The 57,671-nt window shown below is 54.1% G+C and carries 56 protein-coding genes and 1 pseudogene (2 of these 57 only partly in view); 31 read left to right on the top strand and 26 right to left on the bottom strand.

Features of this window, described 5'->3' with window-relative positions; translation table 11 throughout:
* The 4 genes from RY831_RS04170 to RY831_RS04155 all read right to left on the bottom strand — a co-directional run.
* A protein-coding gene (locus RY831_RS04170) for an SDR family NAD(P)-dependent oxidoreductase (RefSeq protein ID WP_326505076.1) crosses the window boundary here: on the bottom strand, positions 1 to 372 show its 5' portion. 378 nt of this gene lie to the left of the window's left edge; only the first 372 of its 750 coding nucleotides appear in the window; it begins with the start codon at positions 370 to 372; its stop codon lies beyond the left edge, outside the window.
* Positions 373 to 449: 77 nt separating this feature from the next.
* On the bottom strand, positions 450 to 1,211 hold the full coding sequence (locus RY831_RS04165) for an alpha/beta fold hydrolase (protein ID WP_326505075.1): 762 nt from the start codon (positions 1,209 to 1,211) through the stop codon (positions 450 to 452).
* Positions 1,212 to 1,229: 18 nt separating this feature from the next.
* A complete protein-coding gene (locus RY831_RS04160; protein WP_326505074.1) occupies positions 1,230 to 1,547 on the bottom strand; it encodes a DUF6166 domain-containing protein in 318 nt (105 codons plus the stop codon).
* Between the two features lie 248 nt (positions 1,548 to 1,795).
* The gene (locus tag RY831_RS04155; protein WP_326505073.1) at positions 1,796 to 2,614 is read right to left on the bottom strand and encodes a sterol desaturase family protein; all 819 of its coding nucleotides are present in this window, start codon (positions 2,612 to 2,614) and stop codon (positions 1,796 to 1,798) included.
* A gap of 155 nt (positions 2,615 to 2,769) precedes the next feature.
* On the opposite strand from RY831_RS04155, the pseudogene RY831_RS04150 reads away from it, so the two are divergent.
* The 3 genes and pseudogenes from RY831_RS04150 to RY831_RS04140 all read left to right on the top strand — a co-directional run.
* A pseudogene (locus tag RY831_RS04150) lies at positions 2,770 to 2,919 on the top strand (ISAzo13-like element transposase-related protein); the annotation flags it as partial.
* 95 nt (positions 2,920 to 3,014) lie between these two features.
* A complete protein-coding gene (locus RY831_RS04145) occupies positions 3,015 to 3,536 on the top strand; it encodes a helix-turn-helix domain-containing protein (protein ID WP_326505072.1) in 522 nt (173 codons plus the stop codon).
* Positions 3,490 to 4,086, top strand: coding sequence for an IS630 family transposase (locus RY831_RS04140; RefSeq protein ID WP_326505071.1), 597 nt, complete (start codon positions 3,490 to 3,492; stop codon positions 4,084 to 4,086). The genes RY831_RS04145 and RY831_RS04140 overlap by 47 nt, the downstream gene beginning before the upstream one ends.
* A gap of 32 nt (positions 4,087 to 4,118) precedes the next feature.
* Here RY831_RS04140 and RY831_RS04135 read toward each other — a convergent pair whose 3' ends face one another.
* The 8 genes from RY831_RS04135 to RY831_RS04100 form a co-directional block, all read right to left on the bottom strand.
* Complete coding sequence (locus RY831_RS04135) at positions 4,119 to 4,409, bottom strand: hypothetical protein (RefSeq protein WP_326505070.1); 291 nt, start codon at positions 4,407 to 4,409, stop codon at positions 4,119 to 4,121.
* A 15-nt stretch (positions 4,410 to 4,424) separates the two neighbouring features.
* Positions 4,425 to 4,625, bottom strand: a complete 201-nt coding sequence (locus RY831_RS04130; RefSeq protein WP_326505069.1) for a hypothetical protein — start codon at positions 4,623 to 4,625, stop codon at positions 4,425 to 4,427.
* Positions 4,622 to 4,888: a hypothetical protein gene (locus RY831_RS04125; RefSeq protein WP_326505068.1), complete on the bottom strand. Its 267-nt coding sequence runs from the start codon at positions 4,886 to 4,888 to the stop codon at positions 4,622 to 4,624. The genes RY831_RS04130 and RY831_RS04125 overlap by 4 nt, the downstream gene beginning before the upstream one ends.
* Before the next feature lie 153 nt (positions 4,889 to 5,041).
* Positions 5,042 to 5,656 carry a hypothetical protein gene (locus RY831_RS04120; RefSeq protein WP_326505067.1) on the bottom strand — a complete coding sequence of 205 codons (615 nt, stop codon included), beginning with the start codon at positions 5,654 to 5,656 and terminating at the stop codon, positions 5,042 to 5,044.
* A 36-nt stretch (positions 5,657 to 5,692) separates the two neighbouring features.
* The gene (locus RY831_RS04115; protein WP_326505066.1) at positions 5,693 to 6,946 is read right to left on the bottom strand and encodes a DUF1173 family protein; all 1,254 of its coding nucleotides are present in this window, start codon (positions 6,944 to 6,946) and stop codon (positions 5,693 to 5,695) included.
* Positions 6,947 to 6,962: 16 nt separating this feature from the next.
* Positions 6,963 to 7,211, bottom strand: coding sequence for a hypothetical protein (locus RY831_RS04110; RefSeq protein ID WP_326505065.1), 249 nt, complete (start codon positions 7,209 to 7,211; stop codon positions 6,963 to 6,965).
* On the bottom strand, positions 7,208 to 9,112 hold the full coding sequence (locus tag RY831_RS04105) for an ATP-dependent helicase (protein WP_326505064.1): 1,905 nt from the start codon (positions 9,110 to 9,112) through the stop codon (positions 7,208 to 7,210). Before RY831_RS04105 ends, RY831_RS04110 begins: the two co-directional genes overlap by 4 nt.
* A 17-nt stretch (positions 9,113 to 9,129) precedes the next feature.
* On the bottom strand, positions 9,130 to 9,900 hold the full coding sequence (locus tag RY831_RS04100) for a hypothetical protein (RefSeq protein ID WP_326505063.1): 771 nt from the start codon (positions 9,898 to 9,900) through the stop codon (positions 9,130 to 9,132).
* 127 nt (positions 9,901 to 10,027) lie between these two features.
* Here RY831_RS04100 and dnaG point away from each other — a divergent pair, with 127 nt between their 5' ends.
* Positions 10,028 to 11,563: a DNA primase gene (gene dnaG, locus RY831_RS04095; protein WP_326505062.1), complete on the top strand. Its 1,536-nt coding sequence runs from the start codon at positions 10,028 to 10,030 to the stop codon at positions 11,561 to 11,563.
* 50 nt (positions 11,564 to 11,613) lie between these two features.
* Here dnaG and RY831_RS04090 read toward each other — a convergent pair whose 3' ends face one another.
* Positions 11,614 to 11,997 carry a hypothetical protein gene (locus RY831_RS04090; RefSeq protein WP_326505061.1) on the bottom strand — a complete coding sequence of 128 codons (384 nt, stop codon included), beginning with the start codon at positions 11,995 to 11,997 and terminating at the stop codon, positions 11,614 to 11,616.
* 186 nt (positions 11,998 to 12,183) lie between these two features.
* Here RY831_RS04090 and dnaN point away from each other — a divergent pair, with 186 nt between their 5' ends.
* The 18 genes from dnaN (at position 12,184) to RY831_RS04000 (ending at position 30,543) form a co-directional block, all read left to right on the top strand.
* On the top strand, positions 12,184 to 13,314 hold the full coding sequence (gene dnaN / locus RY831_RS04085) for a DNA polymerase III subunit beta (RefSeq protein ID WP_326505060.1): 1,131 nt from the start codon (positions 12,184 to 12,186) through the stop codon (positions 13,312 to 13,314).
* 67 nt (positions 13,315 to 13,381) lie between these two features.
* Positions 13,382 to 13,867 carry a PRTRC system protein E gene (locus RY831_RS04080; protein ID WP_326505059.1) on the top strand — a complete coding sequence of 162 codons (486 nt, stop codon included), beginning with the start codon at positions 13,382 to 13,384 and terminating at the stop codon, positions 13,865 to 13,867.
* Positions 13,868 to 13,877: 10 nt separating this feature from the next.
* Positions 13,878 to 14,093, top strand: coding sequence for a PRTRC system protein C (locus RY831_RS04075; protein WP_326505058.1), 216 nt, complete (start codon positions 13,878 to 13,880; stop codon positions 14,091 to 14,093).
* A gap of 14 nt (positions 14,094 to 14,107) precedes the next feature.
* Positions 14,108 to 14,323, top strand: coding sequence for a hypothetical protein (locus tag RY831_RS04070; protein WP_326505057.1), 216 nt, complete (start codon positions 14,108 to 14,110; stop codon positions 14,321 to 14,323).
* Positions 14,314 to 15,327, top strand: a complete 1,014-nt coding sequence (locus RY831_RS04065; protein ID WP_326505056.1) for a PRTRC system protein F — start codon at positions 14,314 to 14,316, stop codon at positions 15,325 to 15,327. The genes RY831_RS04070 and RY831_RS04065 overlap by 10 nt, the downstream gene beginning before the upstream one ends.
* Positions 15,328 to 16,056, top strand: a complete 729-nt coding sequence (locus RY831_RS04060) for a PRTRC system protein B (RefSeq protein WP_326505055.1) — start codon at positions 15,328 to 15,330, stop codon at positions 16,054 to 16,056.
* Positions 16,053 to 16,682 carry a PRTRC system protein A gene (locus RY831_RS04055; protein ID WP_326505054.1) on the top strand — a complete coding sequence of 210 codons (630 nt, stop codon included), beginning with the start codon at positions 16,053 to 16,055 and terminating at the stop codon, positions 16,680 to 16,682. The genes RY831_RS04060 and RY831_RS04055 overlap by 4 nt, the downstream gene beginning before the upstream one ends.
* 29 nt (positions 16,683 to 16,711) lie before the next feature.
* Entirely contained in the window at positions 16,712 to 17,485 is a 774-nt protein-coding gene (locus RY831_RS04050; protein ID WP_326505053.1) for a PRTRC system ThiF family protein, read from the top strand.
* Positions 17,486 to 17,613: 128 nt separating this feature from the next.
* Complete coding sequence (locus RY831_RS04045) at positions 17,614 to 18,177, top strand: hypothetical protein (protein ID WP_326505052.1); 564 nt, start codon at positions 17,614 to 17,616, stop codon at positions 18,175 to 18,177.
* An 18-nt stretch (positions 18,178 to 18,195) separates the two neighbouring features.
* Positions 18,196 to 19,013, top strand: a protein-coding gene (locus tag RY831_RS04040; protein WP_326505051.1) for an IS5 family transposase whose coding sequence is annotated in 2 segments (ribosomal slippage) — positions 18,196 to 18,544 and positions 18,544 to 19,013 — 819 coding nt in all. Because the reading frame shifts where the segments join, the coding sequence is not laid out codon by codon here.
* Between the two features lie 473 nt (positions 19,014 to 19,486).
* Positions 19,487 to 20,302, top strand: a complete 816-nt coding sequence (locus RY831_RS04035) for a hypothetical protein (protein WP_326505050.1) — start codon at positions 19,487 to 19,489, stop codon at positions 20,300 to 20,302.
* Positions 20,303 to 20,585: 283 nt separating this feature from the next.
* On the top strand, positions 20,586 to 21,497 hold the full coding sequence (locus RY831_RS04030; protein WP_326505049.1) for a DsbC family protein: 912 nt from the start codon (positions 20,586 to 20,588) through the stop codon (positions 21,495 to 21,497).
* Positions 21,498 to 21,645: 148 nt separating this feature from the next.
* A complete protein-coding gene (locus tag RY831_RS04025) occupies positions 21,646 to 22,680 on the top strand; it encodes a recombination directionality factor (protein WP_326505048.1) in 1,035 nt (344 codons plus the stop codon).
* A gap of 60 nt (positions 22,681 to 22,740) precedes the next feature.
* Positions 22,741 to 23,373: an adenine nucleotide alpha hydrolase family protein gene (locus tag RY831_RS04020; protein WP_326505047.1), complete on the top strand. Its 633-nt coding sequence runs from the start codon at positions 22,741 to 22,743 to the stop codon at positions 23,371 to 23,373.
* Between the two features lie 555 nt (positions 23,374 to 23,928).
* The gene (locus tag RY831_RS04015; protein ID WP_326505046.1) at positions 23,929 to 25,374 is read left to right on the top strand and encodes a tyrosine-type recombinase/integrase; all 1,446 of its coding nucleotides are present in this window, start codon (positions 23,929 to 23,931) and stop codon (positions 25,372 to 25,374) included.
* A complete protein-coding gene (locus tag RY831_RS04010; RefSeq protein ID WP_326505045.1) occupies positions 25,371 to 28,094 on the top strand; it encodes a hypothetical protein in 2,724 nt (907 codons plus the stop codon). The genes RY831_RS04015 and RY831_RS04010 overlap by 4 nt, the downstream gene beginning before the upstream one ends.
* A gap of 5 nt (positions 28,095 to 28,099) precedes the next feature.
* Positions 28,100 to 30,154 carry a hypothetical protein gene (locus RY831_RS04005; protein WP_326505044.1) on the top strand — a complete coding sequence of 685 codons (2,055 nt, stop codon included), beginning with the start codon at positions 28,100 to 28,102 and terminating at the stop codon, positions 30,152 to 30,154.
* Positions 30,154 to 30,543 (top strand): TetR/AcrR family transcriptional regulator, encoded by a 390-nt coding sequence (locus tag RY831_RS04000; protein ID WP_326505043.1) that lies wholly within the window; start codon positions 30,154 to 30,156, stop codon positions 30,541 to 30,543. Before RY831_RS04005 ends, RY831_RS04000 begins: the two co-directional genes overlap by 1 nt.
* 357 nt (positions 30,544 to 30,900) lie before the next feature.
* Here RY831_RS04000 and merR read toward each other — a convergent pair whose 3' ends face one another.
* Positions 30,901 to 31,347 carry a mercury resistance transcriptional regulator MerR gene (merR, locus tag RY831_RS03995; protein ID WP_326505042.1) on the bottom strand — a complete coding sequence of 149 codons (447 nt, stop codon included), beginning with the start codon at positions 31,345 to 31,347 and terminating at the stop codon, positions 30,901 to 30,903.
* 88 nt (positions 31,348 to 31,435) lie between these two features.
* On the opposite strand from merR, the gene merT reads away from it, so the two are divergent.
* From merT to RY831_RS03955, 8 genes are all read left to right on the top strand, one after another.
* Positions 31,436 to 31,792 carry a mercuric ion transporter MerT gene (gene merT / locus RY831_RS03990; RefSeq protein ID WP_326505041.1) on the top strand — a complete coding sequence of 119 codons (357 nt, stop codon included), beginning with the start codon at positions 31,436 to 31,438 and terminating at the stop codon, positions 31,790 to 31,792.
* Positions 31,793 to 31,826: 34 nt separating this feature from the next.
* Positions 31,827 to 32,234 (top strand): mercury resistance system periplasmic binding protein MerP, encoded by a 408-nt coding sequence (gene merP / locus RY831_RS03985; protein ID WP_437126210.1) that lies wholly within the window; start codon positions 31,827 to 31,829, stop codon positions 32,232 to 32,234.
* Position 32,235: 1 nt separating this feature from the next.
* A complete protein-coding gene (gene merA / locus RY831_RS03980) occupies positions 32,236 to 33,870 on the top strand; it encodes a mercury(II) reductase (RefSeq protein ID WP_326505040.1) in 1,635 nt (544 codons plus the stop codon).
* A 126-nt stretch (positions 33,871 to 33,996) separates the two neighbouring features.
* Positions 33,997 to 34,245: a hypothetical protein gene (locus RY831_RS03975; RefSeq protein WP_326505039.1), complete on the top strand. Its 249-nt coding sequence runs from the start codon at positions 33,997 to 33,999 to the stop codon at positions 34,243 to 34,245.
* Between the two features lie 132 nt (positions 34,246 to 34,377).
* Positions 34,378 to 35,724: a dihydrolipoyl dehydrogenase family protein gene (locus RY831_RS03970; protein ID WP_326505038.1), complete on the top strand. Its 1,347-nt coding sequence runs from the start codon at positions 34,378 to 34,380 to the stop codon at positions 35,722 to 35,724.
* A gap of 58 nt (positions 35,725 to 35,782) precedes the next feature.
* Positions 35,783 to 36,286, top strand: a complete 504-nt coding sequence (locus RY831_RS03965; protein WP_326505037.1) for a protein-disulfide reductase DsbD N-terminal domain-containing protein — start codon at positions 35,783 to 35,785, stop codon at positions 36,284 to 36,286.
* Between the two features lie 313 nt (positions 36,287 to 36,599).
* The gene (locus RY831_RS03960; protein WP_326505036.1) at positions 36,600 to 37,826 is read left to right on the top strand and encodes an adenine nucleotide alpha hydrolase family protein; all 1,227 of its coding nucleotides are present in this window, start codon (positions 36,600 to 36,602) and stop codon (positions 37,824 to 37,826) included.
* Positions 37,827 to 38,010: 184 nt separating this feature from the next.
* Positions 38,011 to 38,652 (top strand): hypothetical protein, encoded by a 642-nt coding sequence (locus RY831_RS03955; RefSeq protein WP_326505035.1) that lies wholly within the window; start codon positions 38,011 to 38,013, stop codon positions 38,650 to 38,652.
* A 353-nt stretch (positions 38,653 to 39,005) separates the two neighbouring features.
* Here RY831_RS03955 and RY831_RS03950 read toward each other — a convergent pair whose 3' ends face one another.
* From RY831_RS03950 to RY831_RS03895, 12 genes are all read right to left on the bottom strand, one after another.
* Positions 39,006 to 40,595 carry a hypothetical protein gene (locus RY831_RS03950; RefSeq protein ID WP_326505034.1) on the bottom strand — a complete coding sequence of 530 codons (1,590 nt, stop codon included), beginning with the start codon at positions 40,593 to 40,595 and terminating at the stop codon, positions 39,006 to 39,008.
* A gap of 31 nt (positions 40,596 to 40,626) precedes the next feature.
* Positions 40,627 to 42,291, bottom strand: coding sequence for a DUF4214 domain-containing protein (locus tag RY831_RS03945; RefSeq protein ID WP_326505033.1), 1,665 nt, complete (start codon positions 42,289 to 42,291; stop codon positions 40,627 to 40,629).
* Positions 42,292 to 42,419: 128 nt separating this feature from the next.
* Positions 42,420 to 42,842: a tyrosine-type recombinase/integrase gene (locus RY831_RS03940; RefSeq protein WP_326505032.1), complete on the bottom strand. Its 423-nt coding sequence runs from the start codon at positions 42,840 to 42,842 to the stop codon at positions 42,420 to 42,422.
* 227 nt (positions 42,843 to 43,069) lie between these two features.
* On the bottom strand, positions 43,070 to 49,705 hold the full coding sequence (locus RY831_RS03935; RefSeq protein ID WP_326505031.1) for a hypothetical protein: 6,636 nt from the start codon (positions 49,703 to 49,705) through the stop codon (positions 43,070 to 43,072).
* A 15-nt stretch (positions 49,706 to 49,720) separates the two neighbouring features.
* Positions 49,721 to 50,494: a hypothetical protein gene (locus RY831_RS03930; protein ID WP_326505030.1), complete on the bottom strand. Its 774-nt coding sequence runs from the start codon at positions 50,492 to 50,494 to the stop codon at positions 49,721 to 49,723.
* Positions 50,495 to 51,178: 684 nt separating this feature from the next.
* Positions 51,179 to 51,466, bottom strand: a complete 288-nt coding sequence (locus tag RY831_RS03925; protein ID WP_326505029.1) for a hypothetical protein — start codon at positions 51,464 to 51,466, stop codon at positions 51,179 to 51,181.
* 431 nt (positions 51,467 to 51,897) lie between these two features.
* Positions 51,898 to 52,632: a TIGR02391 family protein gene (locus RY831_RS03920; protein WP_326505028.1), complete on the bottom strand. Its 735-nt coding sequence runs from the start codon at positions 52,630 to 52,632 to the stop codon at positions 51,898 to 51,900.
* A gap of 361 nt (positions 52,633 to 52,993) precedes the next feature.
* Entirely contained in the window at positions 52,994 to 53,314 is a 321-nt protein-coding gene (locus RY831_RS03915) for a hypothetical protein (protein WP_326505027.1), read from the bottom strand.
* 275 nt (positions 53,315 to 53,589) lie between these two features.
* The gene (locus tag RY831_RS03910) at positions 53,590 to 53,946 is read right to left on the bottom strand and encodes a hypothetical protein (RefSeq protein WP_326505026.1); all 357 of its coding nucleotides are present in this window, start codon (positions 53,944 to 53,946) and stop codon (positions 53,590 to 53,592) included.
* Positions 53,947 to 53,996: 50 nt separating this feature from the next.
* Positions 53,997 to 55,034: a tyrosine-type recombinase/integrase gene (locus RY831_RS03905; RefSeq protein WP_326505025.1), complete on the bottom strand. Its 1,038-nt coding sequence runs from the start codon at positions 55,032 to 55,034 to the stop codon at positions 53,997 to 53,999.
* Between the two features lie 76 nt (positions 55,035 to 55,110).
* Positions 55,111 to 55,767 (bottom strand): hypothetical protein, encoded by a 657-nt coding sequence (locus RY831_RS03900; protein ID WP_326505024.1) that lies wholly within the window; start codon positions 55,765 to 55,767, stop codon positions 55,111 to 55,113.
* A gap of 33 nt (positions 55,768 to 55,800) precedes the next feature.
* Complete coding sequence (locus RY831_RS03895) at positions 55,801 to 56,826, bottom strand: exodeoxyribonuclease VII large subunit (RefSeq protein WP_326505023.1); 1,026 nt, start codon at positions 56,824 to 56,826, stop codon at positions 55,801 to 55,803.
* 140 nt (positions 56,827 to 56,966) lie between these two features.
* Here RY831_RS03895 and RY831_RS03890 point away from each other — a divergent pair, with 140 nt between their 5' ends.
* On the top strand, positions 56,967 to 57,671 hold the 5' portion of the coding sequence (locus RY831_RS03890) for a PD-(D/E)XK nuclease-like domain-containing protein (RefSeq protein WP_326505022.1). The gene runs 162 nt beyond the window's last position; 705 of the gene's 867 nt are visible here — the first part of the coding sequence; its start codon is at positions 56,967 to 56,969; its stop codon lies beyond the right edge, outside the window.

Here is a 57,671-nt window from a genome sequence, read left to right as displayed (position 1 = left end):
AATCGAATACTTCATTCCCAAGAATGTACCCCGCGCGTTCACTTCCCATAGGCGATCAAAATAGGCGAGGTCCATTAGGTCAGGCACTGCGCCACTTATACCCGCGTTGTTTACGAGGATATCGATCCTCCCGAACGACTTTTTGGTTGCATCAATCGCTGTGATCCACTCGCTCTCCTGAGAAACATTGAGCTTAATGAACTCTGCTTTCAGTCCTTTATTCTTGAGCTCATTGACAACTTGCGTTCCCTCGTCCTCCAGTACATCACAGACAACTACCTTTGCTCCTTCGAGGGCGAATAGCTGCGCAATGCTTTTTCCCATACCATTTGCGCCACCCGTTACGATTGCAACTTTATTGTTGAGTCTCATTTTTCGTATCTCCTTCGTTCATTAGTATTAAATCGACAGTTTTGAGTTGCTAACCGCATCGTCGGACAAGGAAATGCTCAATGTGAGCAACGGTTGTTCTGTATCGCCATTACTATCTCTTCCGGGGCGAGTTTCAACACAAAATGATCAATCTGTTCCAATGGAACCCAGACTGCAGACGGAATTCGCTCGGCCATAAATTTTCCCTGACTAGCGGGACACTCTGCATCATTGGTTCCATGGATGACGACAGTTGGCTTGTCAATGCTGCTCAATGTTCCCCTGAAATCAAGGTGTTGCAATGAAAACCAGGTATGTGCTACTGCGATCGGATCTGCCACATTAAACATCCCGGCGGCTTCCGAGCGGTTTTGCGCTTCTATAACGACTTCCGATACGGTACGTCCCCTGAATGAAGAGCAGTTCCCGTCGACTTTTGCGACGCCGGATAATAGGATCAGCTGGTCAACCGCATCTAACCCATATTTCTGCGCATATCGCAATGCGACAATTGCGCCCATACTCCAACCTGCCAATGTGACTGGCTCACCGATACGTTGAATCAGGGCGAAAAGCGTGTCTGTATAACGTTCGACACTGTAAAAGTTCTCTATGGGGCCATCGCTTTTGTTCCAGCGTTTAGACTGTCCTCGCCCAGGCATATTTAACATTACAACACGCCATCCTTCCAAGCGTTGTATGACATTATTCCAAACGTCCATGGTGCTTTGAAGGCCATGCAGCACTATCATTGAACGACCTTCACCATGCTGCCTCATCTCGATGTCATTCAGAAGCGACATCACATCTGGAGGTGTCGTTAAGTTATCCGGTTTCATGTAACCTCTATCGTTGCGTCAAATTTGTCGTGAATCTTTACTTTGCATTAGTTCAGAGATGACTTCATCGAGCAACTCCACAGGCATTTCCCACTCATTCTCAAGATTAGCAACAATTTCCTTCATCATAGGATGCGCTAAACTTCGCGATTCGGCGAGATTCCGTGTTCGCGAGTAGACGATTGCGAAAGCAAGTTGCAATGGTGCGTTTCCTTCATATCCCCATTCGAAGCCACCGTCAGAGAACTTCACAATGTCGGCATATGTCGGTAGCAACTTGCCGCCATACCGGACCACGACACCATCAATCGTTCTCTCTCCAGTGTAGATATTCATAGAATTTCCTTTGATTTGATTTCGCGTTCACGTGAGTCTTGTAGATCTCAATTATTTGTCTTCATCACGATTAACGGGCGATAGAGCCCAAAGTGATACGATCATCATCACTGTCAAAATAACCATAGCGATTGCAAGATTTTCGGACCCGGACCGCAGCTCGATCAGGTATCCGATCGCTCCAGCCAGAATTACGAGTATCGTGAACAGAATTCTCTTTGTGATAGGCATGGCACTCTCCACTCCACTTATGCTTTTGTATCTGACTGAGCGTGCTGCGGCTCGCTGTGCGGTCGGTGACGTGTAAGTAGATATGGCGTACGCACGGTTCGCCTCATATCTTTCTTGATATACCTGGTGCTGTAGCCGTTAAAAAGATGGCCTAGTAAACCCCTATCCAAGTCCGACGTTCCGTATGCCCAATCCCAAAATGGAAACACAATTCCCATGTTTCTTTCCATCATGATGGACATCTCATGATGTGCGGTATGGTGACGACGAGCGGTATTGACGATCGGGCAATGACGGACGAACAAGTTATCATCGATATGGCAGCAGAAGTGCAGCAATTCATAGAATAGGTAGTTTCCCGTTCCTGTAGCGATGATTAGCCAGCCGACATTCGAAGAGAGGAACCAGCCAGCTAACAGGGACGGCGGGACTAGCAAAAGAGTAAATACGACCAATGTGAACGGCGGGAACAAGGTGACTCGCCAGTCTAAATGTGTCGCAAATCGGCTTTCCTCTGCAGTAAAGAATTGATGATGCATCAGGGTATGCCGAACATAAATCAATCTCCAGAAGGGAGAACGACTTGGCCTATGTGCCAAGAACCGGTGTATGAAGTACTCGACCCATTGTGCTCCCAGAAAAACGACCGGGACCACCAACCATTCCCACCACTTAATATTCGCCAAGCTAGCTATATATATGCTTATGGCAAGCGTTCCTGGAGCAAAGAGAAGGATGGCGTGGAGGTACCCGTTGTACCAACCGGTAACTCTCTCTCGATACATTGCTCGGTAGCGGCGTTGGCGTTCGCCCATTGGACTATCTGCGATTTCCATTTTGCTCTCCTGATGTCGAACGGTTATGCATCTCTTGATACAATTCAAGGCAACATATATATATCACGTATGCCTGAAATATACATTCGCGACGCGGATAATGCAAGCGCATTCGGGCGCTTGGACGAATTTCGATGTAAGGGCAATGAGGAAGCGCAAACGAGTTGGGGCTGCGCATTCAAGTGTGTCATTTCCCGCCGGGCGCGAGCAAATGGAACAAGATCGAACACGGGATGTTCTCGCAGATCACCCAGAACTGGCGCGGCCGGCCATTGATCAGCCATGAAGTCATCATCAGCCTGATTGACCTGCCACCCAACTTATACCAATCCCACGGTTAAGCGAACCGCCTTTGGCGCTGGAGGTCTGATGGACACGAAGTCCTGTCTTGGAGGCGACCATGTTGACGCCAGAGGCATTGCAGCGCTTGCAACGGTACAACTTTGACTTGCTGGCGAGGGAAGAACCGAACGGGCGCCGACGGCTGCGCTATTTCGCCTTGGCGCATTTGAAGGACGGCAAGAGCTATACCGAAGTCGCAGCCGCCTTGCGCACCACCCGCCATACCGTAGCGCGGTGGGAGAGATGGTTTGAACGCGATGGCCTCAAGGGCTTGGGTAGCAAACCGCGATATTGGTGCAATCAGCGGCTGCCAAGGGAGCAGGAAGAAGCGTTTCGTGTGGCCATCGAGCAGTTACAGCAAGTCCGTCCTGGCGGTCGTATCCGCGGCGAAGACATCCGCGAATTGCTGGCGCAGCAGTTTGACGTGGCTTACTCCCTCAATGGCGTGTATGAACTGTTAAAACGCCTGGGGATTGTGTGGATCTCGGCCCGCTCAAGAAGCCCGTACGCCGCTCCAGTTAAGCAAGCCGATTTTGAAAAAAAATCTCCTGCGGGAAGTGCGGGCAGTGCTACCCGCTGAGGTCAACCTCGCCCAAGTCGACATCTGGTTCCAGGACGAGATGCGCATCGGCCAGCGGGGCACACAAACACGGCTGTGGGCACGTAAGGGGACACGGCCACGAGTCGTGCGGCAACAGCTATTGGAGTCGGCGTATATCTTTGGTGCCGTCTGTGCCGAGCGTGATACTGCCGTCGGTCTGGTACTACCCAATGCCGACACGCAAACGATGGCGCATCATCTACAAGCGATCAGTGCCGCCGTCCCAGAAGGTCGTTATGCTGTGGTGTTGCTCAATCGCGCCGGCTGGCATACGACAACAAAGTTGCCGCGCTTGCCCAACTTAACGCTGTTGCCGCTTCCCACCGGCTCACCTGAGCTAAATCCGACTGAGCAAGTGTGGCAGCAGTTGCGTGACCGCAGCTTGGCTAATCGATGTTACGACAGCTATGAGCAGATCGTCGATGTCTGCTGTGATGCCTGGAATGCCTTTACCCAGATACCCGGTGCGATCCTTTCACTATGCACGCGGGCTTGGGCCAATCCCAGTATCACTGACGGTATGTTATGACTTGGGATTGGCATTAGCCATTCGAAAACGATTTACTCATGAGTCGTGACGATCGAAACAGGCCATGATCGTGGAAAACCGGCCTGCGGTTTGATCATTGGATCGTCTACTTCCGCAGCTGAAGCGAGTTCACTGAGAAACATATCCTGACTTTGGATCCATCCCACAATCCAAGGTCTCTGGCAAAGAAGCGCCGGAGCTTCTCGCTGCAACATCTCAAGCAGTTCACGGTTCTCATCGATACGTTTATAAATCCCCCCTTCAGAGCGAGCGATAATCCGGCGCACCTTGGCAAGGGCTCTATATGCAAACAAAAATACCATGGCTATCCTCTATGTTTATCGGCTGTTGTCACCGCGATCGCGCGGCGCTCTCACATTCCCAACGAAACAACGCAGGGTGCCTTGTTTCATTTCCGCTTCAGATTTTGTACCAGCGTTAACGTGGCTTGCAACGAGCTCTTTACCGCTGATGTCAAACGACATTCCTGCACCCGGCTCCGAGAACACAATTTCATTGAACGAACTTGAAGGTTTCATTTCTCTATTCCGAAGGTAATTACCTCAAGGAGGCGCCCACCGGCTGGCGCCTCGTATGCCAATCCGTCGCTGCAATAATTGGCAGAGCGTCGATCGAATTGGGGCAGAAAGGATTTCAATTCGTGGATACTGAGGCCTGTCGCTTCGTGCGCGCAAACGATCAGGGCGTCGGAGATCGGTGCGCGGCCATTACGCACTTTGCTGATGACAGGTGCCGTCGTGCCGAATGCAGTCGCTAGCGCGGCGTCGCTTTTGAGTTTCATCGCCTCAAGCACTAGGTCAATGAATGCACTGCCGTAAGGAGCCAAGGCATGACGATCCACAACTGTAGTGCGCGGCCGCCGGCGACGGGCTGGTAGGTTCGTTTCCGGAACTTGCGAAGGGTTCAATCGATTCCCCAATGTGAACAGATGGCGTTACTGTTCCGATGGCGCGGACGCTGCAGCGGATTGATTACCTGCCTGTGGCCCATGCGAGTCACGAGCGGCCGCGATTGCCTTTGTTACAGCTTCGTCGAACAAAGGGCCTGCTGCGGTTTTTAGGGCATCGAGGAAGTTAGTGGTAGACCGGACACCCTTCGTGTATTCCACGTGGGTTTTCGCCAATCCGGGAAACACCATCACTTCCTTGCCAGGCACGCTCACGCGCGCCTCGAGTGCAACGTAGATATCCATCTTTTCCGTGGCGCCGTAGCCAACGAGGGGAATGAACGCGGCCGGATTTGTTTCCTTGTTCCATTGAACGAAGAGCTTGTTGGCTGGCTTATTCATGTCCGGGTGCGAAATGCTCACGAGGTCTATCGCGATACCCTCGGCACCCACTGCGGCTGGCAGTTCGGAAGCAAGCCTAGTCTGCGCGGCGGCAATGTACTCACGAAGCCACTTAGAGGCATCCTCGCGGTCCAGATCGAGCGGTGCGGTCACGCCTGCCGTAGTAGCATGCATCAGCTTGACCTGTACAGGTTCACCAGCTGCGGAAAATGCTGGAAGGACGGCCAAAGCCAGCGAAAGTAACAGTGTGTTTGTCTTCATAAAAATCTCGCGCAAAGTAATTGGTTAATTGAAATGTTATCGGGTGCGGCGGGCCTTTTCTGGGAAATCTGGGATCGCATGCCCTTCCCTGTCCTCCGCTGCGTTCCAGCACCACCACGCATCCTGGCCAAAGTGGCGGTTGAAATATTCCACCTTCTCCTGCCTACGGTTGACGTAGGCTTCGTCGCTGCGGCCGAATACCTCCATCGGCGCCTCGCCCTCCGTATCAAGCAAGATGAAGTCGGGGTGGACAGCAGCTTGGCCAGCGTCATAACGCAGTGGTTTGAGAAATGCGCGTTCCTCGGCGACGAGCTTATCGGCGATCACCAGTTCGTATGAAGACTCCACGGGGATCCAGGACGTACTCACCTGCATGAGCGCCAAACCAACAACGTTCGCTGCCTTCGACTGGGCGTTTGGTTCGCATTGCGCGATGACGATCACTTGCTGGCCACCGCGCCAGCTAGCAAATGCGGACGGAAAGCGCTTGGCGGCTGAATTCCACATCGCTGTGGACACGTCAAGAAACGGGATGCCGTGGAAGCCAGATACGCGCAGCATGCGAGCCTCTTCCTTGTATGCGGCCAGTGGCGCGATGACGATCATTCTGGACTTATTCGAAACTGCGGCGTTCAGCCGCTCAGTGTTCCGTAAAGCATCCCTTCCTGCAGCGGTGTACGCCGAGGTGAGCAGCACGTCGCTAAGCCTGGCATGGCCAACGAGGATGTTTTCGGCAGCCTCGTTTAGGCGGTAGGTCACCGTCCCTGCTGTTCGTTTGCCTCGCATGGCTGGCCACCAGACGCTCAGGCCGGCGGAATCCCACAGGAAGTGGAGCAAGCCGAGTAACTGCATAGAACGTTGTGACGTGCGCTGACCTTTAGGGACTGGCTTCGTGTCGGTGTCCACGGCAGGTATTGACGCCTTCATCATCATGCAGATCGCCAGGCTTACCTTGACTGTTCCGTCTGGACGCTCATCGACAACGCCTTTCTGGTAGGCGCTTAGTCCGGACTTATGGGCATTGGGGGCGTAGAAACGGCAGTCCCGCTGGTGCGCTTCCCCCGTGTTCGGATAACGCGCCAGACCATATGAGTCGGAGGTTTCATAGTAACGGACGGCTAGTAGCTTTTCTCCCGTTCCCAGACACATGCACCTTACCTCTCCATGGTCACGCGCGGCTTGTAGCACACACCGCCACCCAGACGCATACTGTGTCTGGGTCTGGAACGCCTCGCTGTACGGCTTGGTTTGATCCCCGGTCCGGACGGCGACTGTGTAGGTCTTGCCCATGGTTGCCAAGAGACCGTTAGGTACTGTGGCCGAGCAACGGTGTGCCCGGGAAGATCCGCTCCTGGATCGCCGACAAAGAAATCTTCGCGCCGGCACCAATGCCCAGATCCTGCAGACGAACATTGGAGAGGAAGTTGAGCATCTCGATGTCGGCGATGACATCGCAAGGATCGCGCTTGTCCAGCTTGGCGACCGCGTCCTTCAACCAGTTGCTCGTGGTTGGGTCGGAGAGAATGCCAATCTTCAGTGTCTCGTAGTTGGTCATGTTGCAACGCTTGCAATGAGGGATTGTTGGTCGCCGGAGATCTGGTTTTTCTTATTCTTTTCAGGAAGGACGAAACCAGCGTCATGGATGAACTCGCTTACCTGCCGCTCGTCGGTATAGACGACCAAACGATCGCGGGCTCGCGTCATGGCTACATAGAACAGGCGGCGCTCCTCTTCCAGCAGCTCTTTCACTTCTTCAGCCTCGCTCGACGGCACGAGGCCTTGCTTACAATCGACAAGAAACACATGGTCCCATTCCAGTCCCTTGGAAGAATGGAACGTTGACAGGACCACGCGCGGCAAATTCGGATCGTCTTCCGATTTTGCCCGCATCAACCTTTGCGGGATGTCGCCGCGTACAAGGTCCAGCAGTTCGAGGGCGGACTCGATCAGATTGACCGACCGTCCATCTTTCTTCTTTGTCTTTTCATTCTTTGCTTCAACGGCGCTGATCATCCAGGCACTGACACCGTAGATGACGCCCTGCGCCGCTTCATTGGCGTCATCGGCATTGGTCAGCGTCCTTACCCACCCGGAGGCCCGGAGGGCGAACTCGGCGATCGCCTTGCCGTATTCCTCGACAGGACGCATCTGCGTGTGGGCAGGATCGATGAAGTTGAACAGATTCCCAACGCGTTGCCGGATGTCTTCCACGACGGTGTCGGTTATTCCCCACCAGCGGAAGGCCAGCTCGATGCCCACGCTTTCCCGGTTGTGAAGGGATGTCAGTAGCGAGGTGAACACCTGCACGACATTCTCTGCCCAGATCGGCTTGCGGCCCATTCTGAAACATGGCACCTGCGCCTTGATCAGTTCGGTTTCAATTGGCAGCAAGTTGAAATTTGTGCGCGCCAGAATGGCAATCTGTCCCTTACGGACGGTATAGAGATATTTGCTCGGCGCATCTGAGTCAGCGCGTGCGCGAGGCTTCGGGTTCTGGCTGCAGACCGCAATGATTTTGGCGACGACGTCGTCGTATTGATCTTCGCGTTTGCCGCAAACGACGAGCTGCGGTTCCCTGCCAGGGCCGCGTGCCGACATCAGATCCTTCTGAACACGATCGAGATTGCGGCCGATCAGGCGCGCAGCGTATTCAAGAATCGGCGCCGTGCTTCGGTAGTTAACATTCAGCGTAATGGTGCGCGCGCCAGCAATCTCGGCGAATTCCATCATGCCCTGATAGCCAAGGCTGCGTCGAAAGCCATAGATGGCTTGGTCGTCATCGCCAACGGCGCAGACGATGGCACCATCTGTCATATGGCACTTCAGCCATTCAAGCTGCAGGCGGTCGATATCTTGAAACTCGTCGACCAGGATGTGCGTAGCCGGAATAGGATCAATGTGCTCAGTAACGTCGCCGCTGCGTATGAGTTCGACGGAACGCAACAGCATGTCCGTGAAATCCATGGCGTTATCGCGGCGCATGAACGAGGTATAGGCTTGATAAAGTGCGAAGATGGCAGGATCGCTCTCTCCGAATGCGGGATCGAGCTTGCATGCGTTAATCAGCTCTTCAGCCTTTTCTAAGTCGATGTCGAGGTTGGCATGCCGGATTGCGCGGTAGAGATAGTGATTGGTCTCAGCCTGGTTGACGATGCGACCCGCTTTCCTCGCACGTTTTAGCTGCCGCAGCGCAATGGAATGGAAAGTGCCGATCACCAAGCTGTCGAGTTGCTCGAAACGAATCTCTTTCTTGATCCGGTCGAGCAACTCGTTGGCCGCGTCACGCGAGTACGTGATCAGGACGATCAACGGTTCAGCGGTGGTATCGAGAATGTGTTTTACTTTCTCAACCAGAACCCGTGTCTTTCCACTGCCCGGACAGGCGCAGCAAAGGACGTTCTCGTCAGCGAGAACGGCGTCCACTTGAGACTCGTTGAGGTTAATACCGGCGCTCAAGGCGCGATCCCATCAGATTAGGCTGTTTCCAACGTAGACACTGCACTCGTATCCGATGCCGCGCCCGTCTTCGCCTTCCGTCTCGGAGCCCGCCCCTTCAGAACACGGTCGCGCTCACTTTGCTCACGCCGGCGTACTTCAAGCTCGGTCTCGCGCTGGGCCGTGACACGATTGACAAGATTACGGATTGTTGCGAACTGATGTGCGAGACTTCGCCGAAGGTTAGCGAGTTCGCCGCGCGCGCCACGCTCGTTGTTGAGCTTGGCGGCAAGCGCCTCTCCTTCGGTAGCATTGGCCGGTACCAGCTCCCCCAGTACCCAGAGATGGTAGTTCAAGGTCAGGTAGTGATCCGCCTTCTTCAGCAGCTCCAGCCACTTCGTCGCTGTTCGTGTTGTGCACCATGCTTCGAACAGTTTGACGGTGCCCGGTTTGATACCGAGATCCATTCCACCCGATTCGCCAAGAATCTGTTCGGCCTGCTTGATGCGCGTATTGAAATAGGCATTGGCATGTTCAAAGGTCTTGAAGACCTCCTGCTCTGCCTTCAACACCTCTTCTTCCTGATAAATCTTGTCGCTGACCTTGTCGGAGAGGATCTCGCGAGCCACGATGCTAATGTAATACGCATCGCGTGACACGATTTCGAAATGGTCGCGCAAGATACGCAAAACGCCTTCGTTCGACAGGCCGACGGTCTGGGAAATCAGTAACGGCGCTTCAAGTCGTTTAAAAAAACGGAGGCTGTTCCGTGCCATCCATTCATCTTGTGGTATCGGTCGATTGTCCATGGTCAAGTCCGGTTACAACAGTAGTGAAGGAATGATTACACGTTCGTTGCGAACATGTGGGGCTAAAAGCACCCAAAATGGGTAGCTTTGCGGCGCTTCCACTGTGGCGCATGCATTTTTTTTCAAAATGGCCAAGGCGGCATGGTATGTTCCCGCCATGATTCGACAGGATTTCATACAACGCCTGGTCGCCCAGATTGATCTCGCCGGTCTTGTTGGCGAGTACGTCGAACTGCGCAAATCCAGCAACACTTTAGAAGGCTTATGTCCCTTCCATGCCGAAAAATCGCCCTCGTTCAAGGTTTTTCCGGAGGCGGCCGAGGGCGCTCATTACCATTGCTTTGGCTGCGGCGCGCACGGTGGTCCGGTCGAATTTATGATGCAGCGGCTGAGCAGGGGTTTCGTCGAGACGATCCGGTTCCTGTCGCAAAGAGAAGGCATGGCGGTCGAATACGATAACCGCGACCAGGATGAGCATGAGAAAAAACGCCGGGAGGAAGAAGGCCAGATCCGGCAACGGGTCGCCGGCGCCGTTCGCAAAGCGGCCGGTGAATATCATAAGCGCCTGTTCGCGCCTGAAGGAGCGAACGCCAAGGATGAACTAGAGCGCCGCGGTGTAGGCGACGAGGTAATCCTCAAATTTTCGTTAGGCTTTGCACCAGATGCATGGGACACGCTGACTTCCGACTGGGCGTTTAACCACACCACCCTGATTGAAGCAGGCCTTGCGGTGCGTCGTGCAAGCAGCAAGGGCTGCTATGACATGTTTCGCAACCGGATCATGTTCCCGATCTTCACCCAGCGAGGCGACGTAGTCGCGTTTGGCGGCCGCACGATGGCCACCGGCGGGAATTCGGGTCCGAAGTACCTCAATAGTCCGGAGACGCAGGCTTACAGTAAAGGAACGGAACTATTTGGACTGTACCAGGCGCGTGAGGCGATTCGGGCTCAGGGCCACGTTATCGTTTCTGAAGGCTACTTTGACGTCGTGACACCGGCACAGCATGGCATCGAGAACGTGGTCTCCACCTGTGGGACGGCCCTGACGGAACAACAACGGGACGTGCTGCTCAAGATTGCAACGAAGATAACGTTTTGTTTTGATGGCGATAGCGCAGGAGCAAAGGCGACGCGACGCGCGGCCGAACTCATCCTACCGTTCGTCACAGACGACCACGACATCCGGCTGTGCAAAATGCCAAAAGGTCAAGACCCTGACAGCCTGGTGCGTGAGAAAGGTCGGGAAGAGTTCCTGGCTGTCCTGTCGAACGCGCCGACATTGTCACAGTATCTTATGGACGAATTAATCGGTTCGGGAACGCTGGAGTCACCAGAGGGAAAGACCGCGATAGCGGTTCAAGCGATCAAGCAATGGAGAAGGATTGCCGCGCCTGTACTGGGTACGTTCTTCCGTCAACGCGCATGCGAAAAACTAGGTATTGCCGTTGCGGAGTTCGAGCGTTTGGTGGCTGTGTTGAACTGGAAAGCGGTCCATGCAGAGGTCGAACTGCCAGGGTGCCCGTTCTGCCCAGGTTCCGCACAGTTGATGTCAGACGGGGAGCGCTTTGCTGTCCGGTGCGGAACGTGCAAATGCCGTACCTACGCGAAGGACAGTCAAGCAGAGGCAATCAAGGACTGGACAGGCAGGAGCGGGGCTATGTAGTGTATTGACGCAATTCGAGCTTGACCCATCAGAGCGGCGCACCGTTTCTATCAAGGGAAACGACTGACAACACTGCCAGATTTATCTACCTCCCCGACCAGGTCGGTATAGCGGCGCACCGCTGTCGGGCGGTCGGTCCAGTCCAGTAGCGACGACAATCCACGTTTTGACAGCATCGCATAAAGACGCGCCTCCTGCGTTGAATTCGCACGGTAATTCGGAGCAGCAGCAATTTCCCTTGCAGGATCAACCGAACATACGGCGAAATCTCCTGACTTTTTGTTCTTCAGCATGAGCAGATGGCAAGTTTTGTCGCTGTGCTCGAATACAACGTCCGCATTGGACAAGGCCGCCACATCCGTGAGCGCCTTGACGCGGCCCGTCATGTCGCCTTTTGTTTTTCCGCATGCTGCAAAGGGATTAATCACTTCCATGTTCTGTATCGGGCCAGAGTCTCCAATGTCCGTAGAGTATATCCAACGCCTTTCGGATTTGGATCATCGAAAACAGCGATGTAAACCGCATTTACGTCGCTCCAATATTTTTAAGAAAGAACCCTTTCAGGTGTTTATATTGGTGGTTGTACGGCGCTCTTGCCGCATAACTTTCAGGAGAAAACGATGCATCTCTCGATTTCGACCACCAAGGAAGCCCTGCTTTCTCCCTTGGCCTTTGTTTCCGGTGCAGCAGACCAACGTGCCACCTTGCCGATCTTCGGCACAACCCTTATCAAGACCGTTCAGGGGAAGCTGAGTCTGTTGTGCAGCGACGGTGCGGTTCTGGCACGTTCGATGGCTGAATGCAAGGTAGAGAAGGAGGGTGAGATCGCTGTGGATGCGAGGCGTCTCGGCGACCTGCTTCGCGCCATGCCCGAGAAACAAGCGATTTCCCTCTCCATCGACAAGGAGCAATTGCTTGTTAAAGCGGGGCGCTCCCGCTTCAAGCTCCCTGTCCACGCTGCTAACGAGTACCCGACCATGGCGGCTTCCAATGAAGGCATGGTGACAATCCAGATCGGCAGCAAACGGCTTGGGGAAATGGTTGACGAGGTATCGCATGCAATGGGCGTTTCCGATGTGCGCAGCTATCTCAACGGGACATATTTGACGCTGAAGGATGGCGCACTGTGGGCGGTAGCAACAGATGGCCACCGCATGGCAATTTCGCGTGAAGTCATTTCAGGGTCGGAAAAGATCACAGCCAACGAAGTGATCATTCCTCGCAAATCAGCGCAACTCGCCAGAAAACTGCTGGCCACCAGTAACGAGAACGTAACACTGGTTTTCGGCAACAAGGAATTCCGTCTGCAATTTAAGGACGGTACGGTTCTGTTGAGCAAATGTCTGGAAGGGAAATTCCCTGACTGGCAGCGCGTCGTGCCGCAGAGTCCGAACACCTCCAAGGTTGTAACGGACAAGCTGCGTACAGCCCTCACCATGATTCGCGCCACCATCGATAACAGCGGAGCCAGCAAGAAGAACGCCACACGCCGTGCATGCAGTTTCGTGTTTGGCAAGACAGGAATCGCTATCAGCCATGCCGATGTGGCATCCAGTGAAGTCGAGGCCGATTCCGACGACGCTTCTAACGAGCGGGTCAGCCTGAATGTCGATTACATCGCCGACGCAGCCGATGCGGTGTCCACTGGTGACGCCGTGCGTTTTGGCTTCGAGGATGGCAGCAAGCCTGTGACCGTTCGCCCTGCTGAAGCCGACTATCCGCTGCTCGTCGTGATGCCGATGAAAGACTAAAACTTTTTCAGATTTAACACCCTTAGGGGTTTAATCTGTACCTATCGAAACCAAGGAGGAATAAATAATGTTTACCGAACTGCTTCCCATTCTGCAAGAACGCTCCGTCACTGTTCAACTGTCACTCCGCGATGGCAAGGTCGCGGTATTGGTCGCGCCCAAAAAGACGAAGGAAGATGAGAATCCTGCGTACTGGACGCCGTTCTCCGCTTGTGCCACCGCCGCTGAACTGGACGCTGGCTTTGCACAGATGCTCCAAAACTACGTCGCCGTTCGCTCGGAAGTGACGGTCTCTCTTTCCGATGCACTAAACGCCGCTGCCGACGCAATGAAGAAGGCTGCGGACGAGGCCAAGAAGAAAGCTTCTGAAAAGATCAAAAAGCCTGTGCCGAAGCTCGGCGCACCCGCCGCCACGGTGGCAACAGCGACTTCTGCCGCTGCCACGCCAAAGACCGACACAGAGGACGACGACGATAGCGGTGGTGAGCGCGAACCCGCCGCAGCACCCGCCGCAGTTGTGGCCGACGAAGCCCCGCAAGTTTCCCTGTTCTAAAGGATCGGCCATGACAACGACACTCGCCATCACCACCGTCACCCGCGTCTTCAACTACTGCGGCATTGCCCTACCCGATCCGAATCCGGCGTACACACCGGAAGAAGTTAAGGAACACTACACCGCCGTGTATCCCGAACTGGTCAACGCCAGTGTCGAAGGCGGCGATTTCGATGGAACGAACCAAGCGTTCGCTTTCCGTCGCGGCACTGGCACCAAGGGCTAATCGGGAACTCTGCGATGGAACTCGACCTGTTCAAGGCAACACTGACTGAGGCCGTAGGCTTCTTCGAAGGAACGCGGAAGAAGAATCCGATTGGCGAAGGTCGTCGCGTGACCGAGCAAATGAAGAAGGTCGCCAACTCCTGCAACAACCTCGCTAAGAGCTTTGAACAGTCCCGCCAAAGCCAGAAGATCGCCCTGCCTGACTGGAAGGCCATACCGCCATGTTTCTGACCCTGCCGCGCCTTGCGCCTACCGTACCGACCTCCTATGTGTTTGGCGGTGTCTCCGAGCGTTGTACGCGCCTTGCGCTGGCAATGGCCGAGGAAGGAGTGATTCGGGCTGACGACGTTAGCGCCTTCAAAGCGCCGCTTGCCGCTGCCAGCCTTCGTGAGGTCGTACAGAAGGCATGGCAGCGGGAGGTCGGTCACAGGCTTAATTTCACGACCCTCTCTACCTATGCAACCTTGGTCTTGGGCGACGATTCCTACGGCTATAGCGACGAGGCACAGAGCAAGGAAACTGTCGAAATTCGCTTCTCTGCTGCGGCTCCGCAAGAACTGTTTGCAGAGCGCACGATCATGGCGCTGGAAAATCACCATCCAGACCTTGGACGGTACGCGCTGTCCACCCTGGACAGGGCATTGAGCATCTTCGATGTCCCTTTGACGCCGGAGGGCGCGTTTCACATGGCACAACACATCTACTGGCAAGGCGAGGACAACGAGGACGAGGTAGTTGCACAGTGCGAGGCCGAGGGCGTATCGACTGAGGATATCGTGCGGCGCGATGTGCTGTTCGATGGAGTGCCGCCATGGGCTTATGACTTTTCCCAGAAACCCAAGGATCAGGTTGATACCATGAAAGCTGAATCGGTGATCGACACCATCAGCGATCCAGTGCTGGGGAGCTTCCTGACACATATCGTCGCCCTCGACAAGTATCTCGACCTTGCACATGAGAACGATCTGATGCCGCAAACTCAGGATGACGAGGATGATTGGGGTGAATGCGTGGAGTTCATGGCGAACCTGCGCTGGCGTGAGGATGACTCTCTTGGCCGTGTGTATGACGATCACTATAACTATGCGGTTCAAGGCGAGACACGCGATGGAATGGCCTTCATGCGCTTTCCCGCAAATCAAGAGGGATTGCGTAGCGGCCTCGCCAGATTGAATGCGGTAGTGAATATCTTCGCGTCCTTGGATCGCGCTTTGAACATTATCAAGGGGTACTAAATGAGTCTCGACGTTGTGGATACAAGCGCCCACACAGCGCAATTGCAGCAAGCCATCCTGCTCTACGGCATGAAGAGCGCATCGGTTGAATATGCGACCCTTCACCGCGTTAGTGATGGTGGCCAAGGCCAGCCCATGATCGGCGCAGGAGTGCCGATGACGCGGGACACGCTGCTGATGATTGCAAGGTCGCTGGCGGCATCATCCCGCCGCTCACAGGGCATCCTGCCGCCCAATATCCTCTCGCTTGGAGTTAACCATACGGTCTGGTATGTGCCGCCACACGAGCGCACCGTGTTTTTTGACTGCAAGGAAGGTGTTGGCAAACGTGCAGGGAAAACTCCGCACCCCGCCCTCATCTTCGCAGTCTGCCGTAACGAATGGAGCGTGTTCGCCATCAAGACGCGCCAGCGCCCGACCGCAGCCACCAAGCTGTATAACGCGCCGTATATGAACGTCTGGAAGGAAGGCGGCATCTGCACCGGATCGACGCCGCTGCCCAATGAGAGTGTCGCTGAAACCGTGGATCAATGGGTGCAAGCATTCTTCGATTCCAACTTCAGCCATCCGAACCACGATAAGGTTGTCAGGTATGAAGGCGGTTGCCATGCGTTCTGGAAAGATGCGCTCGATGGCAAGTATCGCAAGTTTCCCAACGCAGTCCTGACCAATAGCGCCACCAAGACGCTTGGCGACCTTGTTATGCGCCTTGAAGGAGGCAAAGCATGAACGCGCTCGATACCAACCTGCAAACGCTCTGCCCGTCAATCATGGTGCCACGGTTTGAACCCTTGCCCGACCTTCAGGTGTGTGGCCACCGGTTTTTGGTCTGCAAGGATGGCCTGTGGCTGGAGGCGCGTCGGAGCTGGCTCCATGCAAGGCTTCCCGTAGCTCCCTCACCGATCCCGCTCCCTTATGGAACCCCAGCGGTTGCCTTGGAATTCTCGTTCGGACACGACCTGGTGACGCTACTGCGCCGCTTCGTGGGAGAGGCAAAAGCTGCATTTCCGCTAGAACATGCGGCGTGGCTCGTCTGGAATGATGTGGACAAGCGTCTGGAATATGAATCCGTTCGCATTCATGAGCAGCGTGGCGACCATGTCCGGTACGACCGCCCACGCGACACCGCTGGCAAGCACGCTTGCGTCGATCTGCATTCGCATGGCATCTACGATGCCGGGTTTTCCGCTGTGGACGACACCGACGATGACGACACCAAGCTGGCCATTGTGGTCGGCAACTGCGACCGTGCTAATCCGACGATAGCGGCACGGCTCTGCCTGCAAGGTACGCATCACGATTTTTCAGAATGGGTGGAACAGCTTCTCTACACTGGTCATCAAGTCGTGGCGTGAAGCCACCCCAACACCCGCGAAAGGCCAACATGGAACACCACCTCCCATCCTCCTACCTCGACCGCGCAATTTCCGTCCACGTTGTCGGCTGCGGCGGCACCGGATCGCAGATTCTGGCCGGACTGGCGCGATTGCATGTAACGATGCTGTCACTTGGACATCCCGCTGGCCTCAACGTCCATGTGTGGGATGACGATACGGTCGAGCCACATAATGTGGGTCGCCAGCTTTTTTTCCAACCCGATGTAGGACTGAATAAGGCCGAGGTGATGGTGTACCGCCTCAATACCGCCTTCGGTTTGGCGTGGGAAGCGATCCCTGAACGATTCACTGGCGAATATCTGTCCGATGCGCAGATCATCATTGGTTGCGTTGATACCAAAAGCTCCCGCATTGCCATCAATGCAGCGGTCAGGGCGTCGCATCATTGCTATTGGCTTGACATGGGCAACCGTAGTGGCGACGGACAGGCTATTCTGGGATTAGGCGGCTATGGAGCCTCCAGAAGCAAAGTACCCCTTCCGCTGCCCACCGACCTGTTGCCGGAGCTGATCGAAGGTGTCGAGGACACGGAGACACCGACTTGCTCGGTTAGGGCTTCCATTGCAAAACAAGGGCTGTTTCTCAATCAACAAGTGGCCACATGGGGTTTGGAACTGCTATTCCGCTTGCTAACCAAAGGGCGGCTGTCATGGCATGGGGTATTTATCAATACCGAGAACGCCAGCGTGACGCGCCTGAAGGTCGATCCGGCGACGTGGGCAAGGTTCGGATACAGCACCGAGTCCGCAGAAGCGGCGTAACACCGCCGCAGGGGTGGTCGAAAAGATGTCCACGATGGACGCCAGTCCCAAGGATAGATAACCGCGCGGTTTTGCAGTATCGTGCAGGACGCCGGAGCACTAGAGACCGGCAATGAAAGGCGATGAGAATGTCTGGCAACAAAAACACAATGTATTTCCTTGATCTGGGTTTTGCGCGCAACAGCACGACGCGCCTGAAGGCGCTTGGCTCCGGTGAGGCAGCTCGGCGTGGTCGTCCAGCGTCCGCTACGACCGTTCAGAATGCGGAATCGGCGGCCGCCAAGTTCATTGTCCTTTGTGAACAGGAGCACGACATCTCCCGGCGCGCATTCCGGCAAATGATCGTCGAGGCACTTAGCGGACAGCAGCAGGACGCCCAGACCACATACTTCATGGAACACGCGGCCGTCTTCAACGACTGGCTCTATGGCGTCCGTACTATGCCGACATGGGCAAAGCAGATCGTGGCTGAACTGATGTTCGGCATGCTTGCGGATAAAACCACTAAGGCAGCCCTCAAGTCTGTCGTGGAGCGATTCCTTCCTGAGGTCATCCAGGAAGTGGCCGGCGGAGCGGCGATGCTGCAGTGGCTGGTGGGCGCTCATGCGCGCGGCGTCGCTAAGAGACGGTTTCAAAAAGACTCCAAGGGGGCTGTTAACTTTTGCGACAAGCTGTTAACCTTGGCCATCTGAATAACCGGGACCAAGGGGATGTGCGCGGCAATCATTGATGACGACTTGTGGACATTGATCGAACCTTTGTTGCCAGCGCCCAAACCGCGGCGCAAAAAATACCCTGGGCGTCTACCGGTATCGAACCGGGCAGCGCTCAATGGCATCCTGTTCGTCTTCAAGACTGGCATCCGCTGGCGCGACCTGCCCATCGAATTGGGATTCGGTTCCGGCGTGACTTGCTGGAGGCGCTTGCGCGACTGGCAAGACGCCGACGTGTGGAACCAGCTGCACGCGCTACTGCTAGCCAAGTTGCGCGAGGCAGGACAACTCGATTTCTCACGGGCCGCCGTCGATTCGTCGTCTGTGCGCGCGATTGGGGCGGGCGAAAAACAGGTCCGAACCCCACCGATCGTGCGCGACCCGGTTCCAAGCATCACATCCTCGTCGATGCCAACGGTGTACCCCTCAACGCAATCCTGACTGGCGCCAACTGCAACGACGTCACCCAACTTCTGCCGCTGATCGACACAATCACCCCGATTCGCGGCGTGCGTGGCCGGCCGCAGCACAAGCCGCGTGTCATATACGCCGATCGTGGCTATGATTCCGACGCACATCGACGATGCCTGCGCCACCGAGGCATCCGTCCCATCATTGCCAGACGCCGCACCGAACATGGCAGTGGCTTGGGAAAATTCCGCTGGGTGGTTGAACGAACTCATGCGTGGCTGCATAACTTCCGTCGTCTTCGTATTCGCTTCGAACGCCGCGCCGATATTCATGAAGCCTTCCTTAAACTCGGCTGTGCACTGGTCTGCTGGAACATCTTCAGAAGCATGGAGCCGTCTTTTTGAAACCGTCTCTAAAGGGCTGATGCCGAAGCCCTAAATACCCCGACACTCGATCGGGACCGACAAAATGTGTAATCACATTAAAGTAGTCGCCCAGGCGCATGCGTAGTAGCCCACTACTTTTTTGGATTATTCTCCATGCCGACCCCCTTCGTAGCTGGTCGTTGTCATCGAAGCGGGAAGTGAGATGAGCAGGCGCTATGTCTGGGAATCACTGGTAAGCAGACATCGGTCTAGCGATTATTCACTTCGCGAATCGACACAGAGCGGGCAGCTAAAATATGCCTTCGGGCAGGGACTTTTGAGTAGCGATAGGTTGCTCGATTGGAACCAAATAACCTATAGTAAGTTCAATCTCACCACTTTAGATCACAATGCAACTCGTACAATGGACGCTCTTTATCGACATGCTCGGGTACAGAGAACTTAATGGCAGTATTGATTCTGACGCGAGTGCACAAGAGTTTATGGAGTTCATGAATGACAATCGAAAAATCCTTGATTTTACGAATGCCCCTCATATCGTAGAACAGTATAAAAACAATAATGAATTTAATCTATACGAGTTCTACGACATCAGCCACTGCTTTGTATCAGACTCTTTAATAATCACCTACAAGCCCAAGGAGGCAGTAGAGCTGGACAATTTTGACAAACGTTTGATGCATTCCGCAAATGCTCTCTTCATCATTTCAATGCGACTGCAAACATTTATATTTCACTGCTTTGCTGAAAAAGGCCTATTTTTGCGCGGTGGCGTATCGAACAAGTATTGCTACATCAAGGAAAGTATTGCTGTTGGCGAAGGGCTCATCGAGGCCTATGAGGCAGAAAGCTCCCTTGCAAAATACCCACGTATTCTTATCCATCCATCTGTAGAGAAAGATACAGGCTTACTTGAAAAAATAGATTTTCTGGGTAAGAAAATGTACGAAGGTAAAGGAATATTACAGAAGGACGACACCGATGGTCGACTTTTCATTGACCATTTGGGTTACGCGATTGCTACCGTCGACAAAAGCATACCAATGATCAAAATATCCGCGATGGTTCAACCAAAGCGGCATGCAGCTCATCTACAAAATGTTCAACTTCTAGTGCAAAGACATGCTGAACAGATTGAGAGAAAGCTCGATGAATTGAGCACACGAATAAATAATGCGAGCGACAACGGCGATGAGTGCAAGAAACTTAAATCCGTGCTTACGAAGTTTGAATGGCTCAGAAAGTATCACAATTCAAAAGTCGCAGCGAATCCTTGGCTCAAAGGGCGATTGGTCCAGGAGGGCTAACAGATGCCAAAGGTCGTTCGGATAATCTGAATCACACTGCATCGGTTAGGGCGAAGTGGTCGCTCTGACGTCAGAAGTGCTAAAGAGGAAGGCGGCCTGATGGTCGCCTTTTTTACATCACTGTGAGTAGTCCGCCTTTGGCCGAGAGTTACCGAATGCTTGGGTTGCTTCAATGTCCTCTACAACGCCATAAGCGGCATTACCGTCGAAGACAACTTTAGTCTTTAGCATGGGTGAGCGCGTGAACGGAGCCAAAAATTTGAGCTTAATCGAGTAATACGTCATGCGAACACGCGGCGACATTGCCCTGCAAATAGGTGGCTACATAGATATGTGGATGGCCGTCCACCTGAATGCGGCTACACAAAAGCACATTTTCACAGTGGAAGCGGCGCAAAGCTGCCTTTTTTGGACGCTTCTCGGCAACCTTCCTGCCAACGGACATGCAATCATCGCGTGGATACTCGTTGAAAGGATATTCCCCATGAAACTTCTCTCCACCCTTCTCGCCACGGTCGGCTTGGCCAGCGCTCTCCTGTCGCCGGCACATGCCGACGAGGCTTTCGTCAAACTGGCATTCGAGACCCAGATGCGGACAACGGTTGAGCGCGTCACCAAGACCGACTATCTCGGCATGTACGAGATTTATGCCAGCGGCCAGATTCTCTATACGGACGAAAAGGTATCGGTTGTCTTTGCAGGACCGATGCTCGATCCCAAGACCATGCGCAATCTGACGGCCGAGCGCATGAGAGTCCTGACTGCGGTGAAGATCTCCGATCTTCCGCTCGACCTGGCAGTCAAGACAGTACGCGGCAACGGTTCCCGGACGCTGGTGACCTTTGAGGACCCAAACTGTGGCTATTGCAAGAAAGTGGCGCAGGATCTCGCTCAGCTCAAGGACGTCACGATTTACACCTTTATGTACGCGATCCTGTCTCCTGACTCGGCCGAGAAGTCCAACCAGGTGTGGTGCTCGAAGGATCGCGCGAAGGCATGGAATAGCATGATGGCGCAAGGGAAAATGCCGACGTCGAAATCCGACTGCGCAACTCCGGTTCAGAAAGTACAGGAGCTTGGCCGAAAATATGCGATCACCGGCACTCCAACGCTTATCTTTGCGAATGGTGAACGTGTACCTGGTGCCATCAGTGCGGGTGAGATTGAGCAGCGCCTAGCTCAAGCGTCGAAATAATCTGACAGCGACTCCGCTCCTAGAAAAAGTAGTCGAGGTAAAGAAAGGCCCGCTGACGCGGGCTTTTTTACGCCCCAAACTTTTTCAGAAACGCCTGCCCTGCTTCTTCAAAATAACACTATTAACAGTTTAATTGAGGGAGAAAAAGATGAGCACAAGCGTAAGCGCAATCAAGGGCATCACCATCGTTCAACCCGTTATTGGTCGTATCATGATGGGCCACACTGAAGTTCGTGCCGGCGGCAAATGCGTTCCTCAGAAGGATGACCACTTCACTATCACGACCCTTGTGCAGAAGGACGACCGCAGCTGGGAGAAGCATCCGATCAACGACGTCCTGCAGCCTCCAGCGCCCCAGAGCAGAGCGCGCGCCGCAGCGGCACAAGCGGCAGCAGCGAACCAGACAGCACAGCAAACGCTGAACTCAATTCCGGTCAAGATCGCCTACAACAACCCGGCGTTGAATCTGCACTCCAGCTACTCCGCCTTCGATTCCAAAACCGGCCGCGTCATGTGCACCAGCGACGGCGAAACCGCTAGACGTGCGACCAGCGAAGGGATCGCCACGATGGCATGCCCCCGGCCGGAGGCCTGTGAATTCGGCCGGCGTAACCGCTGCAAGAACATGTCGCGCTTCTACGTGCAGATCGACGGACAGGACGACGAGCTCGGCACCTTCATTCTGCGGTCGACATCCTGGAACTCACTGACAGCGATTTCCGCACGCCTGGCCATGTTGCACGGTCTCACCGGTGGCCGCCTTGCTGGCCTGCCGGTGATGCTCCAGCTCAAGGTGAAAACCACCACCATGAGCTTTCGCCAGCCGATCTACTTCGCAGACCTCGTCTTCCGTCCGGGCATGACGATGACGCAAGCCATCGAGGCGGCAAGAACATTCCAGAAGGAGCGCGCCCAGTCGGGTCTGAGTCAGGAAGGCTTGGAACAGGCGCTCGCAGCCGGATTGCTCAACGGCGACTTTGCCGAGCAAGTAGAAGACATCGACGAGTGGCTGTCGGATGAGGATCTCGCCGCCCGTGCAGAAGACAACCTCAAGAGCACGGGTCTGCGCGGCTTGGACAGCGTCCGCAGTGCCACCAGCGCCACCACCACGCAGGTCGCAGGTGCAGTTCAACCGGCCGCCACGGTCGCTATCCAGCAGCAAGGCTTTGCCTTGTCGGCATAACAACCCGGTGCGGCATCGCCGCCGCGCCGCAGTCTCTACTCTCTTAGTTAGGAGAATATCGTGAATCAAGCCAATCTGTTCGAGATGTTCGGTTTGACTGAGGACGTAGCGTCCGAAGGAAAGTTCATCCCGCGCCGGCTGAAGGCGGTTCCGGACACGATCGCTGAGCTTCCTGAAAAGACAGAGGGCGAGCGGATCGCGAAGGTCAAGGCCGTTCTGAAATGGCTGATGGTGAACTTCCCAACCTCTTTTTCCTACTCAGGCGGCAAAGACTCAAGCGCGGTCCTCGGGCTGGCCATGGCCGCCGCCGCTGAATTGGCGGCCGCCGGCGAGAAGATCAAGCCGTTCGCTGTGCTCAATGCAGATACTTTGGTCGAGAATCCGCGTGTTCATGCCGTCACCAAGGGCGAGTTGGCCAAGCTGAGGGCATGGATCAGTCGCCATAAGCTCCCAGGCACTGTCCATGTGGCGCGGCCGAATCTGATCTCGCAGTTCGCCGTCAGCATCATTGGGCAGGGTTCGCTTCCAAGCACCCCGGAAACCAAGCGGGATTGCACCGTTGATTGGAAGTCACGTCCGCTCTCGAAGCTGCGCAAGGCTGTTCTCGGCACCAACGATGTCCGTTCGGGACAATATGTAGTCAGCGTGACAGGTGTGCGCTACATAAGGCCATCTATAGAATTTACGCGCTAAGCGCATCACTCAATTTGACCATAATTTGTTACGCGAACTTGAGAAGTCTAAAAACCGCACTAGTGGTGTGAGTTAAAAACTTGTTGAAAGCAGATGTGGCGAAATCATGTCGAGACAAGGAAGAAAGCACGGCAAGGCCGGGGCCTTGCGCGCGTTTTTGACGCAGTATCGGCATGATTCTCGTCCACCATTTGATCAACAAATTTTTAACTCACACTACTAGTGCCGTTTAGTAGTGATTTTCGTTCTTCGCCATTGCGCAAACTTTGCCTGCATAACCGGCTACATCCTATGGAAGAGTCGGTTTCTTTTCGCCTCGTGAACGCGCATAGTGGCATCTTAAATTTCTATTAATAGTGTTACACTTCGTATGCATACAGGGGCACTCTGTTAAATAAAGGGAGTGGAATGCATGGGGCCATTGCTAACTGAGCAGATCGAACTTCGGCGACGAGTGATGCTTACTTCGGTGCTTGACTACCTCGGTGCGTATTACAGGCGAGACGTGAAGGTGTGTATGGAGGCAGCGGAGGGCGTCCAGAATGGATGTGCACAATGAATGCCGCTGCGCCCGTCGAAGAACCGGTCGACGCCGAGCCGGTGAACGCGGAGGCTGCTACGGTTCAAGTTCTCCACGTATCGATCAATCTTGGCGATCTTCCATATTTTGACGGTATAGTGACGTTGCCGGACGACGGTACTGAAAACTCGATTAGGAAGATATGTTTTCACCGAGATCATGTAGTTGAGGGGTTCCCTCTTCTTTTCTGTCCTTCGAGAGTTGTAGACGGACTGGAGATGAATCTGTTCCTAGAACATCGCTACCGTGGAAAGTTCCTTCGGCCGAGAACAGGGGGGCATCGAAATCCCCTTGGCGGAGTAACGGTTAAGACTTTAAAAAGCATCGCCAACTCGTTGTGCGGCTATCTGGCATGGCTGGCTGAGTCCAATATTGACTGGCGTGAGGTCTACGCAGTGACAGACAGCGATAAGGCAAAAGCGTGGCTGCCACCTTACCGTTACCGCGCACATCTCATTGAACGGATTACGGCTGGCGACCTATCCAGAGACACGGGCAATCTCTATCTTAGCCATGTACGCCAGTTTTACGAATGGGCTCTGAAAACGAAGCGGATCGATAGGATCCCTTTTCAGTACAAGCGTCTCGCCATCAAGAAACGACGCAAGGACGGCGAATACGATTTGCTATTCAGCGCACTCATGGACGAGCGCGGCCTGGTGATACAGACCTCGGATCTCACAATTCCAAAGAAATACAGGTCGAAGCTGGAGGCGTTTGGAGACTCTCTCACACCGTTCAATGCAGAAGAATTGCGCCGCTATTTCGGCAGCGACTATATGCGCCTCGATACCCGTAAACTTTGGGGAGAACTGGCCCTGTCCTGTGGTTTGAGAGCCGACGAGGTCGTCTCGCTGAGGGAAGACGCCATAACCTGCCCGTCGCTGTCAACTAGATTTGTTTTCGAGTTTAGGATCCTAGGTAAGTTCAACAAGGAGCGGAAGGTCCTTGTTCCACGCTTCTTGATGGAGTCACTTTGGCAGTACAAGAACTCACCGATTCGCTTGCGTCGCGCAGCGAAATGGGACTTGCGCGAAGGTTCGTCTAGCGGGCGGCCTCTCTTTCTGAATCGCTCCGGACGTCCTATCAACGGCGGATCCATAACCAATACCACATCATTCGTGTCCCAAGAATACTCAGAAGCAGGCATTCAATTCGACCGCTCGTTCCACGACCTTCGAGCGACTTATGCCACGAACTTGGCAAAGTTCATGCTTGAAAAACGACTACCGCTCGGTTTTATTCAGTACAAGCTTATGGCTCTGATGGGGCACGCCAATTTTTCCACGACCCAGAAATACATCAATTTCGCTGGGACGATTACCTTTGAAAAGCAAATGCAGGACTGGGTAGATCGGGTTTTCACAGGCTTACGGCCGGCGCTAGAAGAAGAGGCAAAAGCTGCTGCGGAGGCGGCATGATTGCTGTCAGGCCGGATCCGAATGGTGACGCCATTCGCCTTACGAATGCGAAGAACATCTCGTTAAAGCTTGCACGAGATATCGCCTCTGGAGTCGGACTCTATATGGAGAACCCGTCACGTTGGAAGTGGTCGCCGGCGACAGTACGAACAGCATTGTCGAATCTGATGCCAGTAATTGGAGACGTTGTACGCAATCTTCCTTTGGCGCTGAAGGATTCCGTATGTGAGAACGGTCTTGATGCGTTTGACAACGAACATGCGTGGGCGCAGATGATCGGAACGATTCATCGGAGCATCGAGCGCAAAACGCGTCGCGGACAGACTATTAGCACATTGCACAAGCTAATTTCCTTTCATAGGCATACCCCCGATGCGAGTCCGCCGTGCCGGCTGCTTCTGCGCAGCGGCCACAGCGACATTTCGGAACTATATCGTGTTTCGCCGGAATTCCTGCTGGACTACAAACGGCTTATTCAAACGTATGACGAGGTTGGCAATGTGGAAACGTCGGGTATGTGGCTCAAACACCAAACGTATTCCCAACTTTCCTTGATTATCGACGATCCTCACGCGAGAAACTGGCTTGCCACAGAAGGCTTTGATGCCTTTTCTACTCATCCCAGATTGCTGGAAATGGCGGAACAGCACCGGACATGGCAACAGGTAAGCTCATTGGTGAGTCTTTTGTCCCTGCATGATCCTGGTCGGTGGAAACGCAAGACAGTCGAAGTATTGGGGCATGCAGCTGATCTCACCGAGTTATGGATGCTTTCAGAGCACATCTTCCTGGACATTGAGCGATTTGCGACCGAAATAAACAAGCGAAAGCCGACTGAGCTTTTGCCTACGACCGTGCGCGACTTGCTGACAAAAATTCAGCGCGATCTGCCGCGCATCCTAGCACTCCTTCCGGCCGTATCTCAGCAGGACATCAAGCAACGCGGGTTCATTGCCTTTACAGAAAATGGATCGCAGCTTCTTTTGTTGGCAGTCCAGTCGCCAGACGTTGACCTCAGAATGGTCACCCCCATTAAAGAGGTGATTGATGCACTGTTTCCTCACGCGAAGCGTAATTTGAAGGAGATGCTGCCCTTTCAACTGGCCTTCGAGAACGAATACTCCGCGCGTCCGACATTTTGCGACTATGGCTTGATTCATGACATTTCTCTCGCGCTTTACGACGATCTCGTCCGCCTCTTAGCTGAGGTGAAAGCCAGCTTGGCAGGAAAACCATTCAACATGGTGACGGTGTACCACCACTATATCCAGTTGAAAGCTGTGATGGTTCTGTTTCGGGAAGAAATTGAATACAATTCCTCTCACGACCTGCGATTAATGGGGATGAATGCCTTTAATCTGCCCGGTGGCAAACTGCAGAAAACGATCTTTTCCTTGCTGCAAAGCGCGGCGCGGACCGGTGTTGTAACCACACGCACAGCCTACACGTACAAAACCAGTGTTGTATGGTTTCTAGATCAGTTTGGTTTTGGGATTATCGATGCCTACCCGATTACTGTCAGCCGTACGGAAAAGCACCTCAAGCGACTCAATACTGACGATTTCTACAGCGCTGAGCAGTGCCGAGAGCTGGCCTATCACATTGAGTCGCTCCTTGCAGGCGAAGCTGTCGTGGGAGAGCATCGGATTGCACTTATACTGGCGCGGATTCTCCTCAAGACTGGATGGAACCTTACGCCGACTCTTGGCATAGAGAGTGGTGACATCATACGTACTTCAACCCCTCTGAATCCTAATGGAACGGTAGCAGTAGTTCTTCGCAAGGCACGGGCTAGCTACCAGAGTGATGCCTACACATTTGAAGCTCCAGAGACGAATGTAATTGCCATGCGCAGCGCAGTCGTCGACCTAATGCATGTGCAAGACGAACTGACTGCTGGTCTGCGCGCTTCGCTTCCCGATGGGCACCCCTATAAGAGCTATATATTTCTTATCGAGAGAAGAGGTGCGGTTCAACGCCTCTCGATGGCCGCGACCAAGGCGGTAACTGAGATGCTTGCCAAGAGGGGATGCTCTCTTACCTTCGATTCAAAGAAGATCCGGAAGGGTGGGGTCAACCACCTGTACCGCCAGGTCCAGAAAGACTTGTACGACTACGAGTCTGCTGCCAAGCATGATTTCAAGACTTTCGAGGCAAGCTATCTACGCATTGATGAAAATCAGTCAAGGTACACTCTCGGCAAAGCAGTCGACATCATGGGCAAATACTTCACCAGGAAAGAAATTGCACCTGAAATCGTTATTGTGACCGACCAGACCTTGCTGCTTCAACACACGCCAACCGGCGAATGCGCCTCTGTTGGCAATGATGCCGAAGCCAAGCGGTATGGCGTGGAGCACAAACAGCTCCATGCGGAGCGTGGCATTGCCACCACGTTCTGTGCTGATTTTCTGAGTTGCATTTGGTGTAAGTTTTTTCGATTGGTGGCAGATGCTGAGCATGTCTGGAAGCTGCTGAGTTACCGCGACTACGTCCTCCTTTCAATGGAATCAACTGCCTTGGAGGGTGACGCAACCGACGATCAGCAGACGCACATTGACATTCTTAAGGCGCGAATTACCGAGATGCTTGGACGGCTGGACGCGCTCATGCCCGGCGTAGTTAAGAAGGGAGAGGCATTGCTCGCCAAGAACGGTATGCATCCGGACTGGTCATATGCCCTCGTTGATGCACCCTTGCATACCAGTGGCAAGTCTTGAACATCATGAGAACTGACCTCGCTTATGTAATCGACGCTGTCGCTAAAGTGGATGGGAAAATCACTATAAACGACCTATCTACGCGTGAAATTGATGGCCTTAAGGAAATGGTCATTTGGGCGTACAGCGACCAGCGATCATCGAATGCGGTGTATTCGTTCGGCGGCAGAGATTTCCGACCGCAGGGTATGCGAAAAGGGGTAGTTATCGACACCGGAAGCGCACGATATGACTATGAGTTGAAGGCAGTGATGCTTTTACTCTTTCACTCCGGGCTTCAAGAGGGTGGCGAACCGTACAAGTGGCAGTCTGTGTCGCAACGAGTTCGCACATTAAGCAGGTTCGGTACCTACTGCCGCCGGCACGGTCTTGGGACTTTTCGTAACATTTCAGAAATTCCTACACTTAAGTTGCGGAACCTTTTGCTCGGCTTTATCACTGATGGCGAAGCCGATGGCGGTCTGAACGCTCGTGAAGCGACAACAGGCTATAAGACTGCCCGTGATGCGCTGAAACACCTTGCCCATTACGGTCTTGTCACGCACCCCGATTTCACCGATCTGTTGGATGAAATCACGCTGACGGAAATTGATAAGCATGAGGCTGAGAACCGCCTACGGCACGCGATCATCCCAACAGGAATAATGAAGCAGTTGATTGTCGAGGCGACGGCCTATTTGGAGCAGGCCGAGTCAAAGTTTGATGAATTTGCAGCCGTATTCCGGCAAACTCATCGCGCCATTATGGCTGGAACATGCAGCAATCCAAAGTATGCCGTCTATTCAACCGAAAGAGATGCATTCTATATATTGAAGGCGCTGCTTTACCGTCATTTTCGTGATCTTCCGCGGCACACATATGCGTTGGTACTCGCTTTCACCGGTATGCGGGACGGTGAAGCGGGGGCGTTGAAAACCGGAAGTGCAGGATGCCGGATAGAGAATGGCGAAGCGGTATATTATGTGCGTAGCCTGCTGTATAAAACAGACGATAATGCCGTCTCCCTTGACTGGGTTGCTAACGACGTGGCGTACAAGGCAGTATCTCTACTGTCCAAGGTGAATGCGCTCTACTATGAGCGTGCCCGCCTGTTTAAACAGCATTACAGTGACAGTCTCACTCTGGAAGAACGCAGTGATCTGGACTATGGTCTTGCCGATCAATGGTTATTCGGACTGCGCTTAACCGTAGGCACCTCCAATTTTATGCGGTACTCGAAGGGCGGAGATGGTTTGAAATCGCTCGACCTGGGGCTATACAAAGTAGCGGTGTCCGAAGATGACCTATGCCAACTGAAGCAGATGGAGTGCAATTATCACTCGGTCGCTGCCAACAGCGGTGTGAGAGGAAAGCCGTATGTCCTCGGCGACCTGTTCAATTTGACTGCGCACCAGTTCAGGCATACCTTTGCGTGGTTCATCATTGCTAACCGTCTCGGCGACTTGGACGACATCAAATACCAGTTCAAGCACTTGCATCGAGCCATGACATTGGTATATACCGAGCGCGGGTTCAAGTCCTTGAACGAGTTGCGGACGGTTATCGAGCAGTTCGAGACTTTTGTGAATGAGCGGTCCATCAACGACATTGTGCAGTCTGCGGCTGCGGGGATTGTTGCAGGTGGAGGTGGCGAACGTTTGGCGCGGATGATCCAGGCCCTGAACGGTGGCACAGATGAAGGCGTGTATGGCTCGGAACACCAGCCGCACTTCCATGAGGTCAAGGACGTCATGGCCTTCACGACGCGGCACAGCGAGTCTATACGAGGGCTTCCGCATGGATACTGCACGAAAGGGCCTTCATGTAAGGTAAAGAATGCGGCAGATCCTTCGCATTGTTTATATTGCGACACCTATTTCGCCACGCGGAAGCACTTGCCATACTGGAACGCTATCAAGGCTAACTGTGAGGCAAAGTTGGCGCGCATTGGCGGCATGGAGAACGACGAGCAGCAGCGATTCAACGTCTTTAGGCAGTCTTTAGAGGACAACTTGTTTGCGGCCAATAAGATCATTGGTCGCTTACTGTCGGCAAATAAAGGTAACGAGAGGAACATGTAATGAATGAAGCATTGGATACACGAGCGAAGATCGTTCAGGCCTTGGAGCAGATGATTGCAGCCGGTGAGAACGTCAGCATTAGTGCCGTTGCCGCTCGGACGGGCGTTTCACATTCACTGATCTATAACCGTTATCCGGATCTCAAGGAGCGCATCAAGGCGTTGAAGGTGCGCCAGAAAGTGCACCAGAAAGCGACGAATGACGAGGAAGTCATCACTAGACTGTTTGCCAAGAATAAGGCTTTGCAGGAACGGATTAAGTCAAAAAATAACGGACAAGTCGAAGAAAGCTTCCGGCATTTGCTTGTTCACATCCAGCAGGTGTATTCCATGTACGATCAATTGCTAGATGAGCGCAATAAAATGGCAGAACGCCTCAGCAAAAGGTAAACGCGAAAGAAGCGTTTTGGCTTTAGCGCCCGTCTTATAATGTGTAGGAAACCAGATCTGACCTGCCAATCGGTGCCAGATTTCATCGCGCCTTGAACTTGCGGGAACTTCCGAGTGTAGCCGATGAGGATACGCCATTGCACAGTCAGCTTAAGACTGATGTTGCCATTCAATTGAACACCGGAACTCGACCCGAAGATAACTTTACGCTTTCCAAATAGCAAACACCGTACGATATTTATGTCCACAAAACTACCGTTTTCTGGACTGTCATCGGCGCTGCATTATCTGTGCTCCCAACGATCTAAATATCTAGTATGGAATCCAAAGTGGACCGATCGCTAGTACGGTCAAGGGTCATTTGGCAGCAGAACTGTCTCTGTCGGTCGCTGCCGACCCGACGTCCAAACTGTGGCTTAGTGATTCGATAATGGGACAAGACACGGTGTTAGGACCCGTTTCGCATTGTTGCACTAGCTTTTTTAGTGTTTTCCGAATACGGCTCAAGTCTTTAATTCTTTCCTCAACCAATTGAAGCTTCAGCACCGCTGCGTCATGCGTTTGCTTGCAAGCATTCGTCTGTTGCAGTGCGAGTAACCCATGCACTTCCTCCAAGGAAAAACCTAACGTCTGGGCGCGCTTGATAAAACGGACGCGTTCAATCGTGCCCGCGTCGTAGTACCGAAAGCCGCCTAGCATTTTCGGTGGTTCTGCAATTAAGCCCCGTCGTTGATAGAACCGGATGGTTTCAACATTCACATCAGCCGCCGCAGCCACTTTCCCGATCGTAATTTTCGTATCCATATCTCACCCAAGAATCTTCAAAAATGGTTTGACTCCGTACTATGGTACGGCCCCTATAGTATCGTCACCAACCTAAATTTTGGACGATATGGAAACCGATAAGCTTACTAAAACCACATTGATTAGCGGAGCGCTGGCCGCGATCGCCGCATCGGCCTGCTGCCTTGGACCTCTGGTGTTGGTCAGTCTTGGCGTCGGCGGTGCCTGGATAGCAAATCTCACGTTGCTAGAGCCATTTCGACCGGTATTTATTGGGCTAGCCCTGCTCTGTATGGCGCTCGCCTATCGCAAGATTTACCAAGCTCCTGCCGCCGAGGCGTGCAGCCCAGGCTCAGCCTGCGCGCTGCCGCAGACCAACACAAGATACCGGCTCCTTTTTTGGGGCGTGTCGGCATTGGTATTGATTGCATTGGCCTATCCGTATCTCGTGACATTTTTTTACTAGGGAGTAACAGCGTGAACAAAAGCCACGTTTTTAAATGGATTTTTGGCACGCTGGCCGCAGGTTCGTTCTTGTACTCAGCAATGCTCTTGCTGCTGCTGTTCATGCCGCGCATTGGTTGCTGCCCCATTACTCTCACCCAATAGGAGAAATTATTTTGAAATCGATCCATTCCATCGCTCTGTTCGCCGCGCTCGCCCTATCGTCTGGCGCTTTTGCTGGCGTGCAGACGGCAACTCTGGATGTGCCAGGCATGACGTGCGCATCTTGCCCGATCACGGTCAAAAAGGCACTGATGAAGGTCGACGGCGTACAGCAAGTCAAGGCCAGTTTCGAAAAACGCGAAGCGGTGGTGACCTTTGATGACAGCAAGGTATCCGTTGAAAAACTCAGTCTGGCATCGGCGAACGCTGGTTATCCCGCTACGGTAAAGGCAAGCAAGTAACATGGAAACACTCGATTTTCGCATTACCGGAATGACATGCGACCATTGCGCATCGTCCCTGCAGTCCGCGCTGGGGAAAGTAGACGGCATTCGCAACGCAATCGTGTCCTACCCGGCGCGCCATGCGAGCGTTGCTGTTGAGGCGGGCATTCAAGCCGAGACTGTCATTGAAGCGATCCGCGCCAAAGGCTACGGTGCGCAACTAGATAGCAAAACGCCTGGCCTCAAGACCGGCAAGGGCGCGGCACTGAAGGTCGTCATCATCGGCAGCGGCTCAGCGGCATTTGCAGCCGCACTGCGCGTAGCAGAAGAAGGCGCGACGGTTACCATTATTGAAGCAGGCACCATTGGCGGTACCTGCGTCAATGTCGGCTGTGTGCCATCGAAAATCATGATTCGCGCCGCGCACATCGCCCACCAGCAGGCGCATCACCCATTTCCAGGCGTGCAGGCGAACAGGCCTCAGATCGACCGAGCAGCTCTGGTGACGCAGCAGCAACGCCGTGTCGAAGAACTGCGTCATGACAAATATGAAGCGATTCTGGAGACTAATCCGAGTATTAACCTGTTGCGTGGTCAAGCCCGGTTTATCGATGCCCACACTCTTGAAGTCACGCAGGTCAATGGGACAGTCAAGCAACTTGCCGCAGACCGGATCTTGATTGCCACTGGACGCTCGGCCAGCATTCCTGCTACATCCGGTCTGGCAGGCACCCCGTATTGGACGTCCACCACGGCGCTGATTGCTGAACAGTTACCTAAACACTTGTTGGTCTATGGTGCATCGGTCGTTGCCATGGAACTGGCCCAGGCATTTCTGCGTCTGGGCTCTGAGGTCACCGTGATCGCCCGCTCCACCGTTCTTTCCAAGGAAGACCCCGCTATTGGTGCAGGACTACAAGCTGCGCTTGAAGCCGAAGGCATGCGCATTCTGACGCACACGCGTGTAGATAACGTGCGCTACGACGGCAGCCGCTTTCACGTAGATGTCGGCAGCGAATTGCTCAGCGCCGACCAGCTACTGGTAGCGACCGGACGACAACCCAACACAGCCGCGTTGAACCTTCAGGCCGCAGGCGTGGCCATGGACACGACCGGGGCAGTCGTTATTGACGCCCATATGCGCACCTCGGTACCGCATATTTACGCGGCAGGAGACTGCACCAATCAGCCGCAATATGTGTATGTCGCTGCGGCGGCCGGGACCCGTGCCGCGCGCAATATGGTCGGAGAGGATGCCACGCTCGACCTGTCTGCGATGCCAGAGGTCGTGTTCACCGATCCACAAGTCGCTACCGTCGGGCTCACGGAAGCTCAAGCAAAGGCCCAGTTGCTAGACGTGGACAGCCGTACGCTATCGCTGGACAACGTGCCCCGCGCCCTGGCTAACTTCGACACGACTGGATTCGTCAAGCTAGTTGCAGACAAGAAAACTGGGCGCCTGATCGGCGCACAAATCCTGGCGGCGGAAGCGGGCGAAATGATTCAGACAGCCGCATTGGCCATTCGCAACGGCATGACCGTTCAGGAACTGGGCGACCAGTTATTTCCTTACCTGACTATGGTCGAAGGCTTGAAACTGTGCGCGCAAACGTTTTTCAAGGACGTCAAACAGCTGTCTTGCTGCGCTGGATAACAGGCCGCCTCATGAAAACCCTATACCGCCGTTATTAGTTTCACAGGGAGCATCTAAAGGGTTGCCGAGAGAGCGATCCCATTCGGAGAAGTCTATGAACGAAGAACTGAAACAAGGAGTCTTGTAATGGATCAGCAACAGAAAAAGGATCGGCCGTGGGGCTTTATTCTCTTCGCAGGACTACACCTTTTGTGTTGCGGACTGCCACTCTTATTGCTGACTGGTGTGTCCTTCCAGGTTGTATCGCCGATGTGGCCGGTCGCCGGCGTAGTACTGATGGCGCTCGGCATTGTGGGGTTCATCTGGTACGCCAAGCATGGGTGTGCTACATGCCCACGCAATGAAGGAAATCAGGCCAGCATCAAGCAAAGATAGATGTCGGTGCAGCTTATCGCGGCCAGATCTCATCCCTTCCTAGGACGGGAAATCAACGCTCTCTGTACTCGGCGACACGGGCGTTAAAAACAATGCGGCCAGCGCCGCACGGATGAAACCAGGAGAAATATTATGACGAAACAATATGACCTTGTAGTAATCGGTGCCGGAACTGCCGCCATGACCGCTGCCATGCGGGTTCGCGCCGCCGGCAAGCAGGTCGCTGTCATCGACTTTCGACCCTTCGGCGGCACTTGCGCATTGAGAGGCTGCGACCCGAAAAAGATGTTGATCGGTGGTGTCGCAGCGTTCGATCATGCGCGCCGTATGCAGGGTAAGGGCGTTACCGGTGATGTCGGGGTCAATTGGCAAGAGCTAATGGCTTTCAAGCGTACGTTTACGGATCCCGTGCCACAGAAGATGGAACAGCGGTATGTGGATAAGGGAATCAATACCTATCACGGGAAAGCGCGATTCACCGGGAAAAATACGCTGCAGGTCGGGGACCAGATCCTCGAAGCCAGGCATATCCTGCTGGCATCCGGGGCAGAGCCCATGAAGTTGAATATTCCAGGAGAGCAGTATTTGATCGACAATGAAGGGTTTCTTGCATTGGAAACCCTGCCGCGTCGTATCGTCATGGTGGGTGGTGGTTATATTGCGGCCGAGTTTTCACATATCGCTGCACGAGCGGGCGCCCAAGTGACGATTTTGCAGCGCGGAGAGCGCATCCTCAAAGAGTTTGATGCCGACCTCGTTGGCTGGCTAATGGACTCATTTAACGCTCTCGGCGTTGATGTGCGGACCCAAACCTTGGTCGATAGGGTCGAAATGACCGCCAACGGATATCAGGTGTTTTCGACCAGTGGTGGAAGCCAAGCGATGATAGAAGCGGACTTGGTAATCCACGCGGCCGGCCGGACCCCGGACTTGGATTCCCTGGATCTTGATGTGGCAGGGATTGCCACGGAAAAAGGTCGATTGAAGCTCAATGAATACTTGCAGAGCGTCTCCAATCCTGCGGTGTATGCCGCCGGTGATGTGGCCGGCATGGGGCCGCCACTCACTCCCGTTTCCAGCCATGACGCGAAGGTGGTCGCGGCCAATATCCTGAATGGAAACCAGAAGACCCCGAATTACAAGGGTGTACCAAGTGTCGCGTTTACCATTCCCCCCATCGCATCGGTAGGGTTCACGGAAGCCAAGGCGCGGGAAAACGGGCTCAAGTTCCGCATGCAAAGCCAGAAAACACCCACTTGGTTCAATGCGCGACAACAAGCGGAGCCAATCTATGCGTTCAAAGTGCTGGTCGATGAATCGACCGACCAAATTGTGGGTGCGCATCTCGTAGGGCCGCACGTCGATGAGGTCATCAATATCTTTGCACTGGCTATTCGGCATGGCTTGACCACGGATGACCTCAAGACCACCATGTTCGCGTATCCAAGTGGCGCGTCCGATATTGGCTATATGTTGTAAGGCTGTCCGTTAAAGCCGCTGCGTCAGCGGCGCGTTTCACTCATCGCTAGGAAGCACTATGCGTACCACAAAAATCGTAGGCACTTTGATCGTAGGCTCGTTCTCATTGAGCGTTGTATGGTTTAGCCACGCCCAGCAATCGACGCCGTCTAATGCATCAAAGGGAGTCGCCGGTCTTTTTGCCAGTGCCAAGGAGGACGACCTGCTAGAGCCGGACCAGGCATTCAAACTGAAAGTGTCTGTCAAGGGGCCAACTACCGTGCTTGCTGAACTGACGCCGGCCGCCGGATATTATATGTACAAGGATCGGATTCGCTTCACTGTCAAAGACAGCAGTGGCGTCAAGATCAAGGCAGTCAAGCTGCCGACTGGCGAGGTCAAGACCGACCAGTTCTTTGGTAAGACAGAGACATACAAGAAGCCGATCCAGGCTGAAATCACGGTAGATCGTGTGGGGCAGGCGAAAAATTTCACCTTGGTGGCGGCTTACCAAGGTTGTCATGAAAAGCTGGGGGTATGTTATCCGCCCATCGACAAGACCGTGCAGCTGGCCTTGCCATGACAACTGCAGGAGTCATCTAACAAACTTGGTATCTGATCAATAAGATGACCAGGTGGTCAGCCCGCTGCATTTTTTACATTGAAAACGTACTTTATGAATTGTGGCATTGCCTGATGCTCTATTCCACAACATATTATTTACTTCGTAGAGGTAACAAACAGAGCCGTCACCCCCGTATAAAGGCTAGATAAGTCTGTTTACTTCCGCGGATTCTGTTACTGCGTGCATCCCTCGATGATATGCGGGGGTAACAATTTTTATTCTCCTTGTAGATTGGATTAGCTACAGCGAGAGTGCAGCCCGTGCGTCCCCGATGACACTTCGCGGCGAATCGCCCTTGCACGTGGTTCAAACTAACGCCGACGGCAACGTGGGGATCGCTCCGATTGCGACATGGAGTTGGGACGATGTTTTCATGTACCTCGGTATGGCCGCCAATGGGCTGGAACACACCTTCTCGGACTTCATGGACGTCATCAGCGTCTACCGCGAAGCGATGGGCGAATGCGTGATCAACGGGTCTGACGACGACGTACGCGCCTCCAAGCCCTGTTCGGCCCGTACGGGCTGCTGGACGTGCCTGATGGTGCAGGACGACAAGTCCATGGACAAGATGCTTGACGAGCCGGAAAACGCCTATATGCGGCCGCTGGCCAAGTTCCGCACCTTCCTTTCCAAAACCTTCTACGACCTCTCCCGCCGGTCGTGGCTCGGCACCTCCATCGATGCTGAAGGCAATATGCGTTTCGCGCCGGAAGGCTATTCACCAGAGATGGTGCAAGAGCTGCTCCGGTACGTCCTGACCATCCAGGTGGAGGAGTGTGCCGAGGCGGATAGGCTGCGGATCGCACCGCGTTTCCGGATCATCGATGCGCGCAGCCTGATCGCGATCGACGCCATGTGGTCGTTGAACAGCCTTGCCCGTCCCTTCACCGCCCTGAAAATCTATCGGGATATCATCCGCGGCGCCAACTATCCGGTTCCCGACGTGCCTGTGTTCCCGAAAGTGCCGATGCCTGCGCCGCGCAAGATCTATGTCGGCACTGACTGCGACTCGGACACCACCAACCGCTTCACTGGCCTGCGTGACCCAATCGTTGAATTCTTCGGCGCCAGCTGCGCCGGTACCCGCGAAATCCAGACCAAGGGCGTCACCCGCACAGTCCTCGATGTCAATCTTGATTCCATGTTCTCTGTGGACGCGGAAGGCGCGATGATGTTTTTTGACTTCGAGCTCGATCGCCTGGTCGACGAGTGGCATGGCCCGAACGGCTACGCTGTGAAAGACGACCGGCCGATGTCCGGCGTTGCCTACCGTTACTACCTACAGTACGGGGTGATCAGCTTGGCCAAGAACCAAGTTGGCAAAGCGGACGAGATCCTGCGTAGGTCCGCTTTCCGGGAGCGTATCGGCTTGGCTGGCCACCAGGATGTGCAGGCGGCCGCGACAGCCGCGGCGCAGCCGACAGGAGGCGAAGTTGCCGCTCCGACAGACGCGCCAGCCATGGCGCAAGGTGAATTGATCTTGGAAGCCGCATAACCTGCCGGTAGGGCGCGTTGCGCTGCCACCCCCATCAGCTGATTTGAGCGACCGCAACTCCCTCGCGGAAGGCGGCGGCGCCAGCGCCGGCAGCGGGATATATTCGGGGCGAATACCCGAGTTGCAATACAGAGGCGGCAGTCGGCAGCCGCCAGCCTAGTCAAACCTACCGCAGCGCCCGACCATGTACAAGCCTCATCCTAGCGACGAGCTCAGACAGCACTTCGCAGAACGCCCCTATCAGGGTGCTGATCCGATGGCAGCGAAGCTGCTGTTCGTCGGCCTCGATGCCAACTACGATGAGGCGATCGCCAAGAGCCCGGCGTTTACGAGCGTGTTGGAATACCATCAGGACGGCGTGGCGTTTTGGCGGCGCTACGGCGTACATCATCCTTTCCTGCTGCCTTACTATCGCGGCGACGGGCGGCGCTATCATCAGACGTTCGCCAAGATTGGATTCCAACCCGACCACGCTCACCTGGTGTCGTTCGTCGAATTGCTTCATCTGCCGACAGTAGGCCGGAGCCAGCTTGTTCCCGCCGACCTCGATTCTTGTCACGTGAAGTGGCTGGACAACGTTATTCGTGCTGGGGAAGCTCAGCACATCTTTGTATCAGCCGGAGTACTTCGGCTGATGCAGTCAACTGACCAGTTTCATTGGCTCCGCGGCGGCCACACGCCAGTCGACTCGCTTCCAGTGCTATACGACGACGGCCGGCGGAAGATCTACCGGCATTTGCACTTTTCAAACTACGGGAAGTTTCAGGCGCAGCTCGAACGTGAGCGGATGCATATAGGGGCGTTGCTATCGCTGAGCAGTAGCTAGCCCCATAAATTACGCTTGCATCACAGACGTTTCGAAGGACCTGTAAGGCCGCGCGACCAGGCTGTTTAAGGCCACGAAATTACTGCTGTCCAGCTTGTTTCTTTAGTCTGTCACGCATGCCCCTCGAACGTCCCTCGTCATATGCCCATTCCTCAGGGTCCGTGACATCGGAGGGGATGGTTGGCATGGGAGGGATGGATGGCTGAGAGGTCGGAAGGACACCTTGTTCATTCCAGCCGTCTTGATAGCCTTTTTGCCACTGTTCTTGAAGGTTTGCCATTTCTTGAGCTCCTACGTTGGTTTCGTTTAGCCTACTTGTTGCAATTTGCAAGATTATACGGAACGCCGGTCGTTTAGCGCTGTGGCCCTACGTGGGGTGTTTTCCCTCCGGATAGGGTGGCAATTTGCGCAGCAGCGTCGCCGGCTGCGACGAGGAGCCGCGCCTTGCGGATCTTGCCAGCGCCGCTTTCATCGTAGGTGGCGAGACCGTTGCAAGCATCGGCCAGCAATTGCCTGGCTGCGGCAAACTCGCCGACGCGCCACAATGCCGGAGCGAGCGCGATCGCCGCAGCAAGCCGGCCGTCGATATTTCGTGGGTAGATTTTCGCCAGCATCCCATACGTTTGCATAACCAATTGCGTGCTTTCCCTCGTGAGGCCAGCATTGCGCATCGAGTCAGCCAGCTGCAGGGCACGCCGCACGTCATATTCCGATCGCTGGTATTCGATATGGCCGTCGGTCAGCGTATGCCCCGCCTTTCGATAACTTACTAGCGCTTGCTGCCTTTCGCCTCGTGCAAGCTGCTTATCTGCCATCCTCTGCCAGGTTGCGGCATCAACGAATCCAACCGGTTCCTTCGGACGTTGCGCAATGTACAGGGCGCATTTCATGTCGCCTCGCGAAAGCGCATCGTCCACCAGCGCGGACAGCACGTCTTGTGGAGCGTCCACATAGAGGTTTTGCCCTTGACGTGTGGCTATTGCGTAGGCTTCCTCACAGCGGCCGTCACGCGCCTCACGTAGCGCCTTGATCTTCGCTGGCTTCTCGAGCACCGGATGGCGAAATCCTGTACGGACTGCCACCGTTCCAAGCTCCGTCTCAGCGGAGGCGCGTTGCCCAGCGCTAGCCAGTCCCTTTGCTTCCACGAGACCACAAGCGATGAACGCATTGGCCAAGGCAGGCTTGCTCTGCCGCTCCGCCGCAACTGCCAGGTCTACACACGCAAAGGTGCGATCCTGAGAGGCGCGTACGCGGGGCAGCAGCGCTCGCACCTGCTCAAACATCGCTTCCGATACCGTGCCCGGCGTAGCGTTCCTCAGTTCCTGGGTAACCGGCCGGTAGCCGCCATTGGCTTGATCCTGCAGACTGCGGGTTGCCGTCTGCAGCGCTTCCGCATATAGACTGGCCGCGTTCGCCGACCTGCCTTCTTGGGCATGGAAGACAGTCAGCTGCGCCAATTGACCGGCCCGAAACATCAACAGATTGTTGGCGCCGTCGGCGCGCGCCGCGGCAGTCGCCTGAACAACCAGTTGTGCCCTTATCTCGGGATTCAGGTTCGGAGTGCCTCGCACCAGCTCCAAATAACCCCAGGACTGGCTGTTGGGATACATGCGCGTGATCGTGTCGAGCGCATCGTCCAGATACCCAGCGCGCGCCTGAATCTCCGGGAGTCCCCCGGTCGTGGGTGCGATAGCAGCGGCCTCGCGTAGCATTGCGCGCGCGGCGTCTGACCATCGCTCCGCCATAATCAGAGATGCGGTATTGGACGATTCCTGAGCCGGCGACAGTGCTGGCATGATGCATAACATCAGCTGCAAGCCACCAGCCCGCAGTCTGCGGCACAAGTAATTACGGATGAAGCAGGATTCCGAAATTGAAAGGCAAATGTTCAAAAGGGAGCGGACATCGTACTCTTTTGCATGACCGCGGAAGAAGCGGATCACGGAACTGCGCAAAGACCGCCTTCAAAATACCTCACTTAAGTTGAAAGGCCTTTGCCTGTAGATTCCCTCCATTTGTATAGATCGATAATAACGTAAGCTTTCCCTGGCTTAGAACAGGTAGAAGGCTGTTCACCTGTCTTGGCATCAAATCTCTTGAAATAGGTTCAAAAGCGGATCCAGTGAAACGATAGGCCACAATATCCGCGTCCTGCACCATATCGGTCTGGAGTACCAAATCGAGCTTACCGTCTTGGTCTAGGTCTGCAAGATGCAGGAACTGAGTCCATGCCCTATTGTTATTCGCAGTCGGAAAATAGATCGCGGTCTTATCAACGAAGGTGCCGTCGCCATTTCCAATCAAGACCTGTACTTTCCCATTGCCATAGAAGATTGGCGCCTTCTGAGTCGTAGAAAGAAGGAGGTCTTTCTTACCATCTCCATTTAGGTCGGTTGCAACGATGTCCTGCACAAGGTTGTTTCTTGCACCATTGATCCCTACCGGTAAAGGAAGCGCGGGGCTGTTGAACTTGCCTTGACCATTGTTGAGATACACATGCCCAGCAACGGCAGATTGCTCTTGGGTACCAGTAATCAAGTCGGCTTTGCCGTCCCCGTTCACGTCTTCGAGAAGCACGGCGGTGAATTTTTCAAGGTCACTCACAAGAGCGGCAGGATCCCGTACGAAGCCACCCTTTCCATCTCCTCTCAAAATGTAAGGATGAAGGATATCCCCACCGTTACTGCCCACGATGACATCAACGTTGGCGGAATAGCCCGTAACGGCAGCAGCCACACTATGCGTGTAAGAGCTAAATGCACTAATCGTCGGTGTGGCATTCGTGATGAGACCGCCCGAGGTCAAGAAAAGTGAATTCGGCTCTCCAATCGGGGTATTTAGGATTTTCCATTCATGACACCCCGAGTTACCTGAAAAGAAATCGTCGAGGCCATCACTATTGAAATCAGCAACGATCATCTCACGTGACAGTAAGGCAGTGGACGTTGCACCTAGCGCGTTGGTGGCGTTTGTAAGAACGCCAGCGCTATTGATACCAAGCGCAACAAAAGGCGCTTGTTTGCAGGTGAAGTACCATTCGAGTGAAATATCAGCAGATGGACCATTTACGACGACCAGGTTTGTTCCGTCTGGTCGACGCAACAAAGCCGTACCAAGGACCGTGCCAATATAGGGAAAGGCTACCGAACTTACTTCCCTCCAAGGGCGTGATGTATTGACGACGTTTTCGGCACTCTCGCTGAATTGCACAAGAACTTGGTGGTGATCGAGGATTCGATTACTGAGAATGCTGAACCAATAGGTAAATCCTTCCCGGTCAGGCAGTCGATCCAATACGTTGGCATAGAGCTGATTTATATACTGGGCAGTCGTCAGTCCGCTACCGTAGCGCTGCTTGAATTCTTCCGATGCGATAAAGTTCCACGCCACGTCGTACAGGCTCATACCATTGTGCATGAGACCTACCCAATAGGCGTGGCCAGCCGGATCAGGCTCGCGATTGAACGCTGCCTTATAAAGTCGGTATACCTGAGATTCGAAGCTGGTAGAAGGCGCGCTCAGTGGTGCCATCATTCGTTCGACGGTTCCAAGCTGGACCGATGTGTTCGAGGTGCCATGATCTGCACCACCACAACTCGTGAGCACAGCGACCATTAGTGCCAGCGTACTTTTCCTCATGCCGTTGTTCCCCGGATCTTCTTTATAGACAATGGTAGTCGAATTTAGGCGATTTCTTGCATGAAAGCAACTATTGGCCTCTCCTGACATGCCTTCGATGACTCGCGATACCGCAACTTTCGTTAGCGTCAGAGGACGGTCGGTGCGGTCGGTGCATTCGCAATAAGTGCTGTCCGATGGGCCTCACGCATCCGGTGCGCCGAAAGCATCAGCAGCAGGCCCAGGCATTCGGAGAGCTCCGGATCGGAGGCACCCTGCTCGATCAGCATGGCCGCATAGGTATTGCGCAGCGTATGACAGCACGCCTTATCGCCGGTGATGCCGGCCTCCTCCATGAGGGCCGCCACGTGCTTGTAGACGGTGGTGGCGTGCATGGCCACGGTTTTCACCTGCTGATCATTGCACCGATTCTTGATCTCGGCCGGGAACACCAGGTTGCTGCCCTCGGCCTTCTCGGCACGCCATGGCCACCAGGCCGCAAGCATGTCTTGCGCGATCGGAAAGAGGCGGGCGACGTGCTCTTTCCCATAGCTGTCAGGTACGGTAATCACGCCAATCCGAGCACGGTACAGACTACTCCAGTATCAGTATAACAGCCTGCCCTTGCCTTAGCTGATTACCAAACTTGATCGGCCGCTTGCTGCGCCGGTATCGGCCTGTGTCGCTACGTGCGAAAGTTGTTTGGTTGTAGCGGGGTAGAGATTGGAGCACCGGTGCAAGGAATGTGTACGGGCTGTAGCTGGAAGTCGGCTCCACCAGCCGCAGCCTGCATTGGTCGTTAAACTGTCGCTGGAGTAGCTAACCCAATTAATTGAGCCATACTGAGAACTGTCCCATCGTCAAACTGGAATTCCTCCACCCCATAACCGATAGGATCATCGTCGTTGGCCAAGGTGACCTCTAAGCTTGAAGCGTTGCCCCAGCTGATATTCAATGCGCTACGATTAGGAACTACGGTCGAGCCCCCTATTGAGACGCTTAGCTGCGTTGCTGTGATTCCGGCTTCAAAAATGACTACGTCTTTGGCCACGATGCCTGCCGCATAAAGGGCTTGGAGTCCGGCATAATCGGAGGCCAATGGCAAACCTTGAATATCCGCGCTTGTAAGCTCCGCAAACGAATATTTGCCGTAATACTGTTCCAAGACCTTCTCCACTGACCCAGAGGGCCTGTCCCAAAAATAGCTCTCATTGTCTGCGAACCACTTCATGGCGCTTAAGGTTTCTTTAGTGAAGGATAGGGCGTATTCAACCTCTTGCCATGGATAAAGGGGTGTTGTTTCCCACGCACGCGGCAAACTTTCAAGTAATGCTTGCCCTTGTTCACTTATGACGTCGTCTCCAAAACGCGGCCGATCCATCACGATCGCTCCGGAATCCACAATGACATCATGTCCCTCTTCAGCCCCAGCGAAGACCCGGTAAATGTCAGCGCCGCCACCGCCATTCATAACGTCGCTACCCTCCCCACCGATCAACTCATCGCGCCCGTAGCTCCCCAACAAGACATCGTCCCCACTATTTCCGTAAAAGAAGTCAGATACAGGTTCAAGATCAGGAGTCTCTTCAAAGTTCCAGTAATTAGAATCTAATTCTTTTTCCTTTTCGGGACGGACTCGATAAAACGCATCACTGCGGAGCACCCATTGCTGAGCGTCTTCATCGTACTCAGTAAAATCCCTGTCTTGATCATCCATCACTAGATCATTTCCAGCACCTGCATCGACGACTTTGTAGCGATGGCGAGCGTCAATAATCTGGTCAGCATCGCCGCCCACAATGGTTTCAACAAGAATGTCGTCCACTGAGGTGTATTCATATTGGTAATTGGTGACTGGCACTGTATAGCTGGTAACAACGTCATGCGTTTTGTAACCGATTACAGTGTTGTAGCCTACTACCGTTTGCTGACCTCCGGTAGGCGATGTGCCATAGACTGGAATCGCGCCCGATGGCAACGGAATATGAACGCCTCCCTGGGCATTAGCTACGTCTGTACTGATGAAGCGAATTACAGGTTCCGTTACCTGCGTTACATATTGGATGGTTCTGGGCTCAGCGGGAAGAGCGACAGCGGTTGTATTGGCACCATAGGGATCAGTAGTAGTTACCTCAAGTGCGTTGGTTTCGGTATGAACTGATTTAACGGTATAGGTTTCGTTATAGATATTGCCATACCAGTCCTCGTACGAAACGGTCCACCCGTTGCCGATCGCGGTATGAATGCTATTGATGAACGCCTGTTGATATGCGGCGACCTTTGCATCGACAGGATGCTCACCGCCTGCTAGCTCCGGGAAAACGCTCGAAACCGGCACTGGACTGCTTGTTCCAATACTCAAAGTCCAGCGATCACTTTCATTCGCATAATTGCGAATCCAGACACCAGACCAGCGATCCATTGTTCCAACAAAAAGGTCATCGCCTTGTCTTGACACGACAAGGTCACCTACATCGAGATCTTCGGAAATTAACAGCGTGTTGGTGCCATTTCCGTTCGTGATAATTGAGTCGATATCCGAAGTTGAGGACATCACATAGGTAGTATGGCCTGTTCCGCCAATCAGAATGTCCTGGCCACCTCTGCCGTCCAAGAAACTGTTACCTGCGTTAGCAACCAGTACATTGGCGTAATTATTGCCGCTACCAATCAGGTTGGAAGTGCCTGTCAGAACAAGATTGTCGATGCCGTAAGACAGTGTGTAATTAAACGACGCTTGTACCGTAGCTAGACCGTCATCATTCTGCATCTCGACGCTATCGGTGTCCTTATTGACTACAAATGTCACTTCGTCAGCAGTGGAGATCATGGTTGTTGCTCCGCTGCCTGCGATGAGAACATCCTTACCGCCTGTCGAGATCAGAGTCGACTCGCCATTATTTCCGACTAAGACATTGTCTTCCGAATTGTCGTAGGCAACCAGGGACGCGTCGCCGGTTAGCTGGAGGTTTTCTACATTTGAGGGCAGATAAAGGTCGGCCGAACTGAAGATTTGATCAATCCCTTCGTCTTCCTCTTCCCGGATATATTGCCAATAGCTATTGACGATGTAGGTATCATCCCCCTTCAATCCCAGCAGCGTATCATATGGATGGATGCCAATCAGGGTGTCATTCGCGTCGGTTCCGGTAATGATCGATGCCTCACTAAGTTGGCCGAGGAACTCCTGAAGTGTCATACTTTCGCCGGTCGCGAATGAAACACTCTGGATGGCGCCATCGAACCCACCTTCAATGGTGACCTTCCCGGAGTTCGGCAAAGTGAAGGCAAGGTCAACCCGGCCATCTGCGCCTGGTACCAAGCTAAAGGTAATGTCTGATTGACTCAGTCCGGTGCCGAACCTGATCGTACCACTGCCGGCACTCTGAAGAATATTGGTTTTTCCGCTGCCATTTTCGATAACATAAGTCGTCTGGCCTGCACCGCCGAGCATGGTAGATGAGCCGGATCCTGCGACTAGAGTGTCGGTGCCTCCTCCTCCATGCAGGATCACCGGTGCGCTTACAGTTCCGCCGCTGCCCGCATACAGCGTATCGTCACCATCACCGCCGTCGAGGAAGTCGCGACCGGTACCGCCTGAGAGAACATCAGCTCCTGCGCCGCCAAAGATGAAATCGTCGCCATCACCACCGCTCAATTGATCATTACCGTCATTTCCGGACAAGGTATCGCTGCCCTCGCCTCCAGCCAGATGGTCAGCAAGCCGACTTCCAATGATCTTATCGTCGCCGCTAGTTCCCGAGATAGTCAAAGAAGGCGCAATCGACATAATGTCAGCGCGTGTCAGTGTCTCGCCATTGCTAAGTCTGAAAGTACCTACGGTGTCTTGGACTACACCATTAGCAATAACGACGAAGTCTTGACCGTATTGGATTCCAAGATCACGTTGGTTTTGGCTTGTGAATCTCAGTGTAGAGAGGTCAATGCCGGCGCCGAAGACGATGGTGTTGTTGCCAGCGTCATCAATGATAGTAGTCTTTCCGTTTGGGGTGATGATATCGACTGTTGTGCCATTCTCAATGACGGACGTAATAGAGAATCCATCTGATTCGTCAAGAATATAGACATCATCACCAGCGTCACCCGACAAAACGTTTTCCCCAGCCCCTCCATTAAGGACATCATTCCCTCCATCGCCAATCAGATTGTCGTTGCCGTCACCGCCGATAAGGACGTCATTTCCATCCTGACCTTGAAGGTAATCGTCACCAACGCCACCAAAGGCGACGTCATTGCCCTCACCACCAAATATAGTATCTGCGCCGGTACCGCCGTCGATGACGTCGGCCCCGGACCCGCCGTCTAATGAATCATCGCCCTCTCCGCCGTGGAGGCGATCATCCCCCTCGTCCGCAAAGATGGTATCTACTCCAGAACCGCCCAGTAGCTCGTCATTACCGCCATAGCCGCGCAGTGTGTCGTTGCCATCGCCACCATCCAGGTAATCATTACCTTGTCTTGAGGGCGCTACATCGTCTGCGTCTCCAAAGAGGGTATCGTCACCAGCGCCACCTAGAAGGATGTCGTCATTGTCTTGTCCAGCCAGCTGATCATTTCCGTCTCCACCGTCTAGATAATCCTTTCCATTCAGTGAGTCATGCAAGTAATTTTTGGCTTCCCCCCATAGCTCGTCGTTTCCATCGCCGCCAAAGAGTTGATCGTTGCCACCTTCGCCTTGTAACCAATCATCGCCTTCACCACCATCAAGGAAATCATCACCTTGGCGAACTATGCCTAAGCCTGAAAAATAGGAAACAGCGCCGTAGTCCCCAGTTATTCGATCATTTCCTTCACCGCCGAATAGCAAATCGTTCTCATCGTCTCCCGCAAGAACGTCGTTGCCAGATTCACCGTAGAGGGTGTCATTTCCGAACATACCAGTCACGAGGTCATCGCCCGCTCCTCCGTAGAGGACGTCCGCGTCGCCTTCGCCAGTGAAGAAAATTGTGACTGGAGAAAAAAGAAAGTCAAAAACGTGATCGGTTAGGCTGACAGTCCAGTTAAACGCCTCTGCGGTGTAATCATCGTCTCCGTTAAGAGCATCGTTGCCGGCGCCGCCTATCAATAGATCTTTGCCATTTCCGCCAAAGAGGACATCATCATCTGAGGCTGCGATGAGGACATCATTGCCAACACCTCCATTCAACCAATCACCATGAGTCCCGGTCCCCATGGAGGTTGATCCAGCAGCAATAGCATCGGCGATGATTGTGGTTTCGCCGCTGTATAGCCAGTCGTCACCATCGCCTCCAACAACGATGTCTGAGTCAGCGTTGCCTTGGAGAACGTCATTTCCGGCTTGTCCGAAGACCTTGTCGTTGCCACCTCCGCCTTGCACGGCGTCGTCGCCACCGGCTGCCCAAACATAATCGGCGTTTCCTAGCGCATTGATTTCATCGGCCCCTCCGCTACCCGTCAGAAAATCCATACTGTCAGGAGAGGCTTGACCAGTTGGATTGCCGAACTCATCGAACGCATTCCCGTCAGGTCCGAAGTCCAGGTCGCCGAGTATAGTACGGGTGGGCTCGGGTGCTCCGGCAAGGTCTCCGTTCTGCAAATTGATTCCAAGCTTACCATCGGTAAACTCGCGGACGAAAAGACGATCTTTGGGCGATGCTAAATTCACGATATTGAGCGTTTTGCTGCCATCATTTTCCGTGACAAGTGCAAACTGATATCGCTGGTCCTCACTGAACCATACTCCAGATCCGGCGGTCTTTTCCTTCCCACCAGTAAGTACGTCATCACCAACTTTGACCTTACCTTGTCCGTCGCTATCAACAATTACGTCCCAGCCGTCGCCTTGAGCGAATACATAGGTATCCAAGCCAGCTCCGCCCTTCAATGTGTCGGCTCCCTGCCCGCCATTGAGCGTGTCGTCTCCGTCGCCACCTAAAAGCGAGTCTGTTCCAATGCCACCGGTTAGCGTGTCATTGTCGGCATTACCTTCGAGATGATCGCTGCCATCGCCTCCGTTGAGGGAATCATTGCCAGCACCTCCATATAAGTGGTCACTGGCAGCCGCACCACTGTAGCTGTCGCTCAGTGCATCGCTGCCAAAGAAGACGTGCTCAGTGCCAACAATACTGCCATTTGATCCTGCTGGATCATCAAAATAACCGGCAGGCGACAACAATCTGCTGATGTTAAGGGTACTGTCACGGATGAAGAGTTGATCTGAACCGTCAGAACGTGCATTCGTACCATCCCTTAGTGCCTCGATCAGTTTCATGCGGTCATTACGCCACTGTTCCGAATAGTTCGCTGTTCCAAATTTACTAGCGTTTGTATTTAGTAGATCTTGCTGCCATTTTATAAACGATTCATAATTGCTATTTTGAAGCCGCTCTAAGGCAACACTGCCACTAAACCGAAGGACACTGGCCGCCTGTAATGCTACAAGAGCGGTGAAATCGAGCTTCGACTGACTCGCTAGGTCACCATCAACCATCCCTAGCTTATAGAGTGTAGTATCGCCAAGTTGATTGAATAAAGTGAGAGAGTTGCTTCTGAAAGCAATCTCGTCAATTGTCGCTGGTATATCATTACCATATACACTGCGTCGTAGCATGTCTAGAATGGCACTGTCACTGTAGGAATCTAAAGTGACTGCGATTGAACGAATAGGGCTACCACCTGGAACTAGTAACGTAAAAATGCTGTTCGATTTCAGATACGTTTCGAGACCGAGATTCCATGAGGCTTTTGCGCCGATGCCAGCATCAATCAAAGCCTGCTTTACATCTTGTCCAGCCTCTAACGCGGATCCTAGTGCTTCCTTGAGCGAGAACCTCGAGAAAATAATGTTACGAATATCATCAAGGGTGTCGAACAAAAAAGGCCCTTTGTCGTTACGGTCACCAACAAGTCGATATGTTTGATCGGATCCAAGAGCCGAAAATAATACGGAGCCAGCCCAACCGGCATTCTGGGGCAGATATGCGCTGTCTGTCGGAATAGATGCAAACAGCACTCGGCCCACGCCAATTGCGTCGGCATTAGCAATATCATCAATTGTTGGCGCGAGTACAGATCCATCAGCTGCTGCCTCGCGTTTCCTGGCCGTAAGGGCATTCTCACCTAAGATGTCTCTTAAAGCCGCCGCAGCCACTTCATTAGAAGCCTCTTGCATAAAGTCCGTGCCTGGAATTCCATCGGTATCGATATTTTTGTTCGCACCGCGGAGGTCCATCTGCGTCTCACTATAATATCGGATGATTTCTGAGAACGTTCCTCGCCCGGCATTGGCCTCTGCGGCGCCTGCGAACCATCTTTTCTCATTTGTGCCATCTGGAAGAATATTTTCGATGTACTCATAGACGTGGCTCCACTTATTATCAACGGTGCCGGCATCACGTAGGCTACGGATCGTATTAATTTGATCCGCTGTGAAGCGAAAGTTCGAAGTAGACATAGGTTGCACCTTCTATTATTTCATTAAAATTGAGTTGGCAAAGGAGTTGGATTCGTCTACAAGATCGCGCCATGAAGACAAGACGGTTCTTTCGAAGGAAGCTGTGAATGTAAGCGTCTCTAAAGAGTGAAAGCTTGTCGCACAGCTGTCGACTCGACCAATTAGGGGCTCATTCAGGTCTTTCGTAGACGCTGCTACTTCGCAACTGATCCACTGAGCATCACCGAATAGACTCAAGTCCTCTTTGCGCAAAGGAACATAGGCAACTGTCGCTATTGCACTGGATTTCGGCTCAAGTACGACGTACTCTTTTAAACCTAATTCGGGTAAATCTGTCGTACGAACGGATCTCGCTACAATGTCTTTTAACCGCTGTTTCTGTGAGTTCTTAAAATTTGGATCGACACCTGCAATAAAGGCGAATGAAACCCGACGCGGACCGTCGCTACTCGCATCGACCTTTTCGAAGAGTAATCGACCTTGTTCGCTTAACCAAAGGCTCGTTACTACCTCATTTGCAAACCCCTTCCGGATTTTGGCGCTTTGTCCATCCCCGCTCTCCCATGTTGTAGCCGCCACTCTTACCGTGGGTGGAAACCTCAGTTTCGGTTGGAACTTGCTCTGCTCGCTAAAAAGCGTGATCTCGTTGACGGTGTTACCGTCATTTAGAATTCCATGCAGCTGGTTATACTGCTCTGAGCCGACTCGTGGCATTTTGTCTTCACATCCACCTAGCGAAAATATGATGGAAAGAGAGACGACAGCCGATATAAACTTCAATGATTTCATATAACTACCTATGCAATACACACTTCTGCGGTAAGTATCTCTGCATATCTCTCCCGAAACCGGTTGAAAGAGCAAGCAGTTCACGATGGATTAAGTTGCCGTGCGGCAATACTATAACAATGCGTCACGACTCGTCCCTCCTATATTCATGGGAGAAGCCGAAGCATTCGGAATACGTTTGAGGTTTATCAATTTTGCCCTCTTTCCTTATATGGTTTTTATGGTGGGAGCAGCATTGTTGACGGTCAAATGGGCAATGAAAGGAGACCCATGGCCGGTTTATATTTCCTGTGTTTTTAGAATTCACAGGCCACTAGATGGTGTCTTTGAACGTTTCAGCGGCTGGAACTCACGGGCGCCAGTTTTAAGGACTTTCAAATTTTTTCCCTGTTCATCTACTATGGCGAGCTAATCGTATAGGCCGTTTATGCCGACGGTGCGGCTCATAGCGCCATGCTGGCCAGTCATCTGGTTGAGCCATCGCATTGGCCACACCAATCGGTGCTGGCTATATATTCAGAGGAAAAGCCCGAATGGCAATACAGCGGCGGCGCGTTGTGGGCGTCAGCTTCGTGAACCATCCTGCTCCACCCTATTATGTAAAATCTACATCTCTACTACGAGCTCAGGCAACAGTTTGCAGACCGCCGCATTCAGGGTGCCAATCCGATGGCGGCGAAGCTGCTATTCGTCGGCCTCGATGCCAACTACGATGAGGCGATCGTCGAGAGCCCGGCTTTCCCGTGAGTGCTGGAATACCATCAGGACGGCGTGGCGTTCTGGCGGCGCCACGCCGTGCATCATCCTTTCCTGCTGCCTTCTTATCGCGGCGACGGGCGGCGCTATCACCAGACGTTCGCCAAGATTGGCTTCCAACGCGACCACGCCCACCTGGTGTCGTTCGTCGAACTGCTTCATCTGCCGACCGTAGGCCGGAGCCAGCTTGTGCCAGCCGACCTCGATCCTGGTCACGTGAAGTGGCTAGGCAACGTTATCCGTGCCGGCGAAGCTCAACACATCTTTGTGTCAGCGGGAGTGCTTCGCCTGATGCAGTCGACTGGCCAATTCCAGTGGCTTCGCAACAGCCCTACGTCAATCGACTCACTACCAGTGCTTTACGACGACGGCCGGCGGAAGGTCTACCGGCATCTGCATTTTTCAAATTATGGGAAGTTTTAGGCGCAGCTTGAGCGTGAGCGCACCCTGATATGGTCTCTGGCATCGCTCGGCCGCAGCTGATGGTACACATCGCCGGTGCATCTGGCGAATAGGGATGAGCAGGCGTCCATTGAGCCGGTTTCGGCCTTACGCTGTCTCCCGCCAAACCGCAAACCCACCATGCAGTACCTTGTGGATCGACCGGTTCTGTCATTCGTGTAGGCCTAATGGTTCGGCGTCATTATTTACCGTCTGCTATCAACAATGCGAAGTAGATGACTCGCTAGAATGACCATCTCTTGTGCTTCGGTCGCGTCAGTTATGGAAACGGTACGATGTGAATGGGGGTTCTTGTACGAACCGATTGCGCCAGCGAACAGATGCGCCAACGCCTCACGTTCACCTTCGGGCTGTGCCATGTCGGAAAGCGGGCCAGTTGTCTTGTCGAACGCCTTCCGCATTAGCACGGTTCCGACATCGGTATCGGGAAAGTGCCCTGCCTCGCGCACCGCGATTTCGACTGCTCGAAATGACTTGAATACTGCGGTCTCTGCATCACCGCGAACGATATCAAGCCAGACTTCATCGGCAATGGATGGGTGTAGCAGTGTCTTTGGGAACGCAAGACTCCGCGCGTAAGTTTTGAACGAGCCGTCGGCCAATATTGTACGGGCACGTCGGCTCAAAAACATGTGCCCATTGTTTCCGTTCATTCCGGGCTCCGGAATCAGAAGACCTTGTACCAATAACCAATTCCATGCTTCAGCTACTGCCAACTCAGCATCTTTTTTCCGATTTTGGGGATATCCGTCTGAAGCTCCTAGGCTCCCGTGAATATCTGAGGCGATGGCCTGCAGGTGAATGAGACCGGTGTGTCCCAGGCGTTCATTGGAGAGCCATAGAACGACATCCGCCAGTTCTTCGGGTGCAAGCCCTACCAGGACGTCGACATCGGGGATCAAGGATGTAAGAGTGGCCATGATATGGGATCTCAAAAAGGTTGATGTCTGAAATTAGAGGTGGAGTAAGGATAGAGTCCTGACCGGAATCCCAGCCGGCCATTACGCAATCGCGTGCTGGTCGGATGGGATGGGAAGGCAGACGATCATCGTGTCTTCATCATTGAACCCGGCGACTCAGCTTGGGCTCTTCCCACACAAGCAGTTCTCTGTATAGGAAACACCAGCGATCCGCGCGACCTCTGCGGTAATGGCTTGAAGCATACCGTCGTTATTCCGGCGCCAGGCGCTGACCTGATGGTAATCGTTAAAGCGCATTGCATAATCTCCTATGCCGACTCTCGTTCGACTGCTGCTGTAAGCGGGTAGTTTCGTGCCAGCTTCAGCGCAACTTGAAGAGGCGATCGGTACGCTGTCCGTAAATGACAAGGCAAAAGCCAGCGACTACCAGAAGCCCCGAACCGATGAAACCGAAGGCGGTTTCCGGCACCCACCACAAGGGTAGTGTTGGATATAGCTCTGTCAGAGTCTTGGTGGCCTTCGGCTGCTGTACAAGCGGCTGGAAGGCGCTCAGGAACACAGCTAGCGCCTTACCGACGATTCCCATGACAAAGAGAAATCCTCCAACACGGATCAAAGTCCTCCCAGCACCGGAGATGCGGTTGGGTTTCGAATGGAAATAGTGGTCGACTTGATTGAGCATTCTTGGAGTCTTCTTGCTGGGGCATGGACGAGGAGCATTTCCTGCCCCTCAAGGCTATGGGCTGCCGCGCGGTGCGCTGGCCGGATCCGTGTCTATTCTAGATTAGCTACTTCAGCTCGTCACCGCCGAAACTGGTGACCATGTGCGCTTCGACTATCCGATGCGCCGACAACCTCTGCTGCAGGCAGAGGCATGCGGAAAGCTCCGGATCGGAAGCACGCTGCTCAATCAGATCAGGCACCCTCTATCGCCGCGAGCGCGGTACTCAGTGTGATCTATGGTTTGCTATGTTTGGCCAGCACTGTTTGCAGTCCAGGCACGTTGACCCCGGTCGAGTGACGGTAGTCGATATGAGAAGAAAGCGCTGTCAGCGCTTTTTGGAGCCCTGAAGAGCCGTCCTCTTCCCGTATCCTGGTAAGGAAGTAATCTGTCGCATCGACCGTCAGCGCTCGACGATAACGCTCACCGTTGAGCATGTGGCGTAACGAGCGGATGGTCATGTTCGCCGAGTTTGCATTGAACCCATAGGCACGCACTAGATCATCTCTAGCCTTGCCCAAGGTGATGATGCCTCGATCAACCTGCCGCGTTGCGTGAAACACTTCTTCTAAGATCTGTGGGCTTAGGTCCATTGCGCTCTCCTCAACAAATTGTCGTTATCCGTGGGGCTCAGCCTCCCATTCTAAGTGGCTTCTCGTGGTTCACCAATTCGGTGTTTCTCAAAGCTCGCAACTTTATGGGCCTCCCGCATCCGGTGCGCCGACAGTGTCAGCTGCAGGCCCAGGCACTCGGAGAGCTCCGGATCGGAGGCGCCCTGCTCGATCAGCATGGCCGCATAGGTATTGCGCAGCGTCTGACAGCATGCACGGTCGCCGGTGATGCCAGCTTCCTCCATGAGGGCCGCCACGTGCTTGTAGACGGTAGTGGCATGCATGGCCACGGTCTTGACCCGCTGGTCGTTGCGCCGCTTTTTGATCTCCGCCGGGAACACCAGATTGCTGCCTTCGGCCTTCTCCGCGCGCCATGGCCACCAGGCCGCCAGCGCATCCTGCGCGATCGGGAAGAGGCGGGCGACATGCTCTTTCCCATAGCTATCCGGTACGGTAATCACGCCAGCCCTTGCTGTGCAATTAACGGTAACTGACACCGCCTCAGACACCTTCAACCCGCCGCCAAGCATCGTGGCCGCGACGACCGCATTCCTTACTCTCCTCCACTGTTCTTCCCTTTGCTTCTCTGTCCCTTTCTTGTCGGCCGATTCGAAGGCCTGGCGCAGGACGCCGAACAGCCTGTCCCGCTCGATGTCGGAGAGAAAACGTGTGGCGTCGTTGCTCCCCTTTCCTACTCTTTCATAGCCTGCCTTCTGCCCGGGGTTGTGAGTGACCAGCTGCAGCTCGATGAGGTGCTTGTAGGTTCTCTCGATGAGACGCACATACCGCTGCCGGTGCTCCTTCTTCAGCGCATGGACGTCCAGAAAAGAAGAGATGTGATGAGACTGGACGAGAGGAAGGGAGATATGTCTCTCGTCCAGGTAGCGGATGAACTTGGTCCACATCGAGATATAGACCTTCTTCGACCCCTCGCTGTATGCCGTGTCGGTGCCGTCCAGTGAGGAAAGCCAAGAAGAATAAGCAAGAATAGGAAAGCTGAGCCATTCGTTCGGCGTGTCGAATAGGTCGGCAGAGGAGGACGGAGGTCGCATCGAAGTGAAGGGGTTCATGACATGGATGACCGTTAATTGCACAGTTTGTCTTGACTGGATATTTATACAGGAGGACGCTGCGGTTTACAAGACATCAGCGGGACTTGCGCCGGGTAGCGCGCTTGGCCGCGCGGCGGCCGGCCCGCATCCTGGCGCCGACGTTACCTTCCAACATGGCCTGGTACATGTTCTCGGCCGCGATCTCGTCATCCTCCGCCTCGTCCAGATCATCAACGCCTAGCGTCAGCGTCGGCAGCGTACCGCCCAGGTGTGTCGGTGTGGGTTGGCCATACCGCCGAACAAACTCCTTCATGCCGCCAACCGGTTCGACATGCTCGTGAGGGCGGAACTCGCGGACGAACTCCGGATTCCCGCTCGGGAAATTCTTTGTCGCCCGTATCGCCAGCGTCGGCCCTCGCTTGAAAAAGCGCTGGCCATAGCACTGGAAGTCCGCGTCTACGGGAATCTGCTCGAACAGCAACCGGCCCGCCGGCACGGGGAGCGCCTGACGCACGGTGGTAATGTCGACCCCGTGATGGTGTCCCTTCAGGGTTTGGCGGCCAAGGAAACGGTCAGCCAGGCGGTCGGCAATGTCTTCATGGAATCCGGCCGTGATGCTCCGCACCTCCGCAATGATGTCCTCGACCATGATTGTGACCTTCGTGTCGATCGTCAGGTCATAGTGGATCTCGACGCCATTGTTCGGGCAGGTGGCGATGAAGGTGACGTGGTAGCGATTGAGCTTTTCCATTGCGGTAATCCTTGGTGGTCCAGACAGATAGGGTTAGGCGATAAACAGCTTGCCGAGTACGATGCCGGCAGCCAAGGCAGCTGAGGCGATTGCGGCGACCGTCAAAGGCCGTACCCGTTTCTTAAGCCGGTCCTGCAGGAGCCGGATCTTCGCCCGGTGCTCGAGCACGACGGCTTCGGCATGGTGGGCTTGACCGGCCAGCCGCCGCGCTTCCATCAGCGGCAGAGACGTTCGTTCGATCAGGTTGCAGAGGTGGGCGCCGGCGCGCGTCGGGGTCGTGGCTGCATAATCGGCCACCAGGTCGAGCAAGGTTGTGTTGGCCGTGTGCCCGAGGCCGATCACCCGATAGGCGTCCTTCTTGGCCAAAGCCTCCAGCACAGCCGGATCGTCGAAGACCTCGAATTGATCCGCACTGCCGCCGCCGCGGATCAGGACAACCACCTTCCCGTTCGCCCTCGCGATGCCGTCTGCGATATCCTGCGCGGACAGCACGTTGACGGAGATCCTCTCCAGCTTCACCAGATCGCTGACAACTTGCAGCTCCAGGAGGAAGTCCTGGTCGACCTGCGCTTGGCCCGATTTTGAGCAGATGAGCGACAGCATCAAAGGCAGCTCGGCAGGAAACTGGCGGCGCTGCACGGCAAGGCTTTTCAGGCGGGCAAGCGACATCTGCTGCTGCGCATCCGTTGCGGACGGTTGGGACTGGGCATGCAACTCTGCTTCCACAACATCCAGATGGAATTCCACCCGACGGTCGGTATAGCGATTGCACACCGCGATCAACGTGCCGGTGACCACCACCGATTCCCCGCCCTTCAGGCCCAACCGCGCTACCAAGGTTTTCGGGATGTCCAGCAGGACTTCTTCGCCGCCTTCGACCAGCTTCACGCCAAAGAGCTTGGGCACATTACCGTGCCGGAGCGTCCCCAGCTTCCCGCGTACCCGCAACAGGCTCATTCCCTTCGGTACGTTGTCCTGCACGGACCGTGTGATCTCGTTCTGAATGATCTTTGACAGCGCGGCTGCGCCGATCTCATTGACTGACAATGGTGCGTTCATCGCTCCCTCCTGTGTTTTGCAGTCTTCGAGTCTACGGAGACCACCCGATCGATTCTGAATTTTCTTGTCGCAAGATTTTTCAGAATTACACCCTTCAGAGTGTCAAACTGTTTTCATTGATACCAAGGAGGTGCGAACCAATGAATGCGATGACCGATCCCGCTCTGCTGCAACCAAACGTCGGCGTTTCCCTCGTCGATCTCTACCAGCAAGGCGGCTCTCTGCCCGATATCTCCAACGAGGTCTATCACGCTGACCTTAGCTGCATCTCCGTATCCGGCCTGAAGCAACTGCTGCGTTCGCCCGCGCACTATCAGTCGTATCTCACCGAGACGCGCAAGGAAACACCGGCGCTGTTCTACGGCACCGCCATTCACGCCCGTCTGCTGGAGCCGGAAATCTATGCACGCACTTTTATCGGCGCTTACAACCTCGACAAGCGCAAGAAGGACTATGCCGAGTTCGAAGTAATGACGGCGGGTCTGCGCATCCTCACCCGCGACCAGATGACCGCCATCGAGCGCATCAATGAAAACGTCATGGCGCATGCCTCGGCACGTGCGCTGCTGCGCGGCGGCACGGTGGAGCAGACGCTCATCTGGCAGGACGAGGAAACCGGCGTGTGGCTCAAAATCCGCCCCGACTGCCTCAACTTCGACTTTGGCGACGGCATCTGTGTGGACGTCAAGAGCACCGACGATGCGTCCGGCGCTGAATTTCCCCGCTCCTGTGTCAAATATGACTACGACCTTCAGGCGGCGGTCTATCTGGATGGCCTTCGCGCTGTCTACAAGCGCGACTTCGACTTCGCCTTCCTTGCCGTTGAAAAGGACGGTCCCTATGGC

It is taken from the genome of Noviherbaspirillum album (assembly GCF_035916955.1).
Taxonomy (GTDB): domain Bacteria; phylum Pseudomonadota; class Gammaproteobacteria; order Burkholderiales; family Burkholderiaceae_D; genus Noviherbaspirillum; species Noviherbaspirillum album.
The sequence above is the reverse complement of the archived record's forward strand: the minus strand, read 5'-3'. Positions and strand labels throughout refer to the sequence as shown.

Excerpts from the sequence above, each read along its gene's own strand:
- RY831_RS04165 (WP_326505075.1), bottom strand. The coding sequence starts at position 1,211 with ATGAAACCGGATAACTTAACGACACCTCCAGATGTGATGTCGCTTCTG.
- RY831_RS04160 (WP_326505074.1), bottom strand. The coding sequence starts at position 1,547 with ATGAATATCTACACTGGAGAGAGAACGATTGATGGTGTCGTGGTCCGG.
- RY831_RS04155 (WP_326505073.1), bottom strand. The coding sequence starts at position 2,614 with ATGGAAATCGCAGATAGTCCAATGGGCGAACGCCAACGCCGCTACCGA.
- RY831_RS04145 (WP_326505072.1), top strand. The coding sequence starts at position 3,015 with ATGTTGACGCCAGAGGCATTGCAGCGCTTGCAACGGTACAACTTTGAC.
- RY831_RS04135 (WP_326505070.1), bottom strand. The coding sequence starts at position 4,409 with ATGGTATTTTTGTTTGCATATAGAGCCCTTGCCAAGGTGCGCCGGATT.
- RY831_RS04130 (WP_326505069.1), bottom strand. The coding sequence starts at position 4,625 with ATGAAACCTTCAAGTTCGTTCAATGAAATTGTGTTCTCGGAGCCGGGT.
- RY831_RS04125 (WP_326505068.1), bottom strand. The coding sequence starts at position 4,888 with ATGAAACTCAAAAGCGACGCCGCGCTAGCGACTGCATTCGGCACGACG.
- RY831_RS04120 (WP_326505067.1), bottom strand. The coding sequence starts at position 5,656 with ATGAAGACAAACACACTGTTACTTTCGCTGGCTTTGGCCGTCCTTCCA.
- RY831_RS04115 (WP_326505066.1), bottom strand. The coding sequence starts at position 6,946 with ATGGGCAAGACCTACACAGTCGCCGTCCGGACCGGGGATCAAACCAAG.
- RY831_RS04110 (WP_326505065.1), bottom strand. The coding sequence starts at position 7,211 with ATGACCAACTACGAGACACTGAAGATTGGCATTCTCTCCGACCCAACC.
- RY831_RS04100 (WP_326505063.1), bottom strand. The coding sequence starts at position 9,900 with ATGGACAATCGACCGATACCACAAGATGAATGGATGGCACGGAACAGC.
- dnaG (WP_326505062.1), top strand. The coding sequence starts at position 10,028 with ATGGCCAAGGCGGCATGGTATGTTCCCGCCATGATTCGACAGGATTTC.
- RY831_RS04090 (WP_326505061.1), bottom strand. The coding sequence starts at position 11,997 with ATGGAAGTGATTAATCCCTTTGCAGCATGCGGAAAAACAAAAGGCGAC.
- dnaN (WP_326505060.1), top strand. The coding sequence starts at position 12,184 with ATGCATCTCTCGATTTCGACCACCAAGGAAGCCCTGCTTTCTCCCTTG.
- RY831_RS04080 (WP_326505059.1), top strand. The coding sequence starts at position 13,382 with ATGTTTACCGAACTGCTTCCCATTCTGCAAGAACGCTCCGTCACTGTT.
- RY831_RS04075 (WP_326505058.1), top strand. The coding sequence starts at position 13,878 with ATGACAACGACACTCGCCATCACCACCGTCACCCGCGTCTTCAACTAC.
- RY831_RS04070 (WP_326505057.1), top strand. The coding sequence starts at position 14,108 with ATGGAACTCGACCTGTTCAAGGCAACACTGACTGAGGCCGTAGGCTTC.
- RY831_RS04065 (WP_326505056.1), top strand. The coding sequence starts at position 14,314 with ATGTTTCTGACCCTGCCGCGCCTTGCGCCTACCGTACCGACCTCCTAT.
- RY831_RS04060 (WP_326505055.1), top strand. The coding sequence starts at position 15,328 with ATGAGTCTCGACGTTGTGGATACAAGCGCCCACACAGCGCAATTGCAG.
- RY831_RS04055 (WP_326505054.1), top strand. The coding sequence starts at position 16,053 with ATGAACGCGCTCGATACCAACCTGCAAACGCTCTGCCCGTCAATCATG.
- RY831_RS04050 (WP_326505053.1), top strand. The coding sequence starts at position 16,712 with ATGGAACACCACCTCCCATCCTCCTACCTCGACCGCGCAATTTCCGTC.
- RY831_RS04045 (WP_326505052.1), top strand. The coding sequence starts at position 17,614 with ATGTCTGGCAACAAAAACACAATGTATTTCCTTGATCTGGGTTTTGCG.
- RY831_RS04035 (WP_326505050.1), top strand. The coding sequence starts at position 19,487 with ATGAATGACAATCGAAAAATCCTTGATTTTACGAATGCCCCTCATATC.
- RY831_RS04030 (WP_326505049.1), top strand. The coding sequence starts at position 20,586 with ATGCGAACACGCGGCGACATTGCCCTGCAAATAGGTGGCTACATAGAT.
- RY831_RS04025 (WP_326505048.1), top strand. The coding sequence starts at position 21,646 with ATGAGCACAAGCGTAAGCGCAATCAAGGGCATCACCATCGTTCAACCC.
- RY831_RS04015 (WP_326505046.1), top strand. The coding sequence starts at position 23,929 with ATGAATGCCGCTGCGCCCGTCGAAGAACCGGTCGACGCCGAGCCGGTG.
- RY831_RS04010 (WP_326505045.1), top strand. The coding sequence starts at position 25,371 with ATGATTGCTGTCAGGCCGGATCCGAATGGTGACGCCATTCGCCTTACG.
- RY831_RS04005 (WP_326505044.1), top strand. The coding sequence starts at position 28,100 with ATGAGAACTGACCTCGCTTATGTAATCGACGCTGTCGCTAAAGTGGAT.
- RY831_RS04000 (WP_326505043.1), top strand. The coding sequence starts at position 30,154 with ATGAATGAAGCATTGGATACACGAGCGAAGATCGTTCAGGCCTTGGAG.
- merR (WP_326505042.1), bottom strand. The coding sequence starts at position 31,347 with ATGGATACGAAAATTACGATCGGGAAAGTGGCTGCGGCGGCTGATGTG.
- merT (WP_326505041.1), top strand. The coding sequence starts at position 31,436 with ATGGAAACCGATAAGCTTACTAAAACCACATTGATTAGCGGAGCGCTG.
- merP (WP_437126210.1), top strand. The coding sequence starts at position 31,827 with ATGGATTTTTGGCACGCTGGCCGCAGGTTCGTTCTTGTACTCAGCAAT.
- merA (WP_326505040.1), top strand. The coding sequence starts at position 32,236 with ATGGAAACACTCGATTTTCGCATTACCGGAATGACATGCGACCATTGC.
- RY831_RS03975 (WP_326505039.1), top strand. The coding sequence starts at position 33,997 with ATGGATCAGCAACAGAAAAAGGATCGGCCGTGGGGCTTTATTCTCTTC.
- RY831_RS03970 (WP_326505038.1), top strand. The coding sequence starts at position 34,378 with ATGACGAAACAATATGACCTTGTAGTAATCGGTGCCGGAACTGCCGCC.
- RY831_RS03965 (WP_326505037.1), top strand. The coding sequence starts at position 35,783 with ATGCGTACCACAAAAATCGTAGGCACTTTGATCGTAGGCTCGTTCTCA.
- RY831_RS03960 (WP_326505036.1), top strand. The coding sequence starts at position 36,600 with ATGACACTTCGCGGCGAATCGCCCTTGCACGTGGTTCAAACTAACGCC.
- RY831_RS03955 (WP_326505035.1), top strand. The coding sequence starts at position 38,011 with ATGTACAAGCCTCATCCTAGCGACGAGCTCAGACAGCACTTCGCAGAA.
- RY831_RS03945 (WP_326505033.1), bottom strand. The coding sequence starts at position 42,291 with ATGAGGAAAAGTACGCTGGCACTAATGGTCGCTGTGCTCACGAGTTGT.
- RY831_RS03935 (WP_326505031.1), bottom strand. The coding sequence starts at position 49,705 with ATGTCTACTTCGAACTTTCGCTTCACAGCGGATCAAATTAATACGATC.
- RY831_RS03930 (WP_326505030.1), bottom strand. The coding sequence starts at position 50,494 with ATGAAATCATTGAAGTTTATATCGGCTGTCGTCTCTCTTTCCATCATA.
- RY831_RS03920 (WP_326505028.1), bottom strand. The coding sequence starts at position 52,632 with ATGGCCACTCTTACATCCTTGATCCCCGATGTCGACGTCCTGGTAGGG.
- RY831_RS03915 (WP_326505027.1), bottom strand. The coding sequence starts at position 53,314 with ATGCTCAATCAAGTCGACCACTATTTCCATTCGAAACCCAACCGCATC.
- RY831_RS03910 (WP_326505026.1), bottom strand. The coding sequence starts at position 53,946 with ATGGACCTAAGCCCACAGATCTTAGAAGAAGTGTTTCACGCAACGCGG.
- RY831_RS03905 (WP_326505025.1), bottom strand. The coding sequence starts at position 55,034 with ATGAACCCCTTCACTTCGATGCGACCTCCGTCCTCCTCTGCCGACCTA.
- RY831_RS03900 (WP_326505024.1), bottom strand. The coding sequence starts at position 55,767 with ATGGAAAAGCTCAATCGCTACCACGTCACCTTCATCGCCACCTGCCCG.
- RY831_RS03895 (WP_326505023.1), bottom strand. The coding sequence starts at position 56,826 with ATGAACGCACCATTGTCAGTCAATGAGATCGGCGCAGCCGCGCTGTCA.